Here is a 43,486-nt window from a genome sequence, read left to right as displayed (position 1 = left end):
GGGGGGGGGGGGGGGGGGGGGGGGGGGGGGGGGGGGGGGGGGGGGGGGGGGGGCGCGGGGGGGGGCCGGGGGGGGGGGGGCCCCCCCCCGGCCGCCCACCCCCAGCCCCACCCACTCACCTCAAGATCACTTCCGGCCCCCGCCCCCTCTGTGGGGGGCCGGGGGGTGGGGGGCGGAGCCCCCTGCATCTCCACCGACGGCGGGAGCCCGCCGGAACGGCGGACTGGCGCGCGGCCGCTTGGTGGCTCGTCCGGGTGTTCCCCGACCAGTACGGGCCGAACGCCAAAAGCCGGGACCATGTCCTCGAGAGTTCACCGCCCAGGAGCTCCACGATGAACAGAGCCGCCCCGAGTCCGCCGAACTCGCCGGCCTCCCGAACGCCTCCAACTCGCCCTCGTCCAGAACACCCCCGACACCCCGACCGTCGAACTCCCCACCGCTGTCCCGGCCTCTCCCGCCTGATACTCCCGACTCCGCATCACACCAGACCGCGGACTCCCGCCCGGGAATCTCGGCGGGGCGTCTAATCCGGAACGCAGCGTGACCCGGCCGGACGCCTTCATTGGGCCGGGCGTCCACGTCGCCGGTGACGGCGGGTCCGGGGCTGTCATGGTGACGATCCAGGTCCGCAGCTGCGCCGTTCGCGGGTCACAGCCTTGAGCCTGAGGGCACCCCGTCCTGTACGTGCCAGGCACTCCCGAAATAGGGTGACCCGCCGGAGCGCTACGGCCTTCGGGTCGCCACCTTTTGACGAGCAAGGACATTCCCGACTGATGGCAGTAACCCAGCAGGAGATCGAGAACCGGTTGTGGGACGCCGCTGACGAGTTGCGCGTGGCGATGCCTGAAGCGCAGTACTCCTCGGTCGTCTTCCCGCTGATGTTCTGGAAGTACCTGTCGGACACCTGGGAGCACCACCACCAGGAGTTCCTGGCCGACAACGAGGGCCTGGACGACCTCTCTACCGAGGAAGCTCGCGAGATCGAGTACCGCGACTACCAGTCGTTCGAGATCCCGTTCATCCACCCCGGCACCGTCGCCGAGCGTCGCGCCTCCTGGTCGTCCATCCTCGCCACCATCACTCAGCCTGGCCTCGGCCAGCGGGTCCGCGCCTCCCTGCAGGCCATCGAGACAGCCAACCCCGACAAATTCTCCCGCCTGTTCGGGTCCATGACCTGGACCTCCGAAGAGGTGCTGTCGGGGGAGGTGTTGGCGGCGGTCATGCAGGCGATGGACCGCACCCCGAAGATGCACGAGGGCAACATGTCCCACGACGTGCTCGGTGGGGCGTACGAGTACCTGCTGAAGCGGTTCTCCGACGGGTCCGGCACCCGCGCCGGCCAGTTCTTCACCCCGCGCGAGGTCGTCGAGCTGCTCGTCGAGATCCTCGACCCCAAGGGGCACGAGTCGGTGTACGACCCGACCTGCGGATCAGGCGGCATGCTCATCGCCTCCGCGAACCTCCTGAAGGCCCACGGCGGCCGTGGCTACACGCTCAAGCTATATGGGCAGGAGGCCGTCCCTGACACCGCCGGTGTGGCCCGCATGAACCTCTTCATGCACAACCTCACCCAGTTCCAGGTCGAGGTCGGCGACACCCTGAAGGACCCGCGCTTCAAAAAGCCGGACGGGTCCGTCGCGACCTTCGACGTGATCCTCGCCAACCCGCCCTACAGCCTGAAGTGGAAGCCCTGGACCAACGACCCCCGCGCCCTCGGCGGTGTCGCCCCGCAGTCGTCGGCGGACTGGGCATTCGTCCAGCACATGGTCGCGTCGATGGACCCGAAGAAGGGCCGCGCCGGCGTCGTCCTGCCCCACGGCGTTCTCTTCCGAGGCGGCCAGGAAGCAGCCATCCGCCGACGCGTTCTGGACGACAACCTGCTCGAAGCCGTCATCGGCCTGCCGGCCAACCTCTTCTACAACACCAGTATCCCCACGGCGATCCTGGTATTCCGTGCCCCCGGTACCAAGACCTTGGACCGGCAGGAGGGGGCCCTGTTCATCGACGCCTCCCAGCGGTTCGTAAAGGCTAAGAACCGCAACATCCTCACCGCCGCCGACGTCGCCGACATCGTGACCGCCTACCACTCGAAATTCGACGCCGACGGCAACCCGGTGGACCCCGATGGAGAAGGCGGACTGGCGGTACGGTTCGTCCCCACCACGGAGATTGCGGCGAACGGGTACGACCTCAACATCGGCCGCTACATCAAGCAGGCCGCAGCTGAGGCAGGGGATCTCGGCACCCTCATCGAGGCGTACAACGTCGCCCGAGCCGAGCGTCAGAAGACCGAGCGACGGATGCTCGACGTACTCGCCGCTGCCGGGATCGAGGGTTTCGATGAGTGACGGCTATCCACTTCGTCCGCTCGGCGAGGTGATGCGCCTCGATATCCAGCGCGTACCGATGAAGCTTGCAACTATCTACCGTTTGGCCGGGGTTCTAAACGCAGGACAGGGAATTGTTAATAAAGGCGAATTCGACGGCGGAGACACAGAGTACGCAGCAATGAACGTGCTGCGTGTCGACCAGGTCGTGATGCGAAAACTGACCGCGTGGGAAGGCCCGATCACCGTAGTTCCTGCCGAGTTTGATGGATTCGTCGTCAGCAACGAGTTCCCGACGTTCACACTCGGCCCAGAGCTGATGCCCGAATGGATGAGGCACGTCTGTCGCTCACCGCGACTCTGGGCCGAAATGAAGAATCGAGTGAGCGGGACGGTTCAACGGCGCAAGCGCCTCAACCCAGAGCAGCTCTTGCAGATCCAACTCCCGATTCCACCACGCGAGGCACAAGCACGGATCGTCGAGGTGCTTGATGCGGTCGATGACCAGATCGCCGCACTCGACACCGAGGCCGACGCGCTAGAGCACGCTCTCGATGGGTGGATTGCGACCGAGTTCTCCATCGCAGATAGCCATGCACCCCTAGGAGACATTGCTGAAGTCCGACTCGGCAAGATGCTCTCCAAGGAACGGGCTAAAGGACCAGATCAGGCTCCTTACGTCAGAAACGCAGACGTGCAGTGGCAGGGCCTGAACCTCACTGATCTAAAGACGATGACCTTCACCGAGAAGGACCGTGCACGGTATTCGCTGCGCGCCGGCGACATTCTGTCGTGCGAGGGCGGCGACCCGGGGCGAAGCGTCATCCTCTCCGAGGACCTAAATGGAATCTACTACCAGAAGGCCGTGCACCGCGTGCGTGCCACGGGAGTAGATCCACGTTTCCTCTATGTCGCCATCAAGCACTCCTACGCAAGTGGCGCGATTGCGGATCTGTGCACCGTTACGACCATCAAGCACTTGACCGCCGAGAAGTACCGGACTCTTCGGGTGCCGTTGCTCGGTGACGAACAGCAAGTGCGAGCAGTTGAGGTGCATGACGCGGTTTTCGCTCAGGTCGCCTCGATCCGTGCCGAAGCCAACAGGCTCCGTCAAGCTCGGACAGGGCTGCTGGCGGGATTGTTGGACCGGACCATCGAGATCGAGCCTGCCGAGCTGGGGGTCTGAGCCGTGGCGAAGGGCATTCGGGAGCGTGAGTTCCAGAACCTGGTGATCCAGTGGTCCCTACCGATGGGGTGGGGCTTCACGGCGGGCAGGGCGCTGCCGCGTGAGACCACGCAGACGGTGCTCGCCGGCCAGTTACGGGACGCCCTCGTCCGGCTCAACCCGGACGTCATCGGTGGGTTTGACGTGGACGCGGTGGTCGGGGAGATCGTCGCTACGGTCAATGCTGTCGAGGGCGGCCTGGTGCGGGCCAACGAGCAGGTGTTAGGCCTGCTGCGGGGCCGTAAGGAGTTTAGGGACGCCAACGGTATGTGGCACGCCCTGAAGGTCATCGACCTCGTGCACCCGGCCGCCAACACGCTGGTGGTGTCGGACGAGGTGATCATCACCGTCCCCGGCAAGACCTACCGCCGGTTTGACCTGGTGTACTGGGTCAACGGCCTGCCGCTGGTCGTGGTGGAGGTGAAGTCGCCGACCGCGAAGTCCGGGTGGGCCGACGCCGCCCGCGAAATCAACGACGTGTACGTCGCCGAGTACCCGTGGTTCTTCACCCCCAATGTCTTCGCCGTCGCCTCCGACGGGCTGAAGCTGCGCTTCGGTGCCGCCGGCGCGCCCACAAACCTGTGGCAGCCGTTCAGGTCCACCGCCGATGACGAGAACCTGGCCGGGCAGGCCGACGTGCAGCGCTCCGTCGAGCTGCTGCTGAACCCGGCCACAATCCTGGACATGCTCGCCAACTTCGCCCTCTTCGACACCTCCGGGGGCGGGGTGGACAAGAAGTACCTGCCCCGCTACCCGCAGATGGAGGCCGCGCACCTGATCCACCAGCGGGTTCTGGCGGAAGGGTCGAAGGGCCTGATCTGGCACCACCAGGGCTCGGGGAAGACGCTGCTGATGGTGTTCGCCGCCTCGCTGCTGCTGGCCGACACCCGCACCGAGTCGCCCACAATCATCCTGCTCTCCGACCGCACCCAGCTGGTCCGGCAGACCTCCGGGGTGTTCACCTCCGCGATGGGGGACGCCTACTTCCACCAGCCCGCCACCAGCGCCGAGCTGCGCGCCCTGCTGGCCGACGACGTGCGCGGCGTCATCTCCACGACCGTTCACAAGTTCGCCGACGCTGGCAAGAACCTGTCGATGCGAGACAACATCATCGTGCTGGTCGACGAGGCGCACCGCACCCAGTCCGCCCGGTCGAAGTCCCTGGCCGGGCAGATGCGCGCGGCACTGCCGCAGGCGAAGTTCTTCGGCATGACCGGCACCCCCGTGCGCAACCTCGCCACCGACACTTTCGCCCTCTTCGGTGAGGAGAGTGACCCGGGCCGGGTGTTGCACCGGTACTCGGTGTCCCGGTCCCTGCTGGACGAGGCGACCGTCCCGGTAATGCTGGACCCGCACCCGGTCTCCTTCGAGATGAACGACCGGGAGCTGCAGGACGAGTTCGACGAGTTCGCCGACGCCTTCGATCTCGACGAGCCCGACCGTGAGGCCCTGTCCCGCAAGTTCGGGCGCTTGACCTCGGTGTTCTCCAATCCCGACCGCATACATGCGGTCTGCCAGGACATCGTGGACCACTACCTGGCCGGCGCCTACCGCAATGGCCTCAAGGCCCAGGTCGTCGCCTTCAACCGTGAGCTGGCCGTGGCGTACACGAACAAGATCAACGAGCTGCTGGCCGGGTTCGAGGCCTCCCAGGTGCTCGCCGAAGTCGGCAGGCACGACCGGATCACCGCCGAGGTGAACATCTCCGTCTCGGACTCCAAGGACGAAGACCCCACCCTGCGGAAGTTCCAGCTCTCGGAAGTCCAGGAGGAGGAGCAGAAGCGGCGGTTCCTCACCCCGGACGACCCGCTGTGCTTCCTGGTGGTGACCGCGAAGCTGATGACCGGGTTCGACGCCCCCAACGAGGGCGTCCTCTACCTGGACAAGCCGCTGAAGGCCCACACCCTGTTCCAGACGATCACCCGCCCGAACCGCACCTGGATCTCCCCGACCGGGTTCGTGAAGACGCAGGGCGTGGTCGTGGACTACATCGGTCTGGCCGAAGAGGTCCAGCGGGCCGTCGCCGACCCCACCGCGGAGAAGACCGGCGGCAAGAGGAGCGGGTTCGTCACCGACGTGTCCGAGCTGGTCGCCGAGTTCCGCACCGTCTTCGCCCGCATCGAAGACCTCCTCGTGGACGTGGACGGCCTGGACCTCACGGTCCACGGATATGAGTCGGTGCGCGCCATCAACACCTTCCTGGACGCCCACCCCGGCGCAGCCGAGATGTTCACCAGGGACTACCGGCTCCTGGCCCGCCTGTATCCGCTCATCAGTACCGACAAGCGGGTCACCAAGTTTCGCGACGGCTTCGCTCTGTTCGGGTCCGTGTACACGACCCTGTTCAAGAAGTCCTCCGACGAGGAGCGCAAGGAACGGCTCAACGAGCTAGGGCCGATGGTCCTGGAGATCATCAACGCCCACGTCCACTCCTTCTCCGTGGTCGCCTCCCAGGAGGAAGCCCTCGTCCTGGACGCCCAGGGCATCTCCATACTCAAGGAGCTGCTGGCCCTCGTCCGCCCCCAGCCCGGCCGGGACGACGGTGGGGACAAGACGCCGCCGTCCGCGGCGGAGATCCTGGACCACATCAAGGCCGCCCTCGACAAGGACGTAGAACCGGGCTCCGCGAAGTACACCGCCCTCGCCGAGCGGATAAAGCAGTTGCGGCACCGGATCATCCAGAACGCCCAAGACGCCCTGGAGTTCCTGTCCGAGGCGCTGCGGGTCGCCCGCGCCATCGTGGACGCCGGGAAACACCCCGACGAAGCCGTCGTCGTGCTGGACGACGACCACGTGGGCGTCCTGTCACGGATCATCCACGACCACGCACCGTCCGGCCTGACCATCACAGAGAAGAACCTGGCCGAGGAAATCGACCAGGTGGTGACCCGCACCCTCGCAGGCTCCTGGGACAACGCGGACGCCCGCAACCGAGGCGTCCGCCGCGCTACCGCCGCGGTCTTCCGCCGGTACCAGTTGAAGCCGGTGGGAGAGCCGTACGACTCCACCGTCGCCTACATCGAAGCCCACTACCTCATCGACTGACGCAAACGGCGCGACGACATGGTCCCTACTCCGGGCGCTGCGCGGCGTCCAGGTGGGCCAGCGCCAGCCGCAGCGAGAGAATCGCGGTGCCGAACGAGAGGTTGTCGATCCCGTGCGCGTACAGCTGGCCGGGGTGCACGATGAATGCCTCCGACACACGCCGAGCCATGCCCTCCTGGTCGTTCGGCGCAGCCGAGCGCAGCAGGTCCTCTACCGCCAGCGTCAGGTCCGGTGTGCCGATGTCCGGCCAAAGGTGGCCGTCGACGCCCAGGGCCGTGTGCTTGATGTCGGCGATCGCCTCGGCCAGTTCCTCGCGGGCTTCCTGATGGTTCATGGCGGCAGTCTGTCGCAGCGGCGAGGCCAGATGAGGAAGATCGAGGAAAGAAGAAGTCTGTCTTTCAGACCGAGCCCTGCTCCTTCTGCTGCTGGGATGTGCGCTGCTCATCCTCCTCGAGGGGGCGTCTCGACCAGCCCTCTGGCCTCCAGAGTGATCGACGACGGCACAGCCAACTACATCGTGACGACGACCCCGGGCGGGATCGTCGTCCTGGCGGTCGGCGTGTATGCCGTGCTGGGCGGCTCCAGGTCGAGCATGCCGCCGTCGATACGGCGCACCAGTTCACCCAGGGTGACGTGGGTGGGGTTGAGACTGATGTGGTCGAACGGGGCTGCAGTCTGGCGGGTCATGCGCCAGCTTCTTTCTCTCGCAGGATGGCCATGGCCTTGGTGAAAACGGGGAGGAGTCCCTCGGCGAGGTAGTAGCCGCCGGTCTTCGACCAGCCGTTCTTGTCGGGGGTGGTGGGCCGGAACGGCGGCGTGATCTTCGGGGACCAGTGGCCCTGTTCGGCGCCGCGCTTGATGGCCTTGGTGATGGACTGGGAGGGACCGCGCAGCGCCCTCTCCCCCCACTCCGCACGGTAGGCGGGGCCGTCCACCCAGCCCCCGCCCTCGATCGCCGCCTCGACGAAGAGGAGCGTTCGGCTGTTGGTGTCGCGGAGCAGCTTGACGGCCCGGTCGACGGTCCATTCGGTGTCGGTGGACACCGCGGCGTCCGGCCCGATACGGGCGATCAGGTCAGTGAGCGCCTGCATGACCTCCGGCGGTGCCGGGTCCGGCAGTCGGATGGTGATCTCCACATGCTCCTCCATAAATAACCCTGGTTGCACCCTGCACTCACAGTCTGGCACAACTCGGCGACAACTCGCGGGGGTTCGGGTGTAACAACCTCCGCACGCGGCTCGTCCTCCCCCATGAGCCAGCCACCCAGCCAGGGCAGCAGCTCCTGTGCGTTCCAAGGCGGCCGCGCAGTCGGACGAGCGACAGATGACGGAGTCAGGGAGCTGTGAGCGAAGCGCCCCGCACCACGGACGAGGAGTTCCGGTCCTTCATGCGCGACCGGTTCCGCCCGACCGTCGGCCGGCTGATGAAACGCGAGCGCCGTCTTTCGCAGGCGGATGCAGAGGACATCGTGCAGAACGCATTTCTTGAGGCATACAAGTGGTGGAGCAAGATCCGAGATCCCGAAGGTTTCCTATGGGATCGCGTGAAAAAGCGGACTCTGGACCACTGGGAGAAGCAGAAGTCCACACCGGAAACTCCGTGTGACACCTCGGACAGAGCCTTCGCTCGCCCCGCTCCGAAGGGGGCAGAACCGGACGTCTGTGTGGAGTTCCTTCACTACGACGGGCTTATCAGCCAACTACCGCCCGAGACGCAGCGATTGGTTGTCATGGCGGCAAGGGGCGCTTCCGGTCAGGAGCTGGCGAAGGAGTTCGGCGTCAAGGAAGGAGCGATCAGGGTTCGCCTGGTTCGAGCGAGGCAGCAGCTGAGGGCGCTCAACGGGGAATCGGAGGCGCAGCGATGAAGGACGAGGACAAGCAGCTGGCAGCAGGCAGGGCGACCGAGGTTGTGATGGGCGTGGGCAGCGGGAAAGCACTAAGCATGGCGGCCTACTGGCGCCTACTGGGGACACACCTGAAAGATGAGGACGAGACCGACGGCACTGGGGAGGAGCGCTTCGCTCCCCTGTCCGACGAGGAGCTTGAGCAGCGGTTCGCTGCGCTCCAAGAAATGACCCCCGAGCCGCTCCCCGAGGAGATCGAGAACCTTTCCGACGTCAGCGACTTCCTGCTCTCCGACGAAGTGAAGGAGGAGGATCGGGAAAGCACCCAGGGATCTCCCAAGACCATTGCCGCAAATCCCGGCAGGGGTTCTAGGGGACTCTCCCCATGGCCGACCGCAGCCCTGCGTTGGCCGACGCCCGCATCCCTGCACGGCGGCGAATGGGAGGAAGCGCGGCGCGGTTTCTCCGCCGTTCTCCTCGTCTGTGCGGCAGTCGGCGGAAGCGCGAGGGCACGGCGCGTGCCGGTCCGGAACGCGCACAGGCCGCAGCGGGCCGCCCCGTGGACGGACGTGCTGTTCGACGTCCGCAGCTTCCGCGCGCTGAAGGAGCGGAAGCTGCGGACGGAACCCGAATGGGGTGCACTGTCGCCCCTGGTTCGCGAACCGGCAGGCACGAATCGCGAGTTGCTGCGCGATGCCGTTCGGACCTACTTCGACATGCAGCCGGCATCCATCTGGATCATCGTCGACAACGTGGGAGCCGCGCATGATCCGGGCGCGGCCCTGGCTTCCCTGCTCGCCGACGCAACAAGCTTCGCCGCCGCGGCGGGCGACGACGGCAGGTGGAACTTGCTGGTGACGGCACCGGCGAGCACCGAGCTATGCGGTCACGCCGTCAGCCGGCCGAGGCTGGCCATCTTGCAACTGCCCGACGATCCCCCCGACCTACAACCCGACTCCGCAAAGTCTCACGTCGGCGCAGGTACCCCGGCACACGAACCGGATTCAAATGACGGATCGCTGGAATTGGCGAGGAGGATTCTTTCGGCACTGATGAGCCTCTGAATAAATACCGCAGCACTAGAAAAACTTTGACCGCGCCGAGCAGGGCGCGGCATTCGGCGTGCCTGGATGCCGGCCGCGATCCCTGCAACTGGCGCCGGTAGGTGGTCGCACCGCCCTGGGGCCCGGCAACACCCTGGACGGCACAGGGCGCCTACGCAAATTAACCCGGCTTTGAGCCGGGTTTGCAAGGAGGAGGGCGCGCCTCCCCGCTTAGGCGTGCCTTACCGGTTATTCTCCCGCTCGCGGAGCGCAACATTGCCGGCCGGTGGGCGGACGGCTCGCACACCGCGGACACCGTGTACGACCGGCGGCACGGCGTCGGCGAACGCGACCCCCTGGCCGCGGTGCCGCTGTACGGCGGACCCGCGCACGCTGCGGTCGCGGCGGCTTCCGCCGAGGAGTGAGGGAGCCCGCCCCCAGCGCTGCAGGGGCGGGCTCCTCGGGGCTCCTCTGGGGGCTGTTACTGGGCCAGTGGGTCGCGCATCATCGTTGCGAAGACCGGCGAGTCCTCGAAGGGCTGCTGGCTGCCGATCTGCTTGTAGCCCCACGACTCGTAGACGGCCTTGAGGCGGCCGTCGGACAGGGCCGGATTGACCAGCAGAGTGACCCGCTGCTCCTGGCGCTGCGAGAGCAGTTCCTCGTGCAGAGCACGCGCCATCCCGTTGCCGTGGGCGCCTCGCCACGCGCGCCGGACGAGGATTTCGTTGAGGGCGAGCGTCCGCCTTCCGTCTTCCTGGGTGTACTCGGCGGGGAGCGGTTCCTTCTCGGCGGTCCACCATCCGGTGTTCTCACCGAGGGGCACGGCGAACACGTAGCCCACCGGCTCCTCGTCCTGGTATCCGACGACGGCCTCCCAGCCGGGGCGGGAGGAGTACGCCGTCAGCCGCTCGTCGAACCGGTCGGGGTGGTAGAAGGGACGGTCCATCAGACCGAACTCCCCCCGCACCTCCACGTGGATATCGACGATGAGCCGGCGAACCTGTTCGACGTCGCTGGTCCGCTTGTAGGTGATCGTGCCGTTCATGCGGCTGCCCTCCGGTGCTCTAGCCACGCGATGGTCTCGGAGCTGCGCGGCGCCACGGCCGAGATCTTGCTGGTGAAGTCCTTCAGGAGCACTCCGACGCGGCCGCGCGCCGCGTCGGCCGGGACGTTCCGGGCCGACGCCACGGCCAGTTCCAAGTCGCCCTGCCCGAGCTGGGCGAGCGCCAGGTTGGCGTAGGTCAGGGCCCGGTTGCGTTCGAGGTCAGGCCGCAGGCCCGCGAGGCACCTGTGTGCGTGGCGCTCGGCGTCTTCCCACCGGCCGAGCCGCAGGTGCGCGAAGACGGCCAGGCTGTCGAGCTCGGCCTGGTCGTAGAAGCCCATCCACGGGGGACGGTGCTTCGTCTTGTCGGCTCGGTCATAGCTGGCCTGGGCGAGGCCGATGGCGCGCAGCGCTCCGCGCTCGTCGCCTGCGTCGGCGTGGTAGGTCGCGAGGCGTGCCAGTGCCAGGGAGGCGTACAGAGGATCACTGCGGACGATCGACGTGGCGCGAGCGGCTTCGCTGGCGGCGACTGCGTCGGCGGGGCGGCCGAGATGGCGGTACATGATGCTGGCGTGGCCCCAGATGCGGTACAGGACGGCTCGGTTGTTGGCCAGGCCTGCGAGTGTCACCGCCTGGTTGAGATAGGGCTCTGCCTCATCGAGGCGCCGGCCGTCGATGGCGGCCCACATGGCGCTCGCCGTGAACGCGGCTGCCACGCCGTACAGCTCCGAGCGGATGCGGCTGGACGCGGTGTGTGTGTTCTGGAGTCGGATGGTCTCTTCGGCGAGGCTGGCGGCGTGCTGCTGCAGTTCCGGCGTTCCGCCGTACTTGTTGTCCATGCTGACCACGGCGGCCAGCTTGGCGTTCATCCTGTCGACGTCGCCGGATCCGAGTCGGCGTTGCGCCGCGGAAGGCATGGTCAGTGAAGCGCCGGCGGCGGTGGCCGCGGTAAGGAATGCGCGTCGGTACACGGGATCGTCCTCGGGTCGCGGGGGGTGGCCTACCTGTTTGCTCCCCCGAGGAACGAACCCTAACTCTGCGGCTGTTCGACCCGTCACCCTCTGAAATGCCTCTCTCAAAACCGAGTTGGGGGATCTGTGCTCCCCGCGGAGCAGCTTGTAGATGTGCCGGTCGTTGACCCTCCCGTAGCGGCCGGTCAGATCTCCGATTGCCCCGTTGAGCAGGTCTCTTAGCTCTTCGACGGGCATCTTGTGCTGTTCCAGCCACAACGCGAGTGCATCGTTCCGTGTCCCCGGCATGACAGAACGTTAGAGTCCGGCGCCCGGATGACGAGTAAAGGGACAGTCAAAACGGCAGGGGGCCCGCGAGCAACTCCCAGCGCAATCGGCATCCACAACGACCACGGAGCGCGGTTACCTAACTACACGTGAGCAAGGAAGCCGCTCGGCGTCCCCCGCTCGCCCTCCCCCGAGGACGTGATGACGACGACAGCCGCACAGGCGTCCTGCCGGACCACTACCGCAACGGTGACGTGATGTACCTGAACCCCCCAGTCCCACTCGGCGCGGCTGCGTGCTCGACCGACGCCTCGACGTCCACCACGCCCGTGGCAGCCACCGAAGTACACCCGGTGCGCGCCACGCTCACCCTGTTACCGCTGATGGCAGACCCCGAGAGCCCGCGCTACGCCTGGACCACCAAGCTCCTGGCAAACGCCGCCGCAGGGCCGAACGCCCGGCTCCGCGTACGCCCCCGCCTCACGGTCGCCCGCTGGACGGGCAACGTGGATGCCGCCGGACAGGTCAGCGACAAGCTCGTGCACAACGCAGCCCATCACGGCAAACCGTTCTCCGACGGCTGCATCGACCTCCGGCTGACGGTGCTCGCGGAGACGGAAGAGCTCCGCATCGAGGTAGCCGATGCCGAACCCGCCTTCCCCGACTTCGAGACGGCCACCTCCACGCCCCCGAAGGGAAGCGGCCTGTGGTGGGTCCAGCACTACGGCGGCCGCCTGTCGTGGGACGTGAAGGTGGACGACAGCGGGCGTGTGGTGGGCAAGACGGTCACCGCGGTTCTGGCCGGGGTAGACGAGAGGGAGCCGGCGTGAGCCTCACCGAGCAGTTGCCCCGGCGCGGCGTCACTCCGCACCGGCAGCTGCCGGCCCCGGCCCCGGTCGGCTTCACCCCCACCTCCGAACTCGTCGACCCGCAGAGCGTCGCCCCCGACATGGGCGACCTGGCTGCCCGCGTGCGCAGCCTGATGGCGCTTCAGCAGCAGCGGGTGGCCCAGCTCCCCCTCGGCGGGAACCTCTTCGACATCGTCGTCACAGCCAGCGGCTCCCAGGCCTACGCCGCCATACGGGTCCTCGACGGCATCCAGCAGACCGGCGACGACCAGGCGGACGCGTGCGGGCCCGTCATCGAGGACCCGCACCGCTCCTGGCTCATCTGGCTCGTGCCGCCCGGCACCAGCGAACGGTGGGCACCGCACCGCCACGCCCTGTGTCTCGGCCGGCCGCACCAGGTGGCGCTGCCGCCGGTGACGGCGACGGAGCCGCCCGGCCCGTACTGGCTGCGCCCCTGCCGCGGCGACCGGCTCGTTCCGCCCGCAGCGCTGCGCCAGCTCCTCGACCAGTTCCAGCCCGGCCCCGCACCCCACGAAGCGCTCCTCGGATCTGCGCTCAGCACGATCGCCTGAACTCCGCGTGTGGCGCTGCCGCCCACAACTCCCCGGCATGGCGCCGTGCGCGGTCAAGCCGCCTGCCGCCGAGACCTTCCCCCCTCGGCGGCAGGTCCGACCTCTAAGGACCCGACGTGTTCACAGCTCTCCGACCCCAAGCCCGCGCCGAACGGCTGGAACTACTGCGCAGTCAGTACATGTCTGAGATCACTGCCAACGTCGCCCGTCATGGCCGCCGGCTGCGCGTTGCTCCGTACGTGCTCGTACAACCCGGCGCCGAGCGGCGCGCCGACCTCGAAACGATCGCCAGGTACGCAACCGAGCAGGGCTGGCAGGTCTCTTCCAGGACGTTCGCCGATATGGGTCAGCCGCGCCCTCTCGCCGAGCGGCCCGGGTTCACGGAAGCACGCAGGTACGCGGCGCAGGGCTTCGCCGACGGCATCCTCGCCATCGCCCGGCCGGCCATCACCACCGACAACGACACCTACGTGCGCGTGCTGAAGTACCTCTACCAGCGGCAGGTGTTCCTGGCCTACCTCCCTGCTGAGCCTGAGCTCACCCCATGATCCCCGCTCCTCGCCGACGCGGCCGCAGCGCTCGGTGAGGAGCAGGTTCCACCGCCTTGCGGCGAATCCCGTATCGCGATCCGCGGAGGTCTGCAATGACCGCACGACCGATCATCACTGAGGGGCAGGCCGCGTCCTGCTACTTCCGGACCACAGTGGACAACGGGCTCAGAAAGGCCCTCATCCAGGTCTGCGAACCTTGCAACGAGAAATGCGCGCACTGTTTCGTCTCGGCGACGAAGCGCGGTTCGTACATGGACCCGGAGAAGATCCGGGCCCAGCTCATTCCCCAGCTCGCCGCCGCCCGTGTCACGCGTGTCACCATCACCGGTGGTGAGCCGTTCATGCATCCGGAGCTCATCCAGATCGTGAGGGATTTCCGCACGGCCGGAATGGGTGTCGGCGTCTGCACGAACGCGACGATGGTGACCGACGAGCAGATCGCCGAGCTCGCCGCGTTAGATGCGCACATGAACGTGTCCCTCGATGGGTTCGCCGCCGAGTCCCATGGAAGGTTCCGGGGCCGCCCAGAGGGCTTCGAGGAGACCGTCGGGACCGTGAAGCGGTTCGCTACGGCAGGCATCCTCCAGGGACTCCTCTGCACCCCGAACAACCTCGCCAGGGATGAGGAGTACGTCCAGCTCTGCGAATTCGCCAAAGAACATGGCGCGACGTACGTCCTGATGAACCCGCTCGGTCCCATGGGCCGCGGCGCCAACAGCCAGGGCAAGCTCCGCCGGCCGGACGACCAAATGCGCAACATCCGGGACCTCACACTGCACTTCGCCGACGAGGGCCTGGACATGGTCCACATCCGGTTCCCCAACGATGACAAGCCACTGGCTGGGTGCGAGGCCGGGACCATCATCTACGTGTTCACGAAGGGCGGGGTCGCCGTCTGCCCCTACCTCGTCTTCGCAGCCCAGACGAAGGTATCCCAGCACTCCGACACGGACTTCCTCGTCGGCAACGTGTGGGAGGACGACGACATCGCCGCCCGTCTCGATGCCTACAAGTTCCACGAGCGGTGGGACCTCGGCGCCAACCCGACGTGCGGGAGCTGTTCGATGTCCTCCTCCTGCGGCAAGGGGTGCCCGGCCGCAGTGGTCGCCGCCGGCCACCGCATCGGGGCCGTCGACAGCGAGCAGTGCCCCATTGTGCCGAAGCAGTCCCGCATGCTGCCTGTGGTGGCGCTCTCGTGACCGACGCCGGAGTCTTCGTCACCCTCGACGGCCCCGGCGGCGTCGGGAAGTCATCCGTGCAGAGCGCCGTCGCCGAGCAGCTGCGCGCCCAGGGCCGCGCGGTGCACGCAACGCGAGAGCCGACCGATACGACGCTTGGGAATCTCGCCCGTTACGGCACGGAGCAGTACCAGGGCATGACGATGGCCTGCCTCATCGCGGCAGACCGATACCAGCATCTCGTCAAAGAGGTCCGGCCTGCGCTGGAGCGCGGCGAGATCGTCGTGTGTGACCGGTACATCGCCTCATCGCTGGTGCTCCAGGGCATCGACGGTGTCCCTAACGAGGTGGTATGGGATCTCAACCGTCATGCCGACCTGCCGGACCTCATGGTGTTCCTCACCGCGCACCCGGACGTCATCGCGGACAGGCTTGCCCGACGCGGGCCGCACAGCCGCTACGAACAGTTGCCCGGCAGCAGCCTGATCGAGTTCGGTCTGTACGCCGAAGCCGCTACGTTCCTTGGTGACCGCGGCGCGCACGTCCTCCATCTGGACACGACCGCCGCTGATGTGGAAAGCCTCGCACGCACCATTGCGGGCGAAATCATCGGAATGCAGAGCAGGGGCCACCTCAATGGATGTGCTGACGTTCAACCTCAACAACCCCTCCCGGCAGCGGGCGGAGCGGCAGCTTGCCTGGCTGGCGGACCGCCAGCAGCACGTTCTGGTGCTCACGGAGACGGCGCCGAGTGACGGCTGTGAGTTCCTGGCTGCCCGGTTCGAGGCTGCGGGATACCGGGTCGTGTTCCCGCGGCCGGGAAAGGGCGAGCGGGGCGTGATGATCGTCAGCCGGCTCCCTGTTGAGGATCCCGGGACGCGCTTCGGCTACCTGCCGCACCGGGGCGTCTCGGTGACCGTCGCGACTACGGCGGGGCCGCTCGACATCATCGGCCTCTACGTCCCCTCTAGGGATGCGACGGCGCCGAAGACGGAGCGCAAACGCCGGTTCCTTCAGGAGGCCAGCGCCGCAATCCCGGCCGGGACGACGGGAAACAGGATCGTCATCGGCGACTTCAACATCCTGGAGCCGAAGCACGAGCCGCGATACCCGTTCTTCAAACCGTTCGAGTACGCGTTCTATGAGGGCCTCGAAGCCGCCGGATACTGCGACGCGTTCCGCCACCAACACCCACAGGCCGCACAGTACTCGTGGGTCGGCCGGACCGGCGACGGCTACCGGTACGACCACGCCCACGTCTCAGCGTCCCTGACCTACGCGCTCCGCGGCTGTCTCTACCTCCACGAGCCGCGGACCCGTACAGACCGGCTCACCGATCACTCGGCCCTGGCCGTACAGCTCGACGTGACCCCCACAACGCAGCTGCCGGTATCCGACCCCACCACCCCGGCCACGGCCGGAGCCCTCTTCTGACCCCCGCCCCGTACGACACCTTCTTGGAGAACCTGATGGACAAACACGCCTGGGACCTCATCGAGCGGCTTCGCGACTGGCTGGACTCCGAGAGCCCCGTCACCGGCGACACCGCCAAGGCCATGCGCGTGCTCAAGATCGGCGAGGAGTTCGGGGAGGTCGCCGAGGCGCTGCACGGAGCGTTGGGTGCGAACCCGCGGAAGGGGGCCAGCCACACCTGGGACGACGTCCACAAAGAACTCTGCGACGTCACGATCACATCCCTGATCGCGCTAGCGTCGCTTACCCCTGACGCAGAGAAACTGTTCGAGGAGCGGCTCCACCACATCGCCGACCGTTCACTCACCTGATGGTCGTCCCACGGCCGGACTTCCGGCGCATGCTCCTCCCCGCCACCCCACACCGACGTAGCTCGCTGCCAAGCTGAGGCGAACCAGATAGGAGCTGATCGCCCTTCTCGCCTCCCTGGACCTGGACGAGCTGGTGGGCCCTGTTCGCGAGACGGCCCTGAACGACCTGGAATACACCACCTGACCGACACCCGCACCGCTGCGGGCTGCAGGGGGCCGGCGCCCCTGGGAGGCCGACGTGCTTGTTCCGCCCCTGCCTACACCCCATACAAGCTGACAGAACGATGCGCCTCCAATGACAGGCACACCAGGTTCCGGCAGCGGGAGAACGAGCTCGTCAACCGCGGCAAGGACGCCAATATCGACGAGGACCGGGCATCAACGCCACCCGCTGGGCGGATGAGGCCACGAGCGCCCTCGCCCCAGCCCTGTAGCAGGCCGCCACGGAGACGAGCCCACAGGCTGGGGCAAGTCCTAGCCGGCCAAGGCCGGGCCACGGCGGCCCTCGCCCGTGTCCTCTCGCCGCACCGTACGCCGGAGGGCCGTCACCAGCTGTCTCGGCGAGTTCGCGGAGAACCTCCGCGAACTCGCCGAGACGGCGCCGGACATGGACATCGACACCATCGTGGACACGGTGGGCGGGTGCTACAACTTTGCTGTGCCCGCCATACGCCCGGGTCGCCGAGCCATGCGCCGTCTCAACCGTCAACGGGCCGCTGACACAGTGGCAGAGACCGCCGGTCCGCTGGGTCACGCGCCATGAGGCCCGCGCGCAACTCCCAACTCCGTCAACGTGCCCGTGCTCGGGTGGGGCCTGTCCTTCGTGGGGCGAAGCAGGCCCACGCCGGTCAGGTGGAGAGCTTGGTCATTTGGCTCCAGTGGGCGTTGAGCTTTGGCATCATCCTGTCGAACTCCTGCGGCGTCATCCTGCTGATGAGGCAGTCGGCCACGGCCAGGCCGTCCTCGTAGGGGAAGCGCGCCACAACAGGCCGGGCCTCCTCCTCCCGCGGCTCGGGGATGCTATCCGCGCTGGGAGCGTCAGTCTCCAACGCGATCTGAGCCCGAAGACCCGAACCAGCGTCAACCTCGCTACTTGTCACGCCGTGAGAATCCGCTGACCCGACCTCGGCGACTGGCTGCGGCACCACAAGATCGGGGCCAAGGTTTACCGCGGTAAACCGGGCCTCAACCTCCGGCCCCGTCTCCCGCCCGCCCTGAGATGGAGCACCGGTCTGGTTTACCGCGGTAAACCGCTCAGATGTCGGTGGGTCTTCGCCCGGCTTCGCCGTCTGGGCACGCAGCCGGGCGCCCGCCTCCTTGTCCTGGCGGCGCCGCTCCAATTGCTCCGCCCATGCTGCGGCCTGTGCCGGGCCCGGCAGGCCAGCGATGTCCCGGGCGACCCGGACCGGCATCTCTCCAGCACTGACGAGATCCTGGAGCTCCGGAGTGAGCTTGAGGAGCTTGCGCTGCTGGCTCACCCACCCCTTGGTCTTGCCGTAGTAGGCAGCGACCTGGTCTGCGCCTCCCAGTTCAGTAACCATCGTCTCGATGGCGATGGCCCGCTCGATGGGGTCCAGGTCCTGCCGGTCGTTGTTCTCAGACTGCACTGCGTCCAGGAACGACGCGCGGGACGCGGCGACGTCCTCACGGTGCACCACCTCGAGGACTCCCCGGCCCACGAGGTGCGAGGCACGGTAGCGACGCTCGCCATTGGCGATGACGTATGGACAGGTGCCCACGTTGTCGGCCTCGTTAGGCCACAGCTTCAGGTAGGCGGCGCGCGAGACAACGACCGCGGGCTGGAGCTGTTCCTTCTTCAGCTTCTCGCCGAAGTCGCGTAGGTCGTCCTCGGTGCCGAAGTTGCGGCGGGGGTTGAAGCGGGTGCAATGCAGCTTGTCCAGCGGGAGGGTGAGCAGCACGGCGTCACTGCGTCCGGGGACGTCTTCGACCTTGGCGCCGGCGAGGGAGGCAAGGCTAGTGCGGCGACCCGCCATCATCGGCCTCCGCCGTAGCCGAGTTCGATGGCGAGGCGGTAGAAGTCCTCACGTGCCTTGAAGGAGGGCTTGTTCTCCTCGTACTGCGTAACTACGCGGCCCTCGACGGAGGCCCGGGTGTGGACCTTGTATCGCCTTATGGCTGTCTCGAGGCTGGGCCAGGCCTGCGCCTTGATGTAGTCGCGGGTCTCCTCGAGGTCAGCCCTGCCGTCGCGGGGGTCCCAGTTGTTGATGAGGACCTTGTACGGCAGGCCGCTGGGTTCGATGACCTTGGCGATGGTGCGCGCGGTCGGGTCGAACGCGAGGGGCTCGGGCGGCATCGGCACGATGACATCGTGGGCGTACTTCAGCGCCTCCAGAAGGAGGTTTTCGTCCTGGAGGCTACCTGGGGTGTCGATGAAGACGTGCTGCAGGTTTCCTGAACCCTTGAGGACGTCGGCGACGACGGCCCCGAGATTGAGGGTGATGGTGGTCTTGCCGACGCCACCCTTCTGGTTGGCGATGACGTGGACCTTCGCTCCGGTGTCCTTCAAGATCGCGAGGTTCTCCGGAGTCTCGTGCTCCTGGGAGAAGTCGAACGGCAGATCACCGATCCTGTTGGCCCACCAGACGGTAGACGCCTGAGGGTCGATGGACACGACATAGACAGCTGCTTGCATGAGTGCTCCGTATGCTTTCCCGTACGTTCCGGTACTTCGGGCATGGAGCATCTTTCCAGACGGATGAGCAGCAGTTGGTGGCGGCTCCGGCAGTTACCCCGCCCGGGCCGGGTTCTGGTTTACCGCGGTAAACCAGAACCCGGCCCGGGGGTCATCGTCCTCAGCGCACAGCAGTAAGTCATCGAGGACCGGCACGCGGGTGAAGTCCGCGGTCAAGGGCAGCTGCTGGCGCCGAGGAACGCGGCGGCCTGCGCGGCGGTGAACCAGATGTTTGCGCAGTTTCGGGCGGGACGCGGGCGCGTGGCTGGGAGCCCTCAGGCGGTCAAAAGTCGGGGCAGATGTGCGCGTGCGCTACCTCGAGGATCCGTTCAGCGGTGGCGGCGTCCCGGCCCTCGGGGTGCGTGGGGGATGTGAAGCGCTGCCGGGTCGTGGCAACCAGCTTGGCGCTGTCGTCGGGGTACCGCTTGAAGCTGCTGCAGGTGTCGATGCCGCGGCGGACGGCTTTCTCTTCCTTGCCGTGGACGATGTCGGCGTCGATGGCATTGAGGCCCTTGATATAGGCAGCCCATTCGGCCGGCTTCGGTGTCGGCGGCAGTCCTGCAGCCTCGCGGATGCTCGCCCTCTGCTCCTCTGTTAGTTCAGCGCTCGCGGATGCGGATGCGGTGGGCGAGGTCCTGACGTCGGCAGGTGATTCGCTGGTGCTGTCGGAGCAGGCGGTGGCGGTTAAGGCGAGTGCCGCTGTGGCTGCCACGACGGCGGCCGCTCGGTTGCGCATGGTCTCCCCAGGTGGTTGTGCGTCGGGGTTGCATCATGACGCGGTGTGCGCGGTGTGTGATGCCGGTGTGGCTGTTCTGTGACGTGGTATCGCTGGCACAATTCGGGTGCATGCATCAGGGGGATGCCGCTGTCTGGGCGGCGGGGATCGGTGTGGTCGGTACCGCGATCGGCGCTTTCGGCGGGTATCTCGCGGGGCGGATGCAGGGACGGGCCACGGTCGACGGGGTCAGGTTGCAGCTCACCGGGCAGCGTGAGGATGCCCTATGGCAGGCCGAGATCGACGCATTCGCGGCGCTCGTGGCTCAGTTCAACACCGCTCGGCTCCAGATCGGGTACTTCGCTGCTCTCTGCGACGCCACCCGGCGAGAACGTGTTCACTGGCAACCGTCGGCTTCGGCACCCCCGAGCAGGCGTTCGCCGCCCTCACCGAGTGCTTCAAGGAAGTCGTGACGCGGGAGAACGCTCTACGCCTGCGCACCGCGCCTGCCTACGCGGACGGGGCGACTGAGGTGAGGAAGCGAATGCTCGAAGTGATGGAGCCCCTGCGGGACTGGTACTTGGCTCGGGAGTCGCGGTCTCGCCACGCCGCCGCTCTCCGCCAGGAGTTCGACGATCGCGTGGACAGCTTCCGGACGGCGCTGGACGCGTTCGTGGAAGACTCGCAGGCTCGTTTCTCCAGGCCGCGGCCTGAGTGACCGCAGGTCTGGCGGTGGTCAGTCGTCTGCTCGGCGGTGGCCGCAGCGGGCAAGCGCTGCGGTGACGGTGCGGCCGGTCCAGCGGTTCGTGCCGTGCTCGGTGTCGTCGGGTTCGGGGCCAGCGGCCGCGCGTGAGGTCGGCGCGGATCGTGCTGGCCTCGACGCCGATGCCGGCGACCTCGAGGTCCTGGGCGGTGTATCGGACGAACGCGGCGACGGTTTGGGCGTCGTACTCCTTGTACCTTGCCGCGCTTGCCGACGGGGCGGGCCAGTCGGGGCGGCGTGCCTGAAGCCCCGGGGGGTCTGTTGCTGGAGTCAATGGGGTGAAACGCCCTTGCGTGCGGTCCGTCATGCCGCGCACATCGATCACCCCACCGGCCCCGTGCTCGCCCCCAGCGAGCCGCCTGCGCCCCGCAGCGCGGTCGATTGTTTTACTCCTGGTCCTCGCCGACTCCCAGGGTGAGGTTGGCGCAATTGGAGGCGAGGAACCATGCCCACAGGCCGGCCGCGACCTCCCCAAGTCCGAGGTATAGGGCGACGAACGCACTGAGCAATAGGACATTGCAGCGACTCTTGGGCGACAGATCGCCAGGCTCCCAAATTCCGGCGTGCAGATTCTCGATCTTCGCGGTCAGCACCTCGATCTCTTGATCATGTGTGCGGCGCAGATCCTGACTAGCTCGGCGAGTTGCCATGGCGAGCCTTTTCCGGTTGCGATAGAGCGGTGGGCCGAGTGTTTCGGGTTCCCAGAAGCGCTCCCAGGAGCGCTGCGCGGTGCCAGCCGCCACCGATTCGATGAACACAAGCATCTGTGGGTTGGTGACCGTCAGCCATTGGTCGCGCAGCGCTTTGCCCACGTCCGCGGCTTGGTGCATGTCCTGAGTGCTTAGGTGCGCGGTGTTCAGATGCCGTGTCCAGACGGTGTCTAGCGTCAGCAGGTTGAACGCTGCCGATAGCCAGCGTTGAGCGGTTGCGTCGTCATCTAGCTTGCTCACGTCTTCACTCCTGCCGTCGTCCGCCCTTCCACGGAACCGCGAGCTGCAGAGCGGTGGCGACTAGGGATGGGCCGTACGGGGACGGATGCTGGCCACTGCAGGACGAGTCTGACAGTGCTACTTCTTCGGCTTGCCAGGGACGGGCCTCTCCGGCTCGCGGTAGTGCCCGCCGCGCGAGGCCTGGTAGGTGGTGGCGTGCCGGGCGAGCTGCTCCTCGGTCATCGTCTCGCGCAGTTCGACCGGGGATACGGATCGGCGGAACGGCATGATGGGGTCTCCTGACTCGGGTCCGGGGCGGCCAGCTAGCTGCCAGGCGAACGGCCGCCCCGGGGTAGATGGCCCGGTAGACGGGCGGGTAGATCGGGGTAGATGACGCGGTAGACGCGCAGGTCAGGCGGCGGTAGATGTCTCAGCAGACGTCGCCTCGGCGGCGGCCGGGGAAGGGGCTTCGAGGTCGCGGCGGCGCACCCCCCAGGTCGGCACTCCGGCGACCTTGACGTTGCGGTCCGAGGGGATGCCCAGGCGCTCCAGCTGGAGGCGCATATCGGTGACCGTGCGGCCCTCCCAGTGCCCCTCCCTCTGCAGGCGGGCGAGGACGGTGCGGAGGTGGACCCCAGAGGCCTCGCCCATCAGCTCCAGCAGCAGGGCCCGGACGGCCGTGCCGCCGGGCAGTTGCGCGGGCTCATCGACAGGGGCGTCGGCGGGGGCCTTGGCGGGGCGGCCGGTCCTCCAGGCGGCGACGGTCCAACCGGCGGTGAGGACCCACATGAGGGCGGGTACGGCCCGCACCACCCGGGCGAGGGTGTACGCGCCGAGGATGAGGAGACCGGCGCGGAGGATGTTGCCGAGGATCGCGTGGACGCCGGTGAGGTCGTCGCGGCGGGCACGCGCGCACCACGCGCAGGCCCCGTTGCCGATGCGGCGGGCAAGGACCACGGACCCGGTGGCGAGCCGGTCGGACGCGGCAGCGAGGCGGATCACAAAATTCCCGTCCCCTGCACCGCGGCGAGCACCCCATCGCCAACGCCGTTGAGGACGCCGGGCAGCCAGGCCAGGGCGCCCGGCCACGCCTGCAGTCAAGCAGAGGGTGCTGCCGACGTAGGCGCCGCCGACGATCCTGCGGCGTTCCTTCTTCCCGGCGGCCTTGTAGACGAGGACGACGAGGGTGAAGGCGATGACGACGGCTGCCGCACCGGTGGTGCCGAGGCCGACGAGCTGCCCGGTGGTCAGGCCCTGGGCCTGGCTGGTGCCGGTGAGGCCCTGGCCGGCGCGCTCGCCGACGCCGTTGCCGACGGTGCCGGATCGGGAGTGGGCCCAGCCGAGGATGCCGCCTGGGCAGGCCGCGGCGCAGGCGGCGGCGCCGAAACCCTGTCCAAAATGCTTGAGTTGCGCTGCGTTCCGGCCGCCGGTCCACCAGGGGTGGAGGTTGCAGGTCAGGATGATCAGGGCGAGTAGCAGACCGCCCAGGGTGAGTGTGTTGGTGCCGGTCACAGGTTGACTCCGGTGAGCAGGTGGATCGGGTCCCACCAGTGCAGGACGCCGAGGGCACCGAGGCTGGCGGTGACGAGGAGGAAGCGGGGTACAACGCGGCCGGTGCGCCGGTCGAGAAGCCAGGCCCCGCCGACCGTGACTCCGGCGATGACGTAGGCGGCGCCGATGCTGGCCTCAGTGCGGGCCTGGTGGACGGTGTGCGACCAGATCCCGACCGGGCTTTGACCGCCCGCCCACGGGGTGAGGGCGGCGACGAGGGCGGCGCCCATGCGCCAGGTGGCGATGCGGTCCCATAGCCGCTCCCACCACCGCGGCTCCGGCTCGGGCTCGGGCACCGGCGCGAGGTCGACGGTGACGCGCACTTCGATCGGCCCGGGCGACGGGGGCGGGGCGGGAGCCCCCGGCGGGGGCGCAACGGGCGACGCCGGTGGTGGGGTCCGCCAGGGCGGGACCTCGCCGGGCTCCGGCGGCCGTGCCGGGAGTGGGGCACCGGCGGGGATGACGCGCGTCGGGGTGATGGGGCAGGGCTCGGGCATGGGTGGCTCCTGATGGCCGAGGAAATGGATGCCGAGGCGGTGGAGGTAGCGGCGGGCGCGGAGCTCGTCGGCGTCCTGGGCGGTTACGACGCGATGCGCCGGAGTGTCCGGGCGACGGTGTCGGCGGACACGTCCTGTCCGTGGACGGCGCGGACGTAGGACAGGACGGCGTCCTTGTCCGTGATGCCGGACGCAAGTGCTGTCCGGACGGTGTCCGCGACGGTCTGACCAGGGGGCGCAAGGGGACGGACGCGGCGGACAAGCGGACGCGTTGACCTGCTGTCCTTCGTGTCCGCGGGGTTGTCCGCGCCCGCGCCGAGGACAGCGCGGACAGTGTCCGTGTCGGTGTCGATCCCGGCGGCGGACAGGTGGTCGACGATGTCCTCGGCACTGGCGTCCGGGAAGGTGTCCGCGGCGGCGCGGACAGCGGAGCGGATAGTGGCGGCGCGCCGGTTGTCCGGGCGGACATCGGTGTCCGGCGCGGTGAGCACGTGTCGGGTCTGGACGGGGTCGAGGAGGTCGAGGCGGACACCGACCGCGGCGCGCAGCGTCGTCCAGGAGCGGCCCGGGTACATGATCCAGCCGAGGGCGGGGATGTGCGGGAGTCGCTCGGCGACGAGGCCGCGTGCTGCGCGCTGCTCGTCGCGGACGTCGCGGCGGTGCAGCTCGAAGAGCAGCTCGACGCCAGCGGACAGGCTGGCGAACCCGGCGCCCGCGGGTGTGCCGCCGATGTCGTTGCCGTGGTTCCAGTTGAGCAGTCCGGCGACGAAGACGAACGCCAGGAGGGAGAGGCGGGCAAGGCCTGCGGGGGTGCCGCGTTCGACGGCTCGGCGGGCGTAGGTGGCGCAGATGAGTCCGGCCGCGTCGAACATGATCGAGAGGGGCCAGGCGAGCCATCGGTCCATGCCCCAGCGCATGAGCTGGCCGGAGAGGGACCAGGCTGCGGCGATGAGGAGCATGCCGAGGACGAGGGTCCAGGCGGCGCGGATGGGGTTGGAGAGTTGGCGGCCGTCGCCGCGCAGAGTCTTCACGGTGCAGCTCCAGGGAGGGAGCCGCGCCCCGCCGGGGGGAAATCGCGGGGCGCGGCGGCTGGTGAGGGTCAGCGCGTGGTCGGCCCGTTGCCGTGGACGCGGTCCTCGTGGGAGAGGCGGTCGCGGTGGGCCTGCGCGGCGGCGTAGTCGTCCGCGGCGCGGGCGTGCAGCTCGGCAGCGGCGGCTCCGCGGGCGGCGATGACGGGGGTGGGCTGCGGCGGGGGTTGCTCGGTACGGTTGGGCACGTCGTTTCTCCTGTTCACGGCAGGGGATTCGGCTGGCCCCGGCCCATGTGGAGCTGCAACTCCGGGTCGGGGCCGTCGTGTTGGTGCCGTTCCACAGTGACAGAACTTATGGACATTGTCTAGAAGTTCGGGGAGGATGTAGCCGTGCCCAAAAACCCTGAACGCGAGGGGAGTCCGCGCTTGATCACCATCGGGCAAATCGCGGAGGAGCACGGGGTCAGCCGCTCATCGGTGCACACGTACCGGCGCCGGCCTACCTTCCCTCAACCCGTTTCGGTCGAAGGCTCCACGAGAACGCATTACCGCGCCGACGAGGTGGCCGCGTGGTTCGAAGCGAACCCACCTCAGCAGGGCAAGCGGACGGATCTCGCGCCCCGAGATGAAGGAGTGTCAGTGGAGACGAGAGGCCTCGCCGTCCCGCCCGGCGTGGAGCTGGAAGCGGCTCGCGAGTTCGTGCAGTGGCTGCGCGCCCAGCTCGACGAGGACGAGCGGATCGCGCGGGCGGCCGATGCGGAGCTGAGCACCGTGTTCACGCGGATCAGCAGCTTCGACCCCGAGATGGCCGCGGACGAGCGTCACATCATGCTGCACCGTCCGGCGCGGGTACTGCGCGAGATCGATACCAAGCGGCAGATCCTCGACCTGTACGCGAACGCGGTCGAGGCCCGGGTGGCACTGCGCGCTCGGATGCGCGAGCTTATCGACTCCGACCCCGACAAGTTCGGTCGGCTGCACCGTCAGGAAAATGGGCTGATCGAGACGGCGGAGCGATTTGGGCCGGTCGCGCGTTTCCTCGCCCTGCCGTACGCAGACCGGCCTGGCTACAGCGAGGAGTGGCGGCCGTGACGAGGTGACGATGGCGGCCGAGGGGCCCGCCTGAGCGCTGCGGCGAGGCGGGCCGCTGGCGCTACAGGAAGTTCTGGAACCACCTCGCGATCTCTTCGAGCCAGGTGCGACAGGTGTCGCCCATGCAGGCCTCGAAGGCCTGAGAGGTCACGTAGCGGATGATCGTGCGTGCGGCCCACATGCGGCCCTTGCGGAGCCGGGTGGGCCGTTCGTGACGGGACATTGATGTCCTCATTCTCTTGTGTATTCAGTTGTTCCGTAGTCGAGGCCGGGAGTCCCGGCCTCGACCGTCGTCAGCCAAGCATGGTAAGCATTTCGGGCGCAAGGCCACATCCGTGATGAATCAGATCACAGAGGGAGCGCAGGACCACTCACACCCGCAGACGACGGTTGCCTACCGGGCGCGCGTCGAGATCCGGTACTCGCCGACGGCGGCGCCGACCTCCGGGATGCGCTGGTGCGGGAGCAGCTCGGGCGGCACCTCGTTGCGGTGCCGTCGCATGATCTGCCGCAAGGCGCGGCCGCGGTCTGGGTACGGGCGGTGGGCCATGCCGGTCAGCATGACAGAGCGCTACGTCTCTTCCGGCCAGGTCGTCAACGCGCTGCCCGTCGTCTCGTCGGTCAGGGTGATGCGGGCGCCGGGCTGGCCGTGCTGCCGGGTGATGCTCGTGACCTTGCGTCGGGCGGTCGCCTCTTCGGCCCACCAGCCGTGAAGGGCCACACGGCCCTTCAGGGTGAGGTGACGCGATAGCGGCCGGGCCCGATGTTGCTGGTCACAGCGGGCCGGGCAAGGCTGACCCCCGCGCGAAGTGGCTCCCCTCCCGTGGCATGGGTCGGGGCGGCCACCTGAAGTGGTGACCGCCCCGAAGCCGTCGATAGCCGTTGCCGTGGGAAGGGTGCATTCAGCCTGCGAGGAGGCGGAGCTGAGCCGGGGCATCGGGCAGCGGTGCCGGCTCGCCGCCGTCAGGGTCCGGGTCGAAGCCAGTACCGGACCGCGGATCTGACCCGGACGGCAGCGGCACCGTCTTACCGGGGAAGGTCAGCGGCCACAGGTGCGTGGTCTCGTCCTTCAGGGTGTTCACCATGTGGGCCATGGACTCGTACGCGGCGAACAGAGGGTGGATCTGCACGCGCCCGTGGACGGTCCGTGGGTGAACCAGGCCCCGGTCCTTCAGCTCTCCTATGGCCCTGGACACCGACGGCACGGTGATGCTGAGGCGGGCGGCGAGCTCCTTCTGTGCGATGCGGACCAGCCCGCCCGGCTCCTGCCTTGCCTGCAGAATGTCGAACACGTCGCGGGCTGTCTTGCCGAGCTGCGCATCTGGCAGCCGCTCGAACATGTCGGGGTTCCGAACGAGTGCGATGCTGCTCATGACGGCCTCCCTGCCTCAGGGATCACGATGGCGTGTTCCTTAAGCGTCTGCTTCCCGAGCTTGCTGATCAGGGAGCGATGATTTCTGCTGCCCCACCGATACGCGTAGGTCGGATTCACCTGAACTACCCCCCTGCGAATCTTCCAGGCGAAGTGGTACGAGAACAACTCGTTCATGGCCTTGCTGATCTTCGGCTGTGAACACATGAAGTGCTCGGCGAGCTGCTTCTGGGTCGAGCGGATCTGTCCGTCTTTGTCATGCTCTGTAGCCATGAGGTCGAGCAAGTTTCGAGCTGTGGTCGTCAGCCCGAAGCGCCAGAGGTTGTTCTGGATGCCCGTGTCCAAGTTGATGTGCTGGCCGCTCGCGAACCCATACTTGCGCTTCGGCGGGTCGGCCGAGATGTACCCGCCGTTGGCCGCGACCCTATCGAGGGCACTGACCATGCTGCGGAGCAGATCCTCCGAGGGAGCCGGAGGTGGGGCGGGGGCAAGGCGCTGCGGGGCTACCGGCCGCGGCTCGGATGCCGGACGCCTTGCAGGTGTAGGCACGTGACCTGCCTCCTTCGTTCGCTCTGACGGGCAAAACTTACCAGGGAGCGCAACTTTTGCGTGAAACTATTCGCGTGTCGCAGCGATCAGGTTGACGATCCGGATCTATGCAGCTACACCGAATACATCTCGGCTCATCTACAGACGATGTATTCCGCCTAGGCCGAATACATCGCGCACATTTGCGCAGGTCAGCGGCGTGCCACTATCTGCAAGAAGAGGGGGGTGAGGGAGACCGGTCAGGTCCGGCACCGTACGGGTTGCCCTGCGGTCCTCGCGCTGCGCGCTCCGGTCCTCGGGGTGCCACGGAAGCTAGCGCACCAACTGCAGGCCTCCGAGGAGCCAGGCCGCAGCAGCAGTAAGAAGCGTGGCTGGGGCCGGAGGTGGTTGCTGGAGGCACACGCGCACCTGCTTGTTCGGCCGCCTGTATCGCTGTGGCGGACTTTCCCGGGCTGAGGTCCGAGCACCTGGTCCTTGCCTGGCCGTATGCCGTTGCTGAACGCCAACATGGTCGGCCCGATTTGCACGCGCCGTGGAGGACAGGAAGGCCTGTATGGCGCCGGCCGCTCCGGGGTGTTTCTGCCGAGGCTGGGTGTCGGACGCAGGCTCAGCGACAGTGGTGCTGAGCCCAATCGCTGGGCTCGCGTGAGTAGCTGTGCGTGCAGCTGCTGAAGAGGATGGAAAAAGCGGAGGCACGCCTTCAGGAGCAGGGCGCGGCCGCGTATCTTCCCCAGGCTGCTCGGCAGCCGCCTCTCGGTCCCTGCGCCTCTAGAGCGCAGCGGCACTTCGACCTGGCGCAGCGCCTGGCCGACTCCCTCGGCTTCACCGTCCCCGTCCGGCTCAAAATCGACCAGAACGGCCTTGGGCACGGCGCCGTCGGCATGCTCAAGATCTGGGCGGAGAACAGCCGGCACCGCGCCGAAATCGTCGGCGTCATGGTCTCCGAGTCCCCCGGCCACGACGACCCGGGCGCCGTCATGCGGCCCTTCAAGAAGCGCGACGAGATGTGGCTCGCCACCCGCGCGCTGCTGCAGCCGGACCCGGGCACTGGAGTCTGCCGGCTCCGGCTGCGCACCGACCGCAACGCCGCTATCCAGCTCACCACCCCGAAGCTGCAGTACAACAGCGGCGGCCACACGGTCATCGAGTCCAAGAAGGCGATGCGCGCCCGCGGCATGAAGAATCCCGACCGGGCCGAAGCCGTCCTCCTGGCCGTGTACGAGCCGGAGCCGATCATCCGCCGCGGCGGCGGCCTCCTGGTGTAACGCTTCGGGGAAGTCGGTCGTCTACTGGTCATGCGACGGGACGTACCGAACTGGTCGCGAGGGAACCGACGTCGAAGGGATGGAAGCGTTGTTATGAAGCCGTTATAGAGCCCAATGTGGTTCGCGGAAGCTCAGGTTGAGGGAGGGGGCATCTGACGACCCATCAACTCCTTTTACCGCGCACCTTCGACGCTCTGAAGGCCGAGTAGGCTCGAAGAGCAGAAGAGCCCCAGAGTCAGCACGGTTTCTCAGGCCAGGTGCTGACGGCGGGGCCCTTCCAGCGATCTCCAGACACTCACGGAATGAATGGAGTACCACCATGCATGCTAAGCCCAGGCCGCCCGAGCATGGCGACCCCACCCGCCGACGTAACGGCCTCGTGGTCTGGTGGCGGCGGAAGCGGGACCGCGTCGAAGCCTCCTGGTGCCGGAACCGCAGGGCCATCCGCCGGCGCTTCGTCCTCGGGGTGGCCTACGGAGCAGGATCCGGTGTCGGCGGCTTCGTCATCGCCTACCTGATCTGGCTGGTCCAGTCCCGATAGCTACTCCGCTCACAGGAAGGGGGCTCATCCCGAAGAGGGGGGAGCCCCCTTTCCGTACGCGCCGCGAGGCGGCTCGACGTCCGCGAGCACGGCCTGAGTCTGTGGGACCTATGGCCGCTACGAGATCATCAACCACCTTAAGCGAAACCGTGGCGGCAAGGTCTCTACACCCGGGCCTGTCGGTGGCGGCCGCCATGATGGGGGCGTGGACTACAGCCTCGTCATCGCCGCCGCGAACGCTGCCGGGCCCTGCGCGCCCGGCGAGGAACCCGCGTGGGGCCGCCGCGTGCACGCCCTCACCGTTGACCTGCACCTGGTCGCTCAGCAGGCCGCGCAGGACATCAGCCGCCTGGAGAGCGCCTCGCGGTTCGTGGCCTTCCTGGAGAAGGTCGAGATCGAGGAGTCCAGCCGCCGCGGCCTGCTGACCCTGCGCAACCCGGCGGGGGACACCGAGCACATCCGCACCGAGCAGCAGGAGACCGACCGAGGCCGCGACCTGATCGAGCGGGCCCGCGCCCTGCAGGGCCGCTGGGTGCTGGTCTTCCGGTACAACGAGAAAGCCTCCGCCACCAAGCAGGTCCGCATGCTCGCGCACCTGATGGACCTGGGGGACGGGGCCATCGCCGTGAACCTGGCGAAGAAGATCCTCACCGACGACGCTGGCGGCGTCATCCCCCGCGCGCAGGCCGCATGGGCGGAGGCGGGCCTGCCGGACAGCGGGGCCATCACGGTGGAGCAGTTGGAGAAGGCCCGCGCTCTACTGCAGGACACGTGAGCCCAGCCGACGCCGCGGTGTAACGCTCGCCGGAGGTGCCCCGTCTGTAGGGGTGACGCGCCCCCGGGGAGGCAAGGAACTCGAGCAATCTCCCCGCGGGCGCGGATCAAGCCATTAGATAACAGCAAGAAGCGGGTAGACCTCCGCGGGGCCAAGGCCCCGCCTCCGGGCAGCCCGGGGGTCGTATGAGGACCGTATCGGGCCTGCACGGACCAATTTGGTCCGACACGGACCGAGACGAGACCCGCAGCTGGCTGGGGAGGGACGAGGCAGGCTTCTTGCTGTTATCCAGGGTCTCGGCCCTCCCCACACGGGACGGTCCGCTTGATGACCAACTCGCTTGAACCGGGCTCGTACCCTGTCTGCCATGCCCCAACCGAACCCGCGCACCACCGACGCCCTCACCGCGATCGGCGCGTTCATGACGGCGCAGCAGAACGCCGGGTACGCCTTCGAGACCGTACGGCTGCGCGGCACCCTGCTCACCGAGTACCTGGAGCACGTCCTCAACGCGGAGAAGAGCACCTCCATCACCGCCGAAGAGCTGGTCCAGCCCGAGCGCGCGGACTCCTGGCTGGAAGCCGCCAACGTCGGCGAAACCCGGCGCCGCAACACCCTCCTCGGACCGGACGCCGTCGCCGCGCACGACTCCCAACGCGCCCGCATCCAGACCTACAACACCTTCGTCGACCACCTCGGCCTGTCCAGGCTGCAGCGCGCCTATCCGCCCACCGGGCACGGCGACCGGCTGGAGCCCGAGCAGGCCTACAAGCTGCTGCGTACCCTCGCCGTACGGCGGCCCACCGGCGCCAACGCCGCCACCGCCATCCGCACTGCGGCCGTGGCCGCCCTCGTCGCCGCCACCGGCCACTCCGTGCCCCAGCTCCACCAGCTCAACGTCACCGACGTCGACCTGGAGCGCCGCCCGGTCCCCGTCGTCACCGTCGCCGACCTCGACCACCCGCTCGACAAGCACACGGTGGAGATCCTGCGCCGCTGGCTCGACGTCCGCGCCGGCATCACCAAGGCTCTGGAAGGCAGCGACCCCGGTTACCTGTGGATCCCGACGAAGCCCGGCCGCGAGCGCGCCGGCGTCCAGCCGCCGAGGCCGGGCTTGACCCGGGCCGCCGTGCGCACCCTGCACGCTGCACACCGCAACCTCGTCCTGCAGGTGATCGGCGTCCCCCTGCGCCCGTACGCTCTTCTCCCCCGCCGGTGACGCCGGTAGACGAAGACGGTGACCGTTCGGCACTTCCGGGCCTTCACATTGGGGAATGACGCTCCTGGCGCCGCTCAGGGGCGTTCTCGGCGATGTTCTGTGGAGGACGTGACGAGCTGTTCCACACTCGCGGGGACCTGTACTCGCTGGGCTGCCTGCTGTACGAGCTGCTGACCGGCCGCACCCCGTTCGGTGATCTGAACATTTCCGCCCTGATATACGCCCATGTCAACACCCCGCCCGCACCGCCCTCCAGCTCGTCCCCGCCTCCCGGCTCACCTGCCCGCCCGCACCCACCACCCCGGCCCTCGGCCGACACAGATGTTCCCCGAGGCCGTGTAAGCCCTGCGCAGGAGCCGCTGAGCCCCGCTGGGCGTCAGGCGGATGGGACAGACGCGGCGAGGTCTGTGCCGGTGGGCGGCCGACTGTCTCCGCAGGTCGGCGTCGGCGTATCACGATCGAGGTTTTTGGCCTTGGTCGGTAGGGTCCGGTGGGGATGGCGTGGCATGTGCGTGCTGGCGTGCCGCGGGGAGCCTCTGGTACGGGGAGAAGCGCATGGGGGATGAGCTCGCGGCGTTAGACACGGAAGCGGGGACCGCCTCCGAGACGGAATCGGCTGCCTCGCCTGGTCAGCTGTCTCTTCCTGAAGGAGCTGAGCCGGTCGACGGCGTGACGGGCTATCACGCGGTCATCAAGGGCAGTTCCGTCACCGTGTTCGGTCCGGACGGCACCGAGATCGGCTCCGCCGCCCGACGGGGGTACAGCGACGCTCTGGTCGGCCGGGTCGGGGACACGCGCCTGGTGAGCGACGGGTACGGGGACGGGCGGTTGTCGTCGTTCGCGATGCTGGCCGCGCGCCATCACCGGGCGGCGGTGGACCCGGGCGTCCGCGACAAGGTGTGGGTGCGGTGGGAGGAAGACGGCGTCGCCGCGGTGTACGGCACCGACAAGTACGACGACGACGACCGCCGGGCGGTGAAGGCCGGGAACCTGTACTGGTCGGGGCAGCGCCAGGGATGGGCGACCGGCCGGAAGTGGAACCCCGGCACCCGCGACCGCAACCTCGCCGCCGTGCTGCGGGCGTTCGCCCGGCAGGACCGCAACATCGTGGTGCTCGGGCCGGGCCAGACCCCGCAGGATCTGGTCGCCTCACCGACGGCGGCCGCGGCTGTTCCGGTGCAGCAGGCTCCGCCGGCGGCGCCCGCTCCCCCGCCCGAGCCGGAGCCGGAGCCGCTGGACCTCACCGGCCTGTCGTACGAGGAGCTGGTGGAGGCGGAGGGCGCCGCCGCCGTTGAGCGGTCCCGGAACTTCAGCGCCGCGGCGGAGGACCGGTTCCATGCGGTGAGGCAGGAACGCGGCAGACGGCTGCTGGACCGGGTGACGGCGTCGGCGCCGGTCACCGAAATGCGCGACGAGGACCTGGCCACCGAGAGCGAGTGGTGGCAGGCGAACAGCTACAGGACGCCGTTCCTGTCCTCCGATGAGGAGTACCGGACGCTGGAGCGCCACTACCAGGCGGTGCGCACCGAGCAGTACGCGCGCATCTCCCGGGTCCTCCTGGCCGGTCCGGCGGCGGCGGACCTGGACGACGAGGCGCTCGAGAGCACCCACGAGCAGATCGGCCGGACCTGGACACGCCTGCCGCGCGACCATGAGCTGCACGACCAGGTCGCCGACTACCGCAGGGCCGTCCAGGAGGAACGGACCGCCCGGCGTGCGCGGTCCTACGGCGAGCGGACGCCGGTGGGCGAGATGACGCTGGAAGACCTGATCGCCGAGAACGCCGAGCTGGCCTCGAGTCTCAACGCCCGCAACGAGCAGTCCGCCTACTCCTACAGCGAGGCGGTCAGGGAGGCCCGGGCACAGCGGCTGCAGGCCGTGGAGGCGGAGTGGTTCCAGCGGGGTATGGAGCAGCACCCGGAGGCGACCCGCGCGAGCTTGGGCGGGAGCATCGCAGGCCGCCGCACCGTGCTGATCGACGGCTCGGTTCACACCTACGGCTACGTGGAGCGCCAGGGCCGGACGTTCCGGGCCCTGGCCGACTACGACCAGCGCAGCAGCATCGGTGACTTCGACTCCGCGCCGGCCGCGATGGCCGCCCTCGTACAGCGCTACGACCAGGACCCCGAGACGCTGCCGCGGCGCACCTGGGGCCTGGAGCGGGAAGTGACCCTGCCGGTCAGCTCCTACGAGCCGCTCGTGTCGTGGCTGCGGCGCAGGCCTTCGGAACTCTCCCGCGAGTACGACCGGGTGCTCACCCTCCTCACCCCCTATCAGCTGCCGACGCAGACGAAGGTGGTGAACCCGCTCACGAACCAGGTGATGCGGGCCTACCTGTTCGACTTCGAGGAAGGGCTGCTCGGGGAGCTGGCGCGGATCGCGGAGCGGACCACGGAGGACCTGCGCGAGCAGTCGCTGGACGAGAACCTGCCCAGGCGGGAGAGGGAGGCGGCCAAGCGGCGCATCCCGGCGATGGGTGCCGCGCTCATCGGCATCAACGCGGTGATCGAGCAAGTGCGCGCTGCCGGCGGCGACGTCGAGCGGCGCGGGGTGGACCAGTCCCGGCTGGCGGCGCAGATGGCGGCGCTGACCGGTACCGTCAACGAGCAAGAGGGAGGCCCGGCCGATGGCGACGATGAGCCAGTACGAGACGCTTCTGCGCAGGCACTGGGAGGAGTTCCGGCCGCGGGAGCTGGCGGCGATGCAGGACCCGGACGGCCGCTTCCGGAAGCTGGGGGCGCAGATGAGCGAGGCGATCGCCGCGGCGGAGGAGGACCTGGAGGAGACCCTGGAGCCGGAGACGGATTACCAGGCCCGGGTCGGACAGCTGGAGCAGATCAGGGCGACGGCGCGGGAGCAGGTGCTGCGCGAGATGCTGCCGCCGCCGGAGGACGCGGACAGCCCGGCGGCGCCGCTGAGTCCGGAAGCGGCGGAGCTGGCGAAGATCCGCAGGGAGCTGGAGAACCTGTAGCGCGGTTCCGCCCCGACCCGGCCGACCTGCCGCGCGGCCCGCTGGCCCGCGCCGAGGCGAACCTCGAAGCGGTCAAGGTGCTGCGGACGCTGGAGAGCGACCGCCGCGGCGCCACCGCCGAGGAGAAGCGCGTCCTGGCCCGCTGGTCGGGCTGGGGCTCGGTCCTGACCGTGTTCCTCGACGAGCCGGACCCCGATGAGCCGATCTACCGGCCCGGCGGCGAGTGGGAGGGCAGGTTCGAGGCGGACCATGCCCGCTGGGAGTCCTACGACCGGGTGCGCGGCGAGCTGCAGGAGCTGCTGGACCCCTTCGAGTGGCGGGCGGCGTCCCGGGCCGTGCTGTCGGCCCACTACACCCCGCAGGGCGTCGCTGAGGCGATGTGGCAGGGCCTGGCCGCGTACGGCTTCGACGGCGGTGAGGTCCTGGAGGCCGGGTGCGGGTCCGGCGCCTTCTTCGGAGTGGCCCCGCAGACCGCGCGGCTGACCGGCGTCGAGGTGGACCCCACCACCGCGGCGATCGCGGCCCGGATCTACCCGCACGCCAACGTGCTGTCGGAGTCGTTCACCGACACCGACGCCCCGGCCGGCACGTTCGACCTGGTGATCGGGAACGTGCCGTTCGCTCAGGCCCCGTTCGGGGAGCGCCGCTACGGCGCGACCGGGCACTCCCTGCACAACGGCTTCATCATCAAACAGCTCGCGCTGCTGCGGCCGGGCGGCTACATGGCCGTGATCACCTCGCGGTGGACGCTGGACGGCGAGGACACCTCCGCCCGCCGTGCCATGTCCCGCTGGGGCGACCTGGCGGCCGCATACCGGCTGCCGGCGGGCACCTTCGGCGAGACCGCCGACACCGACGTGGTCGCCGACGTGCTGGTCTTCCGCCGCCGCGCGCAGGACGAGGAGCCGGGCGATCAGACGTGGATCGACGCGCCGGAGCGGGACCTGGGCGGCAACACCCTGACGGTGAACGCCTACTTCACCGAGCACCCGGAGCACGTGCTGGGGCGCCTGACATCCGAGACGGGGCCGTACGGGCCGCGGGTGACGGTGCAGGGCGACCCGGGCGAAGCCCCCCGGCTGCTGCGCGAGCGGATGGAGGCCTCCGCCGCCGCGGCGGTCGCCGACGGCCAGGGCTACGTCCCGCACGAGGACGGACCCGACCGCGCGCCGCTGCTGCTGCAGACCGCCCGCGAGAAGCACGCGACGGACTTCACCGGCCGCCTCTACACCGACGACCACGGGCAGATCTGGCAGCACGTCAACGGCGAGGGCCCGGTCCGGGTCATCGCCGCCGACGGTGTCACCGGCACCGAGCAGCTGCGGATGCTGCTGTCGCTGCGCGACACGGCGAGCGAACTGCAGGAGCTGGACCGCACCGGCAGCGACCCCGACCGTGCGCGCGAGGTCCGCAGCCAGCTCGCCCGGCTACACGCCGCGTACACCACGGCGCACGGGCCGCTGTCCCGGCCCCGGCAGACCCGGATGGCGCTGCCGACCGACGAGGCCAGGGCCGCCGCCCGCGCCGCCGGCGCCGAGCTGGACGACCACGAACGCCTTCCCACGGGCTGGGGCTGGTTCCGCCAGGACCCGCACGCCGCCGTCGTGCTGGGCCTGGAGCACTGGGACCGGGCGAACGACCGGCCGGTGCCCTCCGAGGTCCTCACCCGGCGGCCGGGCGCCCGCCGCGACGACCTGGAGCCCACCGACGACCCGAAGACGGCTCTGACGGCCGTGATGGGCGCCACCGGCAGCGTGGACCTGCCGCTGATCGCCTCATTGCTCGGCACGACTCCCGAAGAGGCCCGCCGCCGCCTGGGCACCGAGGTCTTCGACAACCCGGTCACCAAAAAGCTGGAGCACGCCGGCGCCTACCTGTCCGGGCCGGTCCGGGTGAAGCTCGAACAGGCCCGCGAGGCGGCCGCCACCGATCCGACGTACGCGGTGAACGTCGCCGCGCTGGAAGCGGTGCAGCCGCCGCCCAAGCGCCTGGGGCAGTTCACCGCCCAGCTCGGCGCGCACTGGATTCCCGCTTTTCTCGTGCAGGGCTTCCTGCGGGAGTACCTCGGCGACCCGACTCTCCAGGTCAGCCATAACGAGCGGTACGGCTGGTCCCTGGCCGCAGGCAAGGTGCCAGACGCGATCAACGCGCTCAAGGGCACCGAACGGCGCTCGGCGGTGCACATCGCCAAGGCCCTGCTCGGGCGGGCCTCGATGGTGGTCAACACCCTCGACGGCGACGGGGTGGACGAGGACGCCACCCGCGCGATGCGCTACAAGGCCGACGCGATGCGGTCGGCGTTCGAGGACTACTGCACCGCCAGTACCGCCCGGGTCACGCTGCTCACCGACGCCTACAACCGGCAGATGAACGGGCACGTCGTCCGCAGCTACGACGGTCTCGCCCCGACCCTGGCCGGGCTCACGACCGAGCGGACCCCGCACCCGTGGCAGCTCTCGGCGGCCGCGCGGATGCAGTTCGAGCGGGGTGTGGTCCTCGCCCACGAGATGGGCCTGGGCAAGACCACCACGATGGTGATGGGCTCCCAGGCCCTGAAGGCCTCCGGGCAGATCACCAAGCCCTTCGCGGTGGTCCAGCCGCACCTGGCCCGGCAGTGGCTGGACGAGGCCAAGCTGCTCTACCCCAACGCCGACATCCACCTGATCACCTCCGACGACCTCGCCGACGGCAACCGGCGCCGGGTCCTTGAGTGGCTGCGCGCGAACACCCCGGACCTGGTGATCTTCACCGAGGGCGCGTTCGGGTCGATCCGGATGAGCCCCGAGCAGCAGGAGCTGTACCTCTTCCGCGAGATCGAGTCGCTGAAGGAACAGCTCAAGCGCGAGCGCGGGGTCCCGCACAACGCCTTCGCCCTGATGCAGCTGGAACGGCGCCTGACCACGGTGGAGACCCGCATCCGGCGCAATGCCGCGCCGATGCGCACTCCGGGCGAGGTGTACTGGGAGGACCTGGGGTTCGACTACGCGCTCGTCGACGAAGCGCACCGCTTCACCGCCGTGGGCTTCCGCTCCAAGGAGGCCGGCGGCGAGGCCGCGAGCGTCCGCGCGGTGGACATGCACCAAAAGCTCAGGTGGCACCACCAGGTGGCGGAGCTCCACGGCGGGCGTCCCACCGTCACCCTCGGCACCGGCACGCCGATGGAGAACTCGATCTTCGAGCAGTACTCGGTGCTCGAACTGGCGACGCCGTGGCTGCTGGACCAGTTCGGGGTGCACGGCCCGGACCTGTGGGCGGAGACCTTCGGGCAGAAGGTCCAGCGCATCGAGATGGCGCCGGACGGCAGCGGCCTGACGATCGTCGAACGCTTCTCCCGGTTCGTGTCGAAGTCCACGATGAAGACGATGTGGGGGCTGGCCGCCGACACCAAGACCGGCGACGACGTCGGGATCGTACGGCCCAAGCTCGCCGGCGGTGCGCCGGAACTGGTGCTGGTGGAGCCGACCGCCGACCAGCGTGCCCGGCTCCAGACGCTGGTGGCCCGCGGCCAGGCCATTCACGCCGGGGAGGTCACCCGCGAGGAGGACAACATGCTGGCCGTCTCCGGCGAGGGCCGGGCGGTCGCGCTGGACCCACGGCTGGTGGACGCCGGCGCACCCGCGGCGAACAAGCTGGTGACGGCGGCCGACATCATCGCGGCGGGGTACCACGCCCACAAGGACCGTACCTACGCCGTCTCCAGCCGCAACGACACCCTGCACCCGGTCCCCGGCGGACTGTTCTTCCTCTTCTGCAACAGCGGCACCCCCGGCGGCAACAACAAGGGCGGCTTCGACCTCTACGCCGAGCTGCGCGACCTGCTCGCCGCCCGCGGCGTCCCCCGCGACATGGTCCAGTTCGCGCAGGACCACCACACCCCGGAGAAGAAGGCCGCGATGACCGAGGCCGCCAACAACGGCGGCATCGCGGTCCTCATGGGCTCCAGCGAAGTTCTCGGTACGGGCTTCAACGGCCAGAACCGGGCCTACGCCCTGATGCACCTGGATCAGGACTGGACCCCGGCCATGATGATGCAGCGCGACTTCCGCGTCCTGCGCCCCGGCAACCAGCACGAGGAGGTGAACATCTACTTCCTGGCCACCAAGGGCAGCATGGACGCCTGGCAGGTCGGACTGCTCACCTCCAAGGCGGAGGGGCTGCGCGACATCCAGCGCCCGCCCGGCGAGGGTGACGACGACAACGACACCGTCGAAGAGATCGGCGCGAGCGACTGGGACTACGCCACGATGGCCGCCGAGATCGGCGGCAACCCCTTCATGCGGCAGTTCATGGAGGCCAAGGTCCACCTCCAGGGCCTGGAGGCCGACCGGCGCAACGCGGCCGCCGACCGCGTCCGCCAGGCGGAGCTGCTGCTGGCAAAGGAGAACGAACTCGCCAGCACCCAGCGTGCCATCGCCCTCCGGGATGCCGCCCTGCCGAAGGTCACCGCCACGATCCGCGGCGACGCCTTCCAGATCCGGGTCGGCGGCCGCGACTTCGACAAGCGCGGCGAGGCCGGTCCGCTCGTGCGCCAGGCCGTCGCCGACGCCCTGCGCGGCCACAGCAGCCTCGGGACGGGGCCGTGGACGACGATCGGCACCTTCGGCGGGCTCGACTTCGCGGTACGACCGGAGATCCTGGACGGCGGCTCCGAGATCCGTGCCCACGTCGGCTTCCCCGACCTGCGGCACAGCGAATTCGTCTGCTCCATCGGCGACCTGGCCAACCCGAGGTTCGGCGGCACCATCATCGGCCGCCTGGCGACCGCGTTGGAGAAGGCCGAAAACCACCAGCTCATGGACCGCGAGCGCCTTCCGGTGCTGGAAGCCGAAATCACGCTGCTCACCGCGCAGCAGGCCTCCATCGACTACGGCCCGGCCATCGAGCACGCCCGGCGCCGCGTCGAACTGCTGGACGCAGTGGTCGGCGCGATCACCGAGCGGGACAAATTCCCGGAGCTGACCGAGTCCATGCTCGACCCGGAGAGGTACCGCACTCCCGAGAGCCGCAAGAAAGCCATCGCGGAGCGTGTCGAGCAGCGCGCACCCCATCAGGCCAAGGTCGACCAGGCGGCGGCCGCCCTTGCCGCGTTCGACGAGACAGCACCCGCCCCGGAACTGCCCACGGCCCCGGCGCCGGCGCCGCACCCGGCACCCACGCCCGCGCCCGTGCCCGTGCCCGCTGAAACGGCCGCCAGGCCCACCCGCGGCTCCGGCAGCCGCCCCGCCGAGGGCGCCCAAGTCCGGCCGGAGCCTGAGGACGGCAGCACCGAGGAACCGCCACAGCAGACCAGCGAGCCGCCCGGCGACGCGTACGGGACGGCCAACCTGTACGAGGAGTTCGGCCTGACTCCGCCCGACCACGTCCCGAACCCGGCTTTGCAGGATGAGACGGAGCCGGACACGGAGGCGGAGGAGACCGACGGCGTTCCGGAGGGGCAGATGACCGTGGAAGAGGTGCAGAGCGAAGCAGCGTCCGCTGACCCGGTCGACCGGCGGCCCGACTCGTCCGCGGCGGCGCCGACCGACGTCGAGCAGCCCACGCAAACGCCTGCCCCCGACCAACCCCGCGCCCGGACAGAGGAGGGTGCCGCAGAACAGCTCGGGCTGTTCGGCGACCCGGCCGTCGGCGGCGGCGAGGGTCCTGCCTCCTTCCCTGCCCAGTTGCACGACGGGGAGAGCGTCCGGCCCGGTGACCGCGAGAACGACTGGATCGTCACCTCTGCCGGGGGCGTGGAGTATCGGCTGCGTGGCATCGCGGTCGGCACAGCCGATGAGTTCTGGATCATCAAGACGCTGCCGGAGGCGCCGGACACCGGCCGCGCCAGTGACGCCCCGGACGACCAGACCCCCGATCGGCTCATGACCTGGCTGCGCACCGACTCCGCCAACCGGGCGCTGGTGCGAGAACGGGCCGAACGCCACCCAGCCCTGCCCTCGGGGGAGATCCCTTTCACGCTCGAGCCCGTCGTCACGCAGCTCGAAGACAACTACTGGCGGGTGACCCGCTACGGCGTCGAGGGCCGGGTCAGCCGCTTCCACTGGGGCTTTGTCGGCCATCCGGTCGAGCAACCGGTCAGCGGCGGCACCCCAGACGGCCGTGGCATGCGCCGTGAGTACGCGATCTGGAGCTCCACGGTCCATGGCCTGTCCAACACGCCCACCGAGGACCTGCAGATCCTGGGTCCCCACTTCGGGACCACAAAGGAGTGCGCCGCGCACGGTCCGGGATTCGCCGGCAGCTGCCAGAAGACCGACCCGCGCCTGACGGTGGAGCTGCAGGGCGCGGGCCCGGTCGTGATGTGCGTCGCCGCGATGACGTCCCGCCTCATTGCGCACACACAACTCCTCGACGCCGCCCGGGAGCTGGACGAGTCCTGGACGACCACCCAGGAGCGTGCCCAGGAACTGGTGTGGGATCGCGCCGGGGCGGCGCAGCGCGGGGAGTCCCTTCCTCCCCTGTCGGATGCATGGGCCGCGATGATCGAACAGGCCCGGACTGAGCCAGAGCGTCGCTCTGCACGTCCGCGCCGCGCCTCGGGCGGGCGGCTCCGGGAGGCTGCCGTGGCGGCGCCGACGCTGGAGGACGTCGCACCGGACGACGCCCCGGCCACCGCCGCGTTGCCGGAGCTGGATGTGGTGCTGCAGGACGTGGACTTGGCGACTCTCGCTCCCGGCGAGCCGTACGACGTCGACGAGGAAGCACGTGCGGACATCGACCGGCTGACCGCGGCGTTCACCCGATGGGAGGCCCTGCCAACCGTTCAGCGCTACTACGAAGCTGACCAGCAGCAGCGACCCGACGGCGACGGTGACCCGACCAACCCCATCGCCCAGCTGGCGGCCGCCTACCGGGACGCCGAACAGTCCCTGCGCGACAGCCCCGCAGGGTCCTTGGACGACCTGCTGCTCCACATCCACACGGTGGCGGTGTGGAGCGGCGCCCTGGAGCCCGCGGTCGACGAGGATCTGCGCGGCCCGCTGGGACAGGTACGGGAGGCCGCCGCTCTCCTGGCAACCCGCTCGCGGGCGACGGTCGCCGCCTTCGAGGCGGAGCTGGCCGCCCTCGCTGCGGACTCCGCGGAACAGAGCCCTGCCGTTCCGGAGCGGGCAGCTCCCGAGGCAGAGACCGCCGAACAGCCTGCGGGCATCGCGGGCGCTCCGGAGACCCGCACCGAGTCGGGTCCTGACGATCCGGCCGCGGCCACCGGTGCCACGCAAGACACCCCGGCGCCGGGCCCCCAGGAAGCCCAGGAGTCACCGGCCGGCGTCGGCCCCGCTCCAGGCGACCCCGTGGCAGACATCACCCAGGACACAGAGCCCGCAGGTGCGGTCCTGCACGAGGAGATGCACGAGACACGGCGCGAAGCACCGTCCACCGGCCATGACAGACCTCAGACGGCGGACGGCGACCTGCAGACGCCGGAGCCCGGCACGGCAGCCGCGCCGACGGCTCCGGCCCCCGCGGAGGAGGACGCCCCCAGTGACGAGACGGCGCAAGACGCTTCGGAGGAGCCGACCATGACCACCCCGCCGGTCCCGGAAACCGCCGACACACCAGGCGAGCCGCTCACCGAGGAGCCGCCCGAGCCTCAGCGCTACTTCGAAACGATCCCGTTCACCGGGGACCTCCGCTACCGGCTGCGCCTGTCCGGGCTGGACGGCCAGCCGGTCGACTCCGGCCAGGTGCTGCAGGGCGACCTCGTCATTGCCACCGTGCACCGAGGAACCGAAGGCGGCTGGGTCGCGCAACTGGCCACCGAGGGACAGCCTTCGGACGTCACCTACCCTGCCGATACGCCGCAGGACGCGGCCGCCTGGGCAGCCGTCATGTACTCCGCGTTCACCGGCGTGCCGTACGGTCCACCGCTCGGCCCGGCCGCCGCCGACGAGTCGCGGCAGCGAGTCGACGTCCTGCGGGCCAATCTGCGCGAGGTTGCCCTGGAGCATCGCGCTGCCTTCGCCAGCGCGGCTGCCCAGCCCGCCGTCGCACAGAACCCACACCTTCAGGAGCTGGTCGGCAGCCTCGACGGCCTGGCAGCCGCTGTGGCTGAGAGCTACAGCTCACAGCAGATGACGCAGCACATCGACGCCGTCCAGCAAGCCGTCAACGCCTGGGGTGCAGCGCTGCCGACCGACCCAGGCCATCCTGAGCGCAGGCAGCTCGCCTTTCCCCTGGCCTATCTCCTGTACGACTCCCGTCGCCTGCACGAACACGTACAGGCGACGCTGGCCGCGGCCCAGGCAGAACGAGCCGCCGTCCACGACCAGAAGGCAGCCGCAGCACCTGAGACCACCGCGCCGGAAACCACGACGGCACAGACCGCGCTGCCGGTCTCGGAAGCGTCCGGAACTCCCGTAGTCCCGGACTCACAGAGTCCCAAGGCAACGCAGGACACCGGCCCGCAAGCCGACACAGCAACGGATGACGGACGGGCTGCCCAGGCCGGGCCCGACCCCGTGGGGGCCGCACCGACCGCCCCAGACCCCGCCCGGCCGCTCCAGGAGACGGTCGAGCCTGCGGCATCGGCCAGTGCCCAGATCGCCGTGCAGAGACCTGAAGCCGCGGCCGACAGCGTCCGGCAGGCCGGAGATGAGACGCATACCGATGCACCGGAGCTCGTCACGTCCGGCCCGGATGCCGTGGAACCGACCTCGGAGGAGTTGCCGCTGTCGACGACCACCGAGAGCCGCAGCATCCAAACGAACGACCATCCGGCAGACATGGTGGCCTCCTTCTCGGACGTCATGGAGGCATGGAACGAGACCATTCCCGCCGAGCAGGGCACGGCTGCGGACCTGTGGGCATCCGTGGAAGCCGATTTGCGCACAC

37 protein-coding genes (1 of these 37 only partly in view) are annotated in these 43,486 nt (G+C 69.0%); 18 read left to right on the top strand and 19 right to left on the bottom strand.

Annotated elements, in window-relative coordinates; all coding sequences use genetic code 11:
- The first annotated feature begins 773 nt into the window (after positions 1–773).
- Genes ACIGXJ_RS36035 through ACIGXJ_RS36025 form a run of 3 tightly spaced genes read left to right on the top strand, consistent with a single transcriptional unit; the run spans position 774 to position 6,597 of the window.
- Positions 774–2,348 (top strand): N-6 DNA methylase, encoded by a 1,575-nt coding sequence (locus ACIGXJ_RS36035; RefSeq protein WP_399654808.1) that lies wholly within the window; start codon positions 774–776, stop codon positions 2,346–2,348.
- On the top strand, positions 2,341–3,513 hold the full coding sequence (locus ACIGXJ_RS36030; protein WP_399654804.1) for a restriction endonuclease subunit S: 1,173 nt from the start codon (positions 2,341–2,343) through the stop codon (positions 3,511–3,513). Before ACIGXJ_RS36035 ends, ACIGXJ_RS36030 begins: the two co-directional genes overlap by 8 nt.
- Positions 3,514–3,516: 3 nt before the next feature.
- Positions 3,517–6,597, top strand: coding sequence for a type I restriction endonuclease subunit R (locus ACIGXJ_RS36025; protein ID WP_399654801.1), 3,081 nt, complete (start codon positions 3,517–3,519; stop codon positions 6,595–6,597).
- A 25-nt stretch (positions 6,598–6,622) separates the two neighbouring features.
- Here ACIGXJ_RS36025 and ACIGXJ_RS36020 read toward each other — a convergent pair whose 3' ends face one another.
- The 3 genes from ACIGXJ_RS36020 to ACIGXJ_RS36010 all read right to left on the bottom strand — a co-directional run bounded on the left by ACIGXJ_RS36020 (position 6,623) and on the right by ACIGXJ_RS36010 (position 7,733).
- Positions 6,623–6,931 carry a hypothetical protein gene (locus tag ACIGXJ_RS36020; RefSeq protein ID WP_399654798.1) on the bottom strand — a complete coding sequence of 103 codons (309 nt, stop codon included), beginning with the start codon at positions 6,929–6,931 and terminating at the stop codon, positions 6,623–6,625.
- Positions 6,932–7,107: 176 nt separating this feature from the next.
- A complete protein-coding gene (locus ACIGXJ_RS36015) occupies positions 7,108–7,284 on the bottom strand; it encodes a hypothetical protein (protein WP_399654794.1) in 177 nt (58 codons plus the stop codon).
- Entirely contained in the window at positions 7,281–7,733 is a 453-nt protein-coding gene (locus tag ACIGXJ_RS36010) for a hypothetical protein (RefSeq protein ID WP_399654791.1), read from the bottom strand. Before ACIGXJ_RS36010 ends, ACIGXJ_RS36015 begins: the two co-directional genes overlap by 4 nt.
- A gap of 206 nt (positions 7,734–7,939) precedes the next feature.
- Between ACIGXJ_RS36010 and ACIGXJ_RS36005 the strand changes: the two genes are divergently transcribed.
- The gene (locus ACIGXJ_RS36005; RefSeq protein ID WP_399654788.1) at positions 7,940–8,461 is read left to right on the top strand and encodes an RNA polymerase sigma factor; all 522 of its coding nucleotides are present in this window, start codon (positions 7,940–7,942) and stop codon (positions 8,459–8,461) included.
- Positions 8,458–9,504: a hypothetical protein gene (locus ACIGXJ_RS36000; protein ID WP_399654786.1), complete on the top strand. Its 1,047-nt coding sequence runs from the start codon at positions 8,458–8,460 to the stop codon at positions 9,502–9,504. The genes ACIGXJ_RS36005 and ACIGXJ_RS36000 overlap by 4 nt, the downstream gene beginning before the upstream one ends.
- Positions 9,505–9,964: 460 nt before the next feature.
- Here the strand turns inward: ACIGXJ_RS36000 and ACIGXJ_RS35995 are convergent, their stop codons facing one another.
- Together ACIGXJ_RS35995 and ACIGXJ_RS35990 are read right to left on the bottom strand one after the other, a co-directional pair.
- The gene (locus ACIGXJ_RS35995; RefSeq protein ID WP_399654783.1) at positions 9,965–10,528 is read right to left on the bottom strand and encodes an N-acetyltransferase; all 564 of its coding nucleotides are present in this window, start codon (positions 10,526–10,528) and stop codon (positions 9,965–9,967) included.
- The gene (locus tag ACIGXJ_RS35990; RefSeq protein WP_399654780.1) at positions 10,525–11,496 is read right to left on the bottom strand and encodes a Tat pathway signal protein; all 972 of its coding nucleotides are present in this window, start codon (positions 11,494–11,496) and stop codon (positions 10,525–10,527) included. Before ACIGXJ_RS35990 ends, ACIGXJ_RS35995 begins: the two co-directional genes overlap by 4 nt.
- Before the next feature lie 416 nt (positions 11,497–11,912).
- Between ACIGXJ_RS35990 and ACIGXJ_RS35985 the strand changes: the two genes are divergently transcribed.
- The 7 genes from ACIGXJ_RS35985 (at position 11,913) to ACIGXJ_RS35955 (ending at position 16,696) form a co-directional block, all read left to right on the top strand.
- Complete coding sequence (locus ACIGXJ_RS35985) at positions 11,913–12,593, top strand: hypothetical protein (RefSeq protein WP_399654777.1); 681 nt, start codon at positions 11,913–11,915, stop codon at positions 12,591–12,593.
- A complete protein-coding gene (locus ACIGXJ_RS35980) occupies positions 12,590–13,183 on the top strand; it encodes a hypothetical protein (protein WP_399654774.1) in 594 nt (197 codons plus the stop codon). The genes ACIGXJ_RS35985 and ACIGXJ_RS35980 overlap by 4 nt, the downstream gene beginning before the upstream one ends.
- A 179-nt stretch (positions 13,184–13,362) precedes the next feature.
- Positions 13,363–13,731 (top strand): hypothetical protein, encoded by a 369-nt coding sequence (locus tag ACIGXJ_RS35975; RefSeq protein ID WP_399654771.1) that lies wholly within the window; start codon positions 13,363–13,365, stop codon positions 13,729–13,731.
- A 95-nt stretch (positions 13,732–13,826) separates the two neighbouring features.
- On the top strand, positions 13,827–14,933 hold the full coding sequence (locus tag ACIGXJ_RS35970) for a radical SAM protein (RefSeq protein WP_399654768.1): 1,107 nt from the start codon (positions 13,827–13,829) through the stop codon (positions 14,931–14,933).
- Positions 14,930–15,667, top strand: a complete 738-nt coding sequence (gene tmk / locus ACIGXJ_RS35965) for a dTMP kinase (protein ID WP_399654765.1) — start codon at positions 14,930–14,932, stop codon at positions 15,665–15,667. Before ACIGXJ_RS35970 ends, tmk begins: the two co-directional genes overlap by 4 nt.
- Positions 15,549–16,346, top strand: a complete 798-nt coding sequence (locus ACIGXJ_RS35960; RefSeq protein WP_399654762.1) for an endonuclease/exonuclease/phosphatase family protein — start codon at positions 15,549–15,551, stop codon at positions 16,344–16,346. Before tmk ends, ACIGXJ_RS35960 begins: the two co-directional genes overlap by 119 nt.
- 35 nt (positions 16,347–16,381) lie before the next feature.
- Positions 16,382–16,696: a MazG-like family protein gene (locus ACIGXJ_RS35955; RefSeq protein WP_399654813.1), complete on the top strand. Its 315-nt coding sequence runs from the start codon at positions 16,382–16,384 to the stop codon at positions 16,694–16,696.
- 848 nt (positions 16,697–17,544) lie between these two features.
- On the opposite strand, the gene ACIGXJ_RS35950 is transcribed toward ACIGXJ_RS35955, so the two are convergent.
- From ACIGXJ_RS35950 to ACIGXJ_RS35910, 9 genes are all read right to left on the bottom strand, one after another.
- Positions 17,545–18,615, bottom strand: coding sequence for a ParB/RepB/Spo0J family partition protein (locus ACIGXJ_RS35950; RefSeq protein ID WP_399654759.1), 1,071 nt, complete (start codon positions 18,613–18,615; stop codon positions 17,545–17,547).
- 74 nt (positions 18,616–18,689) lie between these two features.
- Positions 18,690–19,349, bottom strand: a complete 660-nt coding sequence (locus tag ACIGXJ_RS35945) for a ParA family protein (RefSeq protein WP_399654756.1) — start codon at positions 19,347–19,349, stop codon at positions 18,690–18,692.
- A gap of 322 nt (positions 19,350–19,671) precedes the next feature.
- Positions 19,672–20,124, bottom strand: coding sequence for a hypothetical protein (locus ACIGXJ_RS35940; RefSeq protein WP_399654753.1), 453 nt, complete (start codon positions 20,122–20,124; stop codon positions 19,672–19,674).
- Positions 20,125–21,252: 1,128 nt separating this feature from the next.
- Positions 21,253–21,816, bottom strand: coding sequence for a hypothetical protein (locus ACIGXJ_RS35935; protein WP_399654750.1), 564 nt, complete (start codon positions 21,814–21,816; stop codon positions 21,253–21,255).
- 117 nt (positions 21,817–21,933) lie between these two features.
- Positions 21,934–22,083 carry a hypothetical protein gene (locus ACIGXJ_RS35930; protein ID WP_399654747.1) on the bottom strand — a complete coding sequence of 50 codons (150 nt, stop codon included), beginning with the start codon at positions 22,081–22,083 and terminating at the stop codon, positions 21,934–21,936.
- Positions 22,084–22,206: 123 nt separating this feature from the next.
- A complete protein-coding gene (locus tag ACIGXJ_RS35925; RefSeq protein WP_399654744.1) occupies positions 22,207–23,307 on the bottom strand; it encodes a hypothetical protein in 1,101 nt (366 codons plus the stop codon).
- Positions 23,304–23,843: a hypothetical protein gene (locus ACIGXJ_RS35920; RefSeq protein WP_399654741.1), complete on the bottom strand. Its 540-nt coding sequence runs from the start codon at positions 23,841–23,843 to the stop codon at positions 23,304–23,306. The genes ACIGXJ_RS35925 and ACIGXJ_RS35920 overlap by 4 nt, the downstream gene beginning before the upstream one ends.
- An 83-nt stretch (positions 23,844–23,926) precedes the next feature.
- Positions 23,927–24,874: a DUF2637 domain-containing protein gene (locus ACIGXJ_RS35915; protein ID WP_399654739.1), complete on the bottom strand. Its 948-nt coding sequence runs from the start codon at positions 24,872–24,874 to the stop codon at positions 23,927–23,929.
- A 68-nt stretch (positions 24,875–24,942) separates the two neighbouring features.
- Entirely contained in the window at positions 24,943–25,119 is a 177-nt protein-coding gene (locus tag ACIGXJ_RS35910) for a hypothetical protein (RefSeq protein WP_399654736.1), read from the bottom strand.
- A gap of 180 nt (positions 25,120–25,299) precedes the next feature.
- Between ACIGXJ_RS35910 and ACIGXJ_RS35905 the strand changes: the two genes are divergently transcribed.
- On the top strand, positions 25,300–25,965 hold the full coding sequence (locus ACIGXJ_RS35905) for a DUF6221 family protein (protein ID WP_399654733.1): 666 nt from the start codon (positions 25,300–25,302) through the stop codon (positions 25,963–25,965).
- Positions 25,966–26,026: 61 nt separating this feature from the next.
- Here the strand turns inward: ACIGXJ_RS35905 and ACIGXJ_RS35900 are convergent, their stop codons facing one another.
- The 5 genes from ACIGXJ_RS35900 to ACIGXJ_RS35880 form a co-directional block, all read right to left on the bottom strand.
- Positions 26,027–26,188, bottom strand: a complete 162-nt coding sequence (locus ACIGXJ_RS35900; RefSeq protein ID WP_399654731.1) for a hypothetical protein — start codon at positions 26,186–26,188, stop codon at positions 26,027–26,029.
- Between the two features lie 171 nt (positions 26,189–26,359).
- Positions 26,360–26,515, bottom strand: coding sequence for a hypothetical protein (locus ACIGXJ_RS35895; RefSeq protein WP_399654728.1), 156 nt, complete (start codon positions 26,513–26,515; stop codon positions 26,360–26,362).
- A 21-nt stretch (positions 26,516–26,536) separates the two neighbouring features.
- On the bottom strand, positions 26,537–26,686 hold the full coding sequence (locus ACIGXJ_RS35890) for a hypothetical protein (protein ID WP_399654725.1): 150 nt from the start codon (positions 26,684–26,686) through the stop codon (positions 26,537–26,539).
- Positions 26,687–26,867: 181 nt separating this feature from the next.
- Entirely contained in the window at positions 26,868–27,338 is a 471-nt protein-coding gene (locus ACIGXJ_RS35885) for a helix-turn-helix domain-containing protein (protein ID WP_399654722.1), read from the bottom strand.
- Complete coding sequence (locus ACIGXJ_RS35880) at positions 27,335–27,781, bottom strand: hypothetical protein (protein WP_399654719.1); 447 nt, start codon at positions 27,779–27,781, stop codon at positions 27,335–27,337. Before ACIGXJ_RS35880 ends, ACIGXJ_RS35885 begins: the two co-directional genes overlap by 4 nt.
- A 764-nt stretch (positions 27,782–28,545) precedes the next feature.
- Between ACIGXJ_RS35880 and ACIGXJ_RS35875 the strand changes: the two genes are divergently transcribed.
- The 5 genes from ACIGXJ_RS35875 to ACIGXJ_RS35855 all read left to right on the top strand — a co-directional run.
- On the top strand, positions 28,546–29,151 hold the full coding sequence (locus ACIGXJ_RS35875; RefSeq protein WP_399654717.1) for a hypothetical protein: 606 nt from the start codon (positions 28,546–28,548) through the stop codon (positions 29,149–29,151).
- A 319-nt stretch (positions 29,152–29,470) separates the two neighbouring features.
- On the top strand, positions 29,471–29,692 hold the full coding sequence (locus ACIGXJ_RS35870) for a hypothetical protein (protein WP_399654714.1): 222 nt from the start codon (positions 29,471–29,473) through the stop codon (positions 29,690–29,692).
- Positions 29,693–29,897: 205 nt separating this feature from the next.
- On the top strand, positions 29,898–30,467 hold the full coding sequence (locus ACIGXJ_RS35865) for a hypothetical protein (protein WP_399654711.1): 570 nt from the start codon (positions 29,898–29,900) through the stop codon (positions 30,465–30,467).
- 367 nt (positions 30,468–30,834) lie between these two features.
- On the top strand, positions 30,835–31,686 hold the full coding sequence (locus ACIGXJ_RS35860) for a hypothetical protein (RefSeq protein ID WP_399654708.1): 852 nt from the start codon (positions 30,835–30,837) through the stop codon (positions 31,684–31,686).
- 669 nt (positions 31,687–32,355) lie between these two features.
- A protein-coding gene (locus ACIGXJ_RS35855) for a hypothetical protein (protein ID WP_399654705.1) crosses the window boundary here: on the top strand, positions 32,356–43,486 show its 5' portion. It continues 794 nt past the right edge of the window; only the first 11,131 of its 11,925 coding nucleotides appear in the window; its start codon is at positions 32,356–32,358; the stop codon falls past the right edge of the window.

The organism is Streptomyces sp. NPDC053367 (assembly GCF_044545925.1).
Taxonomy (GTDB): domain Bacteria; phylum Actinomycetota; class Actinomycetes; order Streptomycetales; family Streptomycetaceae; genus Streptomyces.
The sequence above is the reverse complement of the archived record's forward strand: the minus strand, read 5'-3'. Positions and strand labels throughout refer to the sequence as shown.

Excerpts from the sequence above, each read along its gene's own strand:
- ACIGXJ_RS36035 (WP_399654808.1), top strand. The coding sequence starts at position 774 with ATGGCAGTAACCCAGCAGGAGATCGAGAACCGGTTGTGGGACGCCGCT.
- ACIGXJ_RS36030 (WP_399654804.1), top strand. The coding sequence starts at position 2,341 with ATGAGTGACGGCTATCCACTTCGTCCGCTCGGCGAGGTGATGCGCCTC.
- ACIGXJ_RS36020 (WP_399654798.1), bottom strand. The coding sequence starts at position 6,931 with ATGAACCATCAGGAAGCCCGCGAGGAACTGGCCGAGGCGATCGCCGAC.
- ACIGXJ_RS36015 (WP_399654794.1), bottom strand. The coding sequence starts at position 7,284 with ATGACCCGCCAGACTGCAGCCCCGTTCGACCACATCAGTCTCAACCCC.
- ACIGXJ_RS36000 (WP_399654786.1), top strand. The coding sequence starts at position 8,458 with ATGAAGGACGAGGACAAGCAGCTGGCAGCAGGCAGGGCGACCGAGGTT.
- ACIGXJ_RS35995 (WP_399654783.1), bottom strand. The coding sequence starts at position 10,528 with ATGAACGGCACGATCACCTACAAGCGGACCAGCGACGTCGAACAGGTT.
- ACIGXJ_RS35975 (WP_399654771.1), top strand. The coding sequence starts at position 13,363 with ATGTCTGAGATCACTGCCAACGTCGCCCGTCATGGCCGCCGGCTGCGC.
- ACIGXJ_RS35970 (WP_399654768.1), top strand. The coding sequence starts at position 13,827 with ATGACCGCACGACCGATCATCACTGAGGGGCAGGCCGCGTCCTGCTAC.
- ACIGXJ_RS35960 (WP_399654762.1), top strand. The coding sequence starts at position 15,549 with ATGGATGTGCTGACGTTCAACCTCAACAACCCCTCCCGGCAGCGGGCG.
- ACIGXJ_RS35955 (WP_399654813.1), top strand. The coding sequence starts at position 16,382 with ATGGACAAACACGCCTGGGACCTCATCGAGCGGCTTCGCGACTGGCTG.
- ACIGXJ_RS35945 (WP_399654756.1), bottom strand. The coding sequence starts at position 19,349 with ATGCAAGCAGCTGTCTATGTCGTGTCCATCGACCCTCAGGCGTCTACC.
- ACIGXJ_RS35940 (WP_399654753.1), bottom strand. The coding sequence starts at position 20,124 with ATGCGCAACCGAGCGGCCGCCGTCGTGGCAGCCACAGCGGCACTCGCC.
- ACIGXJ_RS35930 (WP_399654747.1), bottom strand. The coding sequence starts at position 22,083 with ATGCCGTTCCGCCGATCCGTATCCCCGGTCGAACTGCGCGAGACGATG.
- ACIGXJ_RS35920 (WP_399654741.1), bottom strand. The coding sequence starts at position 23,843 with ATGCCCGAGCCCTGCCCCATCACCCCGACGCGCGTCATCCCCGCCGGT.
- ACIGXJ_RS35900 (WP_399654731.1), bottom strand. The coding sequence starts at position 26,188 with ATGTCCCGTCACGAACGGCCCACCCGGCTCCGCAAGGGCCGCATGTGG.
- ACIGXJ_RS35895 (WP_399654728.1), bottom strand. The coding sequence starts at position 26,515 with ATGGCCCACCGCCCGTACCCAGACCGCGGCCGCGCCTTGCGGCAGATC.
- ACIGXJ_RS35885 (WP_399654722.1), bottom strand. The coding sequence starts at position 27,338 with ATGAGCAGCATCGCACTCGTTCGGAACCCCGACATGTTCGAGCGGCTG.
- ACIGXJ_RS35880 (WP_399654719.1), bottom strand. The coding sequence starts at position 27,781 with ATGGTCAGTGCCCTCGATAGGGTCGCGGCCAACGGCGGGTACATCTCG.
- ACIGXJ_RS35870 (WP_399654714.1), top strand. The coding sequence starts at position 29,471 with ATGCATGCTAAGCCCAGGCCGCCCGAGCATGGCGACCCCACCCGCCGA.
- ACIGXJ_RS35860 (WP_399654708.1), top strand. The coding sequence starts at position 30,835 with ATGCCCCAACCGAACCCGCGCACCACCGACGCCCTCACCGCGATCGGC.